The following is a 57,671-nucleotide window of genomic DNA, read 5'->3' as shown; positions in this document are numbered from 1 at the left end:
GTCTTTATCAACAGAAACAGAGGTGACTACTCAAGCAGAAACAGCTGTAACATCAACTACAACAACTGAGATAGAACAATTGTTAGGCAATTATGTTATTGATCGTCAAACAGGCACAGTAATAGTAACAACTACTCCTCAGAATATGAAAAAAGTAGAAAAATTTATTGCCAAAGTAAAAGAGGAAATTTCCAGACAAGTGCTTATAGATGTTCAAATATTTGAAGTCAGCTTAGATGAGACACAAAAAACAGGTATAGATTGGGGACGTTTTCCTGGAATGCTTGAAATTTATCAAATGCCTAAATTGCGTAATGTTATTAATGCTCAAATAGAACAACAAGCCGAAGAAAGTGGTGGTGCAGGAGGTATGGGAGCAATGGGGATGGGGGGTGTTTATTCTCCTTTAATGACATCTCCATTTCCAGCTGCTCCAGGGGCTGGTTTACAAGTAGGTATTCTTAAAACACCTACTTCCTCCTTTGCTTTACAATGGACAAATGAAGCTTTAATTTCCTTTCTTAAAACGCAAGGCGAAGTTAAAGCTATTTCAAGACCCCAATTACTTACTATGAATAATCAACCAGCAATTGTTTCAGTTGGAATAAACGATTTTTACGTAACTTATGAACAAGCTACTACTGCTGCTCAAGCTGGCATAGCTACAACAACAGTAACAAGTCGTGTAAATCCTCTTTTTATAGGTGTAACTTTAAATATAACCCCTCAAATCAGTCCAAAAGGGGAGATTATTTTAAAGATTGTTCCAGCTATAAATAAAAAAGTAGGAGAAAAGACTGTACCAACAGGCATTCCCTCAGCTCCTACACAAACTATTCCTATTATAGAGACCCGTCAAACAAGTACTATTGTGCGAGCAAAAAATGGTCAATCTATTATTATTTCTGGTCTTATTTTTGAAAATAAAAATAAAATTGTGAAAAAAGTGCCTGGTCTATCTAGTGTGCCTATTTTAGGACATATTTTTAAATATAATACTGAAGAAATGCAAAGGTCTGAATTAGTAATTGTTCTCACTCCATATTTGCAAATAAATAAAATAAAAAAATTGGGTTATAAACATATTGAAAATTAAAAATGTATGAAGCATTTTATGGATTAAAAGAAAATCCTTTTAAACTTTCTCCAGATATAGAATATTTCTTTGTTACTCCTAAAATAAAAAGTCTTCTTGATTTGTTACATTATGGTTTAAAACAAAATATGGGATTTATGATGATTACAGGCGAAGTAGGAGTAGGAAAGACATCATTTTTACGTTACTTTTTAAATCAATTAAATCACAATGTAGAAAGAGCTTATCTTTTTAATCCAACTTTTCGTTCTTCTGAAGATTTATTAAGTTTTTTTCTATTGGATTTAAAGGTAATTGATAAAATAGATCCCTTTGCAAGCAAATCTATTTTATTACAAAAAATGTATAATTATCTTTTATCTCAATATGAAAAAGGGAAAAAAGTACTTTTTATCATCGATGATGCTCAAGCAGCCCCTGATTTTATTTTAGAAGAGCTACGTTTAATCTCCAATTTTGAAACAAATAAAGATAAATTAATACAAATTCTACTTGTTGGACAACCAGAATTAAGACAAAAAATAAAAAGTCCTTCTTTACGTCAATTAGCTCAACGTATTGCTATTAAAGCAAAAATGGAGCCATTAAACCGAGAAGAAACAGCAGATTATATAAGTTATAGGCTACTTAAAGCAGGGCAAACTAATCTTTTTGATAAAAAAGCGATAAAACTTATTCATAAAGCAAGCAAAGGATTGCCAAGATTAATAAATCTCATTTCAGAAAGGGCGTTGATTGCTGGTTATGTTTATACTAAACCAAAGATTGGGAAAAAAGAAGTGAAAATGGCTTTAAAAGATTTAGAAATATGAGTTTGATTGAAGAAGCCTTAAATAAAGCAAAAAAAGAAGTTTCAGAACAAAAAGAAATAAAAATATTTTTAAAAGAAAAAAAGAGATTTCCAATTTTTTATATAGGAATAACTATATTCTTATGTATTATAATTTTCACAACATGGGGATGGAAAAAGTTTAGGACAGAAAAGATATCAAAACCTATTTTAATAAAAACAATAGAAAAATCAGAGATTAAACTACCTAATAGAAAATTACAAATTGTAAAACCAACCTCTGCTCCTCAATCAAATGTTTATCCTAAAAAAATTAAAAAAAATGTATCAAAAAGGCAAAATCGAAAAATTAAGAAAAAAATTTCTTTAAAACAAAAACAATCAATAAATTTAAATGCCCTTTTAAAACAAGCTTATTATCAAATGGAGTTGGGTCATTTAGATAAAGCTTTAAAAATATACAATAAAATTTTAAATATTAATCCTGCTCATCCTGAAGCCCTTATCAATAGGGGTATTATTTGGCAAATGTTTGGTAATTTTGAAAAAGCTCAAAAAGATTTACTTCTTGCTTATCAATATGTTCCAAAGGATAAAACCTTACTTAATGCATTGGGAGTAAATTACCTAAAACAAAAAAAATTTGAGGAAGCAAAAAAATATTTTTTAGAGGCAAATGATGTGATGGCTATGATTAATTTAGCAGTAATTGCTTGGAAGACAGGAGAATTAAATAAAGTAAATTATTATTTTCAAAAAGCACTTGCTTTAGATCCAACCAATCCTTATGTTTATTATTACTTAGGTATATTTTATCAACAACAAGGAATGGAAAGAAAAGCAGAACAAAATTTTAATATTTCTAAAAAATTAGCTCTAGAAAAAGGTGAATTTTCTCTTTTAAAATCCCTTCAAGAAAGAAATTAATGAAAAAGATCTCAATAATTGGTGGTGGATTAGCAGGAGTAGAAGCGGCTTGGCAAATTGCAAAAAGAGGCGAATATGTTGTTTTATATGAAATGCGACCAAAACGTTTTACTCCCGCACATAAAACATCTTATTTAGCAGAACTTGTATGTAGCAATTCTTTACGCTCAAAGGAAATTACAACTGCAGTTGGACTTTTAAAAGAAGAAATGCGTTGTTTAGGCTCTATTGTTATAGAAGCAGCTTTAATTTCATCCATACCAGCAGGTAAGGCTCTGGCTGTGGATAGAGAATTATTTTCCCATTATATTACAAAAAAAATAGAAGAACATCCTTTAATTGAAATTCGACGTGAGGAAGTGACAGAGATACCTAATGAAGGTATTGTTATTATAGCTACAGGCCCTTTAACTTCAGATGCTTTAAGTGAAAGTCTTTCTCGCCTTACTGGGAAATCACATCTTCATTTTTATGATGCTATTGCTCCTATTGTTTATGCTGAGACAATTAATTTAAATATTGCTTTTCGTGCTTCCCGTTATGGTATAGGTGAAGACTATATAAATTGTCCATTAAATGAAAAAGAATATAACCGTTTTTATGAGGCTCTTTTAAAAGCAGAGCGTGTTCCTTTACATCCTTTTGAAAAACCTCGTTTTTTTGAAGGTTGCTTACCTATAGAGGTTATGGCTGAAAGGGGAAAAGATACTTTAAGATTTGGCCCAATGAAACCAGTAGGGTTGAAAGATCCAAGAACAGGAAAAACTCCTTATGCCGTGGTACAACTGCGTCAAGATAATAAAGAAGGGACTTTATATAATATGGTGGGATTTCAGACAAAGCTAAAGTGGTCTGAACAAAGACGCGTTTTTCGTCTTATACCAGGTTTAGAAAAAGCAGAATTTGCCCGTTATGGTAGTGTCCATCGCAATACATTTATTGATGCTCCAAGATTATTAGATGAATTTTTGCGTCTTAAAAAAGCACCAAATATCTTTATTGCCGGTCAATTGAGTGGTGTGGAAGGCTATGTAGAATCAGCTGCTACTGGCATCTTAGCTGGGATAAATGCTTATCGTTTATTAAAAAACAAACCTCTTATTGCTCCGCCTCCAACTACTGCTTTTGGTGCTTTAATTAACCATTTAACAAATATAGTGACAAAGGACTTCCAGCCTTCAAATATAAATTGGGGTCTTTTTGCTCCTTTAAAGCAAAAAATGTCTAAAAAAGAAAGAATAAAAACTTATGTAGAACGTGCTATAAAGGATTTAGAAAAGTGGAAAGAAAAAATTTTTAATCTTTAGTTTTTTCTGTTTGTACATTTTGGCTTATTGGTGGTTTTTCTATAGGACTTATTTGTTTTTTTGCTGCTAAATAACTGAGGGAAAGAGAAGTAATAAAGAAAAGAATTGCTAAAATAGTAGTTACTTTATTGAGAAAATCCATTGAACCACCAGGCCCAAATAAAGTTTGGCTAACTCCACCAAATGTTACTCCCATCTCTGCTCCACGTCCCCGTTGAAGTAGAATAATAAAAATTAAGCTTAAACAAATTAAAATATGTAAAATTATCAAAACTGTAAACATTTTATCTTACCCCATAACACATAATTTTAATAAAACTATCTGCTATTAAACTAGCCCCACCTACTAAAACACCATCAATGTCATCTTCTGCCATAAGTGCTTTTATATTTTCAGGTTTTACACTTCCACCATAAAGAATACGTATATTATTTGCATTTTCTCCCCATTTTTCTGCTATTAATTGACGCAAATAGGCATGTACTTCTTGAGCTTGAGCAGGTAGTGCTGTTTTACCAGTACCAATAGCCCAAACAGGTTCATAAGCAATTACTAAAGTATCAATTTTTTCTATATCTGTTAAAGCTTTAAATAATTGTCTTTTAACTACAGAAAAAGTTTCTCCTTTTTCTCTTTCTTCCAACCTTTCACCTATACATAAAATAGGTTTTAAACCATAGGTAAAAGCTGCTTTTACCTTTTTTGCTACTATTTCATCTGTTTCTCCAAAATATTGTCTTCTTTCAGAATGACCAATAATAACATACTCACAACCAATATCTTTTAACATTGTTGGAGAAACCTCTCCAGTATATGCTCCTTCTTTTTCCCAAAAGACATCCTGTGCTGCTAATTTTAAATGGCTTTCTTTTAAAAATTCAGCTAATGGATAAAGAGCAGTAAAAGAAGGAGCAACAGCTACTTCAGTTTCATCTGGATTAGGCAAATATGGTAAAACAGCCTTTGCCCATGTTAAAGCTTCAGAAACTGTTTTATACATTTTCCAGTTACCAGCAATTAAAGGAGTCCTATTCACTTTTTACCTTCCTTGCACATTCTTCCAAAGCAGCTATACCTGGTAATACTTTTCCTTCTAACAATTCCAAAAAAGCCCCTCCACCAGTAGAAATATATGAAAATTTGTCCCATGCACCTGCTTTATGAATTGCTACATCTGTATCTCCACCGCCTACGATTGTCAAGGCATAAGTATTAGTAATGTGATGTATCATAGCCATTGTACCCCTACTAAAAGCATCCATTTCAAATGCTCCTAAAGGGCCATTCCAAATAATAGTTTTGGCATTTTGTAATGCTTCTCCAAAAAGGGTAGTAGTAGCAGGGCCAATATCTAAAATATACCACTTTTTAGGAACTTCTTGGATAGTTGTAATCTTTGTTTCTGCATTAGGTTCAATAGCTTCAGCTACAACACAATCTACTGGCAGATAAAGTTTTATACCATTTAATTTTGCTGTTTTTACTAATCTTTTTGCTACATCAAACAAATCTTCTTCAACAAAAGAATTGCCTACTTCATAGCCTAATGCCCTTAAAAATGTATTAGCCATAGCCCCACCAATGATTAATTTATCTACTTTTTTTAATAGATTTTCTAAAGCTTCAAGCTTACTAGAAACTTTACTTCCACCAATTACTGCCACTAAAGGTCTAGCAGGGTCTTCCATTGCCCGGTAAAAATAAGTCAATTCATCTTTCATAAGAAATCCAGCCGCACACAACTCTGTATATTTAGTTATCCCTACTACAGAAGCATGAGCTCGGTGAGCAACTGCAAATGCATCATTAATATAAATATCAGCTAAACTAGCTAATTCTTTAGCAAACTCTGGATCATTTTCTGTTTCACCAGGATGAAATCTTAAATTTTCTAAAAAAATTACATCCCCTGGTTTCATAGCTTCCACCATCTTTTTTACATCTTCTCCCACACAATCAGGTGCAAGTTTTACTTCTTTATGCAAAAGTCGGCTTAATCTTTTTGCTACCGGAGCAAGACTCATTTCTGGTATCCTTTTCCCTTTCGGACGTCCAAGATGAGAGGCAAGGATTATCATAGCATGTTCATCAAGTGCATAATTAATCGTAGGCAAAATTCTTCTAATACGAGTATCATCCGTAATATTTAAATTATTATCTAAAGGGACATTACAATCCACACGGATAAATAAACGCTTTTCTTTAATATCTATTTCATTAATATAAAGCATAATTCACCTCCCTTTACATCCTTTCTGCGATATAAAGAGCTAAATCCATCATACGATGAGCAAATCCTGCTTCATTATCATACCAAGCAAATACTTTTACAAAATTTTCATCAATCACGTTAGTTAATTTACCATCTACAATGGCAGAATGAGGATCGCCAATATAGTCTGCAGAAACAAGAGGTTCTTCTGTATAAGCTAAAATACCCTTCAATTTTCCTTCTGCTGCTTCTTTAAAAGCTTCATTAACTTCTTCTATTGTTGTATCTTTTTTTACTTTTACAACTAAATCAATGATAGAAACATCTGGTGTAGGAACACGAATAGAAACACCATCTAATTTACCTTCTAATTCTGGAATAACCTTTCCTACAGCAATGGCTGCACCAGTAGTGGTTGGTACCATAGACATAGCAGCTGCCCTTGCTCTACGAAAATCCTTTTTATGAGAACCATCTAACAATCTTTGATCCATTGTATAAGAATGAACAGTTGTCATAAATCCTTTTTTAACTTTAAATGCTTCATGTAATACTTTTACTACTGGTGCTAAGCAATTTGTTGTACAGGAGGCATTAGAAATAATATGATGATTTTTTGGATCATAAACTTCTTCATTTACTCCCATAACAATAGTAGCATCTACTCCCTTTCCAGGAGCGCTAATAATCACTTTTTTTGCTCCTGCTTCAAGATGTTTTAAACAACTTTCTTTATCACGAAATTTTCCTGTTGTTTCCATAACAATATCTACACCTAATTCTCCCCAAGGAATTTTAGATAAATCATCTGTCACTCGTGTCATTTTGATCTTTTTTCCATCAACAATTAAATTATCTCCATTAATTTCTATAATACCTGGGAATTTACCATGAACTGAATCATATTTAAGCAAATGTGCATACATTTCTATACTAGCCCTTGCATTAATAGCCACAACTTCTACATCAAGATTTCTATCATGTATTACACGAAGCAAATAACGACCAATACGTCCAAATCCATTAATACCTATTTTAAGCATAACACGCCTCCTTTAAGATTTTTAAAGGATAAAGCCATAATAATAGCATCTTCACCTGTGTCAAAATAATAATGTTTACGTTTCCCTATTTTCTTAAAACCAAATTTTTTATAAAAAGATATTGCTTTAAGGTTTGATGAACGTACTTCAAGTCTTATCCATTCTACTTCATTTTTCTCTGCAAATTCCAAAGTTCTTTTTAATAAAAGGCTGCCAATTCCCTTTCCTTGTAACTCTGGTTTAACAGCAAGATTTAAAATATGCATTTCACCCCAAATTATCCAAAAACAGATAAAACCACCTATTTCCTGTGTGTTTGTATTCTTTGCTATCCAAAGATAACTGTAGTCATGCTTTAATTCTTCATAAAAAGCTTCTTTGCTCCAAGGTGTAAAAAAACAAGCCTTTTCAATTTCATAAATAGTATCAATATCTTCTTTAGTAGCTGATACTACATCCCACATTACTGATTTAATTCTTCAGTAGCATGAATAATAGAACTAATAGCTTTTTGTTTAACAAAAGCAGCAAGAGTTTTTAGATCACTGTCTTGTTTGTTAATAGCACTTAAAAGCATAGGCAAGTTAACTCCAGTAATAACTTCCCTTTTCCCAGGTTCAAGAAAGGAAAAACTTAAATTTGAAGGAGTACCTCCAAACATATCTGTTAAGATTAATACACCATCACCTTCATCTACAGCTTCAATTGCTTTTGCAATAGTTGTTCTTAAATCTTCTATTCCTTCATCTTGAACACTAACAGCTTTTACTCTTCTTAAATTACCACTGATAAAACGAGCAGCCTCTATCAAAGCTTTACCTAAATTGCAATGAGTTACAAGTACAATACCAACCATTATTGTGCCTCAATATCTCTATGAATTAAAGAAAAGCGATAATCCTTTTTTGAAAAACTATTTTTAAGCATTTCTAATAATTTTTCAGCTACAAATACTGAACGGTGTCTTCCTCCTGTACAACCAATAGCAATATTTAAATAATGTTTACCTTCATATTGGTAAAAAGGCAAGAGAAACTTGAGCATATCCAATAACTTTTCCATAAATTTTTTCAAAAGCATATCATTTTTAAAAAAATTTTTTATAGCTTCACTTCTTCCATTAAGAGGTCTTAATTCTGGGACAAAATGAGGATTTGGTAAAAAACGTACATCAAATACAAGATCTGCTTCTGATGGAATTCCAAATTTAAAACCAAAGGAGATTATTTGTACCTGCATTTGACGTGAAATGGCTTTTGCATATCTAGCTTCTATCCATCTTTTTAAATCATGGACACTGAAAAAAGAGGTATCAACTACTTGAGTAGCCATCTGTCTAATAGAATTTAAGTATTTTCTTTCTTCTCCAATACTTTCTGCTAACGTTTTACCTTCCTGAGCAAGTGGGTGTTTTCTTCTAGTCTCTTTAAATCTTCGTAACAAAACATCATCCTGAGCATCAAAAAATAAAATCTCTGGTTTATAACCAATTTGTATTAACTTTTGTAGTACTTGATTACCTTCTTCCCTAAATTCTCTTTCTCTAACATCCATTACTAATGCAATTCTTTCTACTCGACTCTTTTGTGCTAATTCCAAAAATTTAGGTAAAAGAGGGGGAGGAAGATTATCTACACAAAAAAAACCTAAATCTTCAAAGGTCTTTAAAGCTGTGCTTTTTCCTCCTCCAGAAGTACCAGTAATAATGACCAATTTTAAAGGGAAAAAAGATTCAGACATTTGCTTCAATTAATTCATAAGTACCATCCTTCTGTCGATAAAGTACATTGACATTTCTGGTTTCAGCATTGAGAAAAACAATTAAATCTTCACCTGATAATTCTAACTGTTTTAACGCTTCTTCTATATCCATTGGCTTAGACTGAAAACGATTACTTTTTATTATTTTAGGCGTTTCTACTTCTTCTGTTGGTTTAGACACTCTAATTTCACCTTTTCTATACTTTATTTTCCTTTTTTCAATTTGCCTTTCAATTTTATCCACAACGGTGTCAATAGCTGCATAAGTATCTTCTGCCTCCTCACGCCCATAGAGTTGTTCACCATCAGCCCATACATTTAATTCAGCAATATGACGAAATTTTTCAATTGAAAGAACAAGATTGGCTTCAAGATTTTCTGTATTTAAAAAACGTTTTAGACGTCCTATTTTCTTTTCAGCATAATTTTTAATACCTTCTGAAGGTTTAATATTTCGAAAAGTTACTGAAATTTGCATTTTTTCCTCCATTTATAGAAGCCTTTTTCTCTGATGAGATGGCAAAATTCCCATAGCTTCACGATATTTAGCAACTGTGCGTCGCGCAATATTTATGCCTTGTTCTTTTAAAATAGCTGCAATACGCTCATCACTATAAGGTTTATTTGGATCTTCTAAGGCAATAATTTCTCTAATTTTGGCTTTAATGCTTTCAGTAGCCAATGCACCTGTATCAGCATTGATCCCTGAATTAAAAAAGAATTTTAGTTCAAATAAACCATGAGGAGTTTGAGCATATTTATTTGCTGTTACACGACTAACTGTAGATTCATGTACACCTACATCCTCAGCTACATCTCTTAATACTAATGGTCGCAAATATTCAATGCCTTTTTCTAAAAATTCTCGTTGAAATTTAAAAATGCTACATGCTACTTTATATAAAGTTCTTTCTCGCTGATGTAAACTTTTAAGTAACCAAGCTGCAGACCTTAATTTAGTTTGAATAAAATCTTTTACTTTTTCTGATAAATTATTCTGTTCTAAAAGTTGCTTATAGTATCCATTTATTCGTAAACGTGGAAATCCTTCATCATTTAATACCACAATATAATCATCTTCTACTTTAAATACATAAAGATCTGGTACAATATAAATAGGAGTTTCACTACTATATTGTCTACCTGGTTTAGGCTCAAGTTGTAAAATAATTTCTACGGCTTCTTTTACCTTTTCTAAAGGTAGTTTTAAGGCAGAAGAAATACCTTTTAAATCTTTCTTTTCAAGAAAATGCAAATAATTATTAATGATTAATTCTACTAATGGATTATTAATGCCATAATGTTTTACTTGGATTAATAAACACTCTTTTAAATCACGTGCTGCTACTCCTATTGGATCAAATTCCTGAACCTTTTTTAACACTGCTTCTACTTGAGCTATAGTAACTTCGGCTTGTAAAGCGATTTCTTCTAAAGGAACTGTTAAATAGCCATTTTCATTTAAGTTTCCAATAATAAAGCGAGCAATATGTCTTTCTTTTTTTGAAAGAGAGGAAAGTTGTAATTGCCAAAGAAGATGTTGGGTAAGAGAGGGACTTTTTGTGACAAAATTTTCCCAATTTATTTCTTCTTTTTCTTCTCTTTCCCACCAATTTATTTCTCTCTGTCCATCTTGATCATATTGTTCCCAAATAAATTTAAGAAGTTCTTTAATTTCTTGTTCTTTTTCTGATATTTTTTTTGTCTGTTCTACAATTTCAAATTCTTCTTCCAAAACAGGATTTGTTTCCATTTCATGCTTTATTACATTTAACAACTCAATACGAGAAAGTTGAAGCAATTTAATTGCCTGTTGTAATTGAGGAGTCATCACTAGTTGCTGTGTTATGCGCATTTCCTGTTTTAGTTCCATTGGATCCTCCTAAAGAGCAAAGTCCTCTCCTAAATAAAATTCTCGCGCTAATGGACTATTGACAATTTCTACTGGTGTACCACTTTCTAAAACTTTTCCCTCATTTAAAATATAAGCACGATCACAAACTTTTAAAGTCTCCCGTACATTATGATCAGAAATAAGCACACCTATTCCACGTTGTTTTAAACGTAAAACAATTTCTTTAATTTCACTAACAGCAATGGGATCAATACCAGCAAATGGTTCATCTAAAATCATAAAAAGTGGAGAGGTTACCAAAGCCCTTGTAATTTCTACCCGCCTTCTTTCACCTCCAGAGAGGGTAGAAGCTTGATTTTGTGCCAAATGTTCTAAACGTAGTTCTTTAAGTAAACTTTGTAATCTTTTCTGTCTTTCTTGTTGAGAAATCTCAAGTGTTTCAAGAATAGCTAAAATATTTTCTGATACAGTCATTTTTCGAAATATTGAAGCTTCTTGAGGTAAATAGTTAATTCCTTTTCTTGCACGCTTATACATAGGTTCATTGGTAATATCTTCATTATCCAAAATAACTCGACCATTATCTGGTTTAGTTAAGCCTACAATCATGTAAAAAGTAGTAGTTTTTCCTGCACCATTTGGTCCTAAAAGACCCACTACTTCTCCTGAGTGCACAAAGAGAGAAAGAGCATCTACTACTTTACGTCCCCGATAAATTTTCGTTAAATTATCTGCCTTCAAAATATGACTCATCTTTCTTTTCAGGATAAAGTACTGCTTCTACTGGCTGTTTTAATCCTTTAATAATAGTTTTATTCTCCTTAAGTAAAAAAACCATTTCATCACCCTCAATCCAATTATCCCCTTCAGTCAATTTTGCATTTCCTTCAAGCACTATTTTTCCCTCTGTACGATAAAAAATAGCCTTTTCACCAAAAGCTTTTCTTTCCCCTTGAGTAATAACTACATTACCTTCAGCTTCAATCCGTTTAATGGTTGCTTGATTTGTCTTTTTTCCTTTTTCTGTTGTATAAAATACTTTCATTATATCTGCTTGAAGTTCCATATCTTTTTGTTTTGCTTTTACATTTCCTTTAAAAATAGCTATATTTTGTTTCTGATCCACTTCAAGTGCATTAGATTCAATATAAAGTGGTTCAGTTTCTGCTAAAACAAAAGTAGAAAGTAGAATTAATCCAATAAAAAATAATATTTTTATCCTAACCATTCGTTTAACCAAGTCTTTACTCTTGGAGAAAATATCCATTTTTTCGTATTGACAAAATATTTCATTCCATCAGCCATAAGTTGCATTCCATTCCCTTCTAACGTTACAGGTGATTCAGTAAAAAAAACAGAACGTGCCTGCATATATTTAAGATAATCACTTAAAAATACAAAGCCATTATTTTGCCAAAGCTTAACATTTCCTTTTAGTTCCATATCTTTTGTGTTTAAATCAAGCCATCCTGTTTTTGCCTTTACATATAAAGGTGTTCCATCTTTTAAAAAAAATATTAATTTTATCTCTTTTAAAGCTACTTTTTTATTTTCAATCATTCTTGCTTCTTGAGCTTTAAGTTCCCAAGTTTTTATTCCATTTTCTATTTGAGTATAAGTAATGTTTGAAAGATAAGTAACAGGTATTATCTTTTGTTTAGGTAATGTATTTAAACGGCTGAAGAGATAAATACCTGCCATTAAAAGAATATTTAAACACAAACCACCAATTATAAAATACCAGAACTTACTTTTCATAATTCTAATATAGCATTAGAGCTAAAAAATGTAAAGAAAATCTAATCTTTGCGGGTGCTCAAGATTAATTCAGCAATTTCTCGCAATGCACCCGCTCCTCCAGAAGCAGCTGTTATATAATCGGCTTTTTCTTTTACTGCCTGTACAGCATTAGCTACTGTAAATTTTACTCCTGCTTTAGCAAAAAGAGGTAAATCCAATATATCATCTCCTATAACGCCAATTTCTTCCTGAGTGTATTTTTCTAAAAGTTTGTTTAAAATTTCTTCTTTATTTTGAATTCCTTGAAAAACAGATTGAATGCCCAATTCTCGACAACGTTTTTGTACAGCATCAGAATAACGAGTGGAAACAACTACTACTTCTATACCATTTTCTATAAGCATTTTTAAACCATACCCATCATGAACATGGAAATATTTTATCTCTTCTCCACCCTCAATATAACCTAATGTTCCAGGTGTCCATACTCCATCTACATCAGTTATAAGTATTTTAATTTTTTTTAATTTTAAAAGGAATTTTTCATAATCAAGCATTTTTAATTGCCTGTTCAATGCTTTTTAAAACCTTTAATAAATCTTCAACTTGATTTAAAGGCAAAGCATTTGGGCCATCACATAATGCCTTTTCTGGTGCTTCATGCACTTCCATAAAAATGGCATCTACACCTATTGCTATTGCTGCTTTAGCTAGATATGGTACAAATTCTCTTTGTCCTCCAGAACAGCTTCCTTTACCACCAGGCAACTGCACACTATGAGTAGCATCAAATACTACTGGATAGCCAAATGAGCGCATAATTATTAAAGAACGAAAATCTACTACAAGATTGTTATAACCAAAGGAAGTCCCTCTTTCAGTAAGTAATATATTTTCATTTCCCTTTGAAACTATCTTTTCGATAATATACCTTACATCCCAAGGTGCAAGAAATTGCCCTTTTTTTATATTAATTGGAAGACCTGTTTCAGCTACTGCCAAAATTAAATCCGTTTGGCGACATAAAAAGGCAGGGACTTGAATAACATCAAGCACTTGTGCTGCTAAATCTACCTCTCGTATACAATGCACATCAGAAATTACAGGGATATTTAATGTTTCCTTTATATTTTTTAGAATTCTTAATCCTTCTTTTAAACCTGGCCCACGATAACTATGAATAGAGGTGCGATTTGCCTTATCATAAGAACTTTTAAAAATAAAAGGAATGTTAAGCCGTTGTGTTAAATTCTTTAAAAAAGTAGCGGTACGAAAAGTAATTTCTTCTCCTTCAATTACACAAGGTCCTGCAATTAAAACAAAAGGTCTTTCTCCAACTTGAAAATTAGCTACTTTTATTTTTTTTACCATCAATCTAAATCTAGCAAAATCAGAAATGTATGTCAAAGGATCCTGATATAACTTGACCCTTTTTTTAGAGTATGATACCTAAAAAACATGGTTACAAAGATTAAAAAGAAAAAAACTGTTATAGTTGATGAATTTGTTGCTTGGCCTAATCGTTTAGTTGAATATGTAAAAGAAAATTTAAAACAAATTATTATTGTCAGCGTTATTTGTATTTTAATTGTTTCAACATTTTTTTTAGGAAAAGCTTGGTGGGAGAAGAAAAAAGAAAAAGGTTTTTTCCTTTATGCCCAAGCTCAGAATTTATTGAAAAAAGGTGAAAAAGAAAAAGCAATAAAAACTTTAATACAGATTGCAGATACTCATACACCAGTAGCTAAATTTGCTAATCTAAGTCTTGCCGATTTTTATAGAGAAAAGCAACCTGAAAAAGAATTAAATTTTTATATGGCTTATATCCAAAAAGCAAAAGATGAAGATCCACTTTTGCCTTTTGTCTATTATTCTTTAGCTGTATATTATCTCAATCATAAGCATTGGTTAGAAGCAGAAAAAATACTTAAAACAATAGTTGAAAAATGGCAAAATCATTTTCTTTCAGCTTGGGCTTATGCCCATTTAGGTCTTCTTGCTGAAAAGAAAAATCCTCTTAAAGCAATAAAAATGTATCAACTTGCTTTAAAATATAAAAATAGTCCTCTTCTTCCTATCTGGGTTGAATTAAAAACAAAGGGAATCATCCCCCAATATACACCATAGGATAATGAATATTAAATTTATTATAACTATGCCATTTTGGTTTATGAATAATAGCTTCTTTTATTATTGTTTTAAGGATATTATCATCTTTTCCTTGACGTAAAGGTGTTTTTAAGTCCCATTCAATATTTGAAAAAAGACATGGCCTTAATTTTCCATCTGATGTGAGACGTAAACGATTACATTTATTGCAAAAATGCTGAGTTAAAGCACCAATAAAACCTATTTCTCCTATTCCACCTTTTAATTTAAATCTTTGTGCTGGACCATCTAAATTTGAAGAAGGAATTCTTTCAAGATTTCCTAGTTTTTCAAGAATTTTTTTAACTTCATTTATGGAAATAAAAGCTTGATTAAAATCTATATAGGTATAAACAAGTGGCATTAATTCAATAAATCTTATATGTAATGGATAATTTAAAGTTAATTTAGCAAAATCTAATATTTCATCATCATTGATTCCCCTTAACAATACTATATTAATTTTTACTGGTGAAAAACCTATTTCTAATGCTTTCATTATTCCAGTCCATACATGAGAAAAAGCATTTACTTTTGTAATATAAGCATATTTTTTAGGATTTAGAGTATCAAGACTAATATTGATATGTCTTAAACCTGCTTGATAAATTTCAGTAGCCATTTCTTTTAAAAGGGTACCATTAGTGGTCATACAAATCTTTTTAATATTAGAGATTTTTTTAAGTCTTTTGATTAAATATATTATATTTTTTCTTATTAATGGTTCACCACCAGTAATACGTACTTTTTCAATACCCATTTCTGCCATGATACGAACTAAATGCACAATTTCTTCATAACGCAAGATTTCATGATGAGGGAGTTTTTTGATATTTTTTCTAGGAAGACAATAACAGCAATAAAGGTTACAACGGTCTGTTACAGAAATACGTAAATAGTTGATATGACGCCCATAGGGGTCATATAAAGGCATGTTTTTTCCTAGAGTATTTTTAAAAAAATGTCAATTGACGATAAGCATTTTTTAAGTTAACCTTTAAATATAGTTTTTTTATATTCTTGGCATTTTAATAAGATGAGTTTAAAGACTTTAATTGTTTCAGCTAGTTGTGAAGAAAGGGCTAGAATTCGGAAGTACTTAAGTGATCTAAGTACTGTACAGATAGTAGGGGAAACACCTGTGGCTAAGGAAGCAATTCAACTAATTAAAGCAATCTCCTATGATCTCCTATTAACTGATGTAACATTAGCAGATATGAATGGTCTTGAATTTGCTAAAAGCTTAACTAGAGCTGGTTATGTTTTTCTTTTAATTTTCTTAGCTGACAATGAAAATTATGCAGCCGAAGCCTTCACTTTAGATGCAGTTGATTATTTAATAAAACCAGTGGAAAAGTCAAGATTAATTGCAGCTATTGAAAGAGCACAACGTTGGGAAAGAATATTGCGGAAAAAAGAAGGGGAAGGAAGAGAAAAAATTTCAATACCACCTCAGGCTTTTGATGAAAATGAACTTTTTGCTGCTTTAAAAAGAAGCTGGCAAAGAGAAAGACGTGAAACTCCTTTAATTCAAAAATTACCAGTGGAAAAAGGTGGACGTCACATTCTCATTCCTTATTCTCAGATTATTTTTGTTGAGGCTTATGGTGATTATACTTATATTTATACTGCAGAAGAAAAATTTTTTGCCTCTTTTAGCTTAAAATCTTTAGAAGAACGCTTTTCTGGTTCTTCTTTTTTCCGTGTCCATCGAAAATATTTGGTAAATCTTGATCAAGTGGTGGAAATTGCTCCAATGCCTGGGGGTACTTTTTATCTGCGGACTACAGGAAAGCATAAAATAGAGATTCCTATTAGTCGCCGCCGACTTAAACAGCTTAAAGAGATTCTTGGTCTTTAAATGTTAAATTGACAAATAATATAATATTACCTATAAAAACAGTTAAGGAGGAAAAAATTTATGGCTGAAAAGATAGAGTTTAAAGAAACAATAGAGGCTCTTTTAGAAGAGGCACGAGTATTTCGCCCATTACCTGAAGTAGTAGTAGAAGCTAATGTTAGTCCTAAAGAATATCAGGAGGCTTTAGAAAGAGGTACTCATGATTTGGAGGGATTTTGGGAAGAAGCTGCCGAAGAATTAGAATGGTTTAAAAAATGGGATAAAGTGCTAGATGAAAGTAATGCTCCATTTTACAAATGGTTTGTTGGGGCAAAATGTAATATTGTACATAATGCAGTTGATAGACACATTAATGGTTTTCGAAAAAATAAAGTAGCTATCATCTGGCAAGGTGAGCCACCTGAACAAAAAAAGAAATTAACTTATTATGAACTTTATCGGCGGGTAAACCAATTTGGAAATGTTTTAAAATCACTGGGTGTGAAAAAGGGTGATCGAGTAGTTATTTATATGCCTAATCTACTTGAAACAGCTATTGCTATGCTTGGCTGTGCTAAAATTGGTGCTATCCACACTGTAGTTTATGCAGGTTTTAGTGCTACAGCTCTTAAAGAGAGAATAAATGATACTAAAGCAAAAATAATTGTAACAGCTGATGGTGCTTATCGAAATGGAAAAATAATTCTTTTAAAAGATTTAGTAGATGAAGCAATGCTTGAGTCTCCTAGTGTTGAGCATGTAATTGTGGTGAAAAGGACAGGAGAACCTATTGATATGTCAGATGGTCGTTATCTTTGGTGGCATGATTTAATGGAAGGTGCTTCTGAGGAATGTGAGACTGAAATTTTAGATGCTGAGCATCCTTTATACATTCTTCATACTTCTGGTACAACAGGAGAGCCTAAAGGTGTTCTTCATGTTCATGGTGGTTATATGGTAGGAGTCTACCGGACTTTAAAATGGGTATTTGATATTAAAGAAACAGATATATATTGGTGTGCAGCTGATGTAGGTTGGGTGACAGGTCATAGTTATCTTATTTATGGTCCACTACTTTGTGGAGCAACAACAGTAATGTATGAAGGTCATCCTCTTTATCCTAAACCTGACAGAATGTGGCAAATTATTGATAAATTTGGTATTACTGTTCTTTATACTGCTCCCACTACTATCAGGATGCTTATGCGATTTGGGCGAGAACTTCCTCGCCGATATAGTTTAAAGACACTTCGTCTATTAGGTACAGTAGGTGAACCTATAAATCCTGAGGCTTGGATTTGGTATTATGAAAATGTTGGTCGAGAAAGGTGTCCTATTATGGATACTTGGTGGCAGACAGAAACAGGTATGTTTATGATTACTCCTTTACCTGTAGCTCTTTTAAAACCTGGTTCAGCAACAAAACCATTTCCTGGGGTTATTGCTGATGTAGTAGATAAAGAAGGTAAACCTGTGCCAGCAGGCAAAGGTGGGTTTCTTGTTATTAAGCGACCATGGCCTGCTATGTTTAGAACATTATGGGGAGATCCACAAAAATATAAAGAACAATACTGGGAAATAATTCCTGGCGGAGTTTATACCACTGGCGATGTAGCCAGAAAAGATGAAGATGGTTACTTTTGGATTCAAGGTCGGGCAGATGATGTAATGAATATTGGAGGTTATCGAATTGGTACAGTTGAAGTAGAAAGTGCCTTTGTATCTCATCATGCTGTAGCAGAAGCAGCCTGTATTGGTGTACCTGATCCAATTAAAGGTGAGGTAGCTAAGGTATTTGTAGTACTAAAAGCAAAATATAAACCTAGTGAAGAATTAGATAAAGAATTAAGAAAACATGTAAGAAAAGTGCTTGGTTCTATTGTCATTATTAAATCAATTGAATTTGTAGATAGTCTTCCAAAAACAAGAGATGGAAAGATTATGCATCGTGTATTAAAGGCAAGAGAATTAGGACTTGATCCTGGCGATTTGACTACTTTAGCTGATTAATCTCTCTCTAAAGGCTCATAATGGATGAGAACATGATCAACACCCAAAATTTCTTCCTTAATCTTTTTTTCAATTTCTTCTGTAACAGAATGGGCCTTTTTAAATTCAGATACTTTTAAGATCAAAATAAGTTCAATAAATTTATACCTTCCTGAACTTCTTCCCCGAATTTCTTTAATTTCTTTTACAGCTGGATGTGAAAGCACAATATTTTTTACTTTTTCTAATGTTGAGGCATCAAGAGAGGCTTCTAATAATATTTTTATACTTTCAATAAAAATTTTACCTCCAGCTTTTATAACAAATAAAGCTACTAAAAAGGCAACTGTTCTATCAAGATGAACATTCAAATATTCTCCAATTAATCCTGCAAATACTACTACAGTAGAAAGCATATCAGCTTTTATATGTTGAGCATCACTAATAAGGCTTGGAGAATTAAGTCTTTCGCCTACATTATATTCGTATTTTGAAAAAAGAAAGGTAAATATAATGATTAAAAATATGCCGAATAAAGTTAAAGGTAATTGTGTTGTTTTAATCTGACATTCACGACCAAAGGCTATTTTAATAATTTCAAAGCCAACCCATATTATAAGAATAGACATAGCTAGAGAAACAAGATTTTCAACTTTATAAAGACCATAAGGGAATTGTTTAGATTGGCGTTTTGAGATTTTTATACCTACTAGAATAGCCAATGAGGCAATTACATCTGTAAGTGAGTGAATAGCATCTGCCATAATGGCAAGACTTCCAGAAAACTGAGCAAAAAAATATTTTAATATAACAAGAGAAGTATTAAAAAAAACAGAATAAACTGCTACTTTTTCACTACATTCCACAAATTCAATTTAACATAAAATAGTGCCTTATGCCAGTAAAAAAATAAAAAAATAAATTTTTTCCTTGACAGAATCATGAGCTTATGTTATATATACCACTGGTTAAAAGGGAGAAAGGAGGTGGGATGGGATAAGTTATAAAGATAAAAAAATAGACTTATTTTTAGCTTAAAACAAAAAATGGAGGTGTAAGTATGCCAAGTTTTGTAAAAGTAGAAAAATGTGATGGGTGTCAATCTGCTCCCAGAACAGCATGTCAGTATATTTGTCCAAATGATTTGATGGTGCTTAATAGGGAGATCATGAAGGCTTATAATCAAGAGCCTGATATGTGTTGGGAATGTTATTCTTGTGTGAAGATCTGTCCACAACAGGCTATTGAAGTAAGAGGTTATACTGATTTTGTACCATTGGGAGCAAGTGTTATCCCAATGCGTGGTACAGATTCTATTATGTGGACAGTAAAATTCAGAAATGGTCTAATTAAACGGTTTAAATTCCCAATTCGGACAACCCCAGAAGGTTCAATTGATGTATATGCTGGTTATCCTCCAGCAGATCGTTCCAAGATAGGTGATAATTATCTTTTTGCAGAACCTGAAGTATTGGAAGTAGGCGAATTACCTACTATTAAAAAGTAAGCAAAAAAATTAGGAGGTAAGAAATTATGGCAGAATTTGAAGTTGTCGAAATTAATACTGATTTATTAATTGTTGGTGGCGGTATGGCTGCCTGTGGGGCGGCTGTGGAAGCAAAATATTGGGCTGGTGATGATATTAAAGTGATTTTAGTAGATAAGGCAGCCTTAGAAAGAAGTGGTGCAGTCGCTCAAGGTTTATCCGCCATCAATACATATCTTGGAATGAGTGGAAGAGCTGCTCCAGAGGTAGGTGGTACAAAAGGTGACAGAACTCCTGAAGAATATGTAAAGTATGTTCGTCAAGATTTAATGGGTGTTGTACGTGAAGACCTAGTTTATGATGTAGGTAGACATGTAGATGGTTCAGTTCATCTTTTTGAAAAATGGGGTCTTCCTATTTGGAAGAATGAAGAAGGCAAATATGTTCGTGAAGGTACTTGGCAGATTATGATTAATGGTGAGTCTTATAAGTGCATTGTGGCTGAAGCAGCAAAGAATGCTCTTGGTGAAGAAAATATCCTTGAACGTGTATTTGTTGTAAAACTTTTATTAGATGAAAATCATCCTAATAGAATTGCTGGTGCAGTTGGTTTTAGTGTAAGAGAAAATAAATTCTATTTCTTTAAAGCAAAAGCAATTATAGTTGCCTGTGGTGGTGCAGTGCACATTTTCCGTCCACGTTCCACAGGTGAAGGTTATGGTCGTGCATGGTATCCTCCTTGGAATGCTGGTTCTACTTATTCTATGATGTTAGAAGTAGGTGCTGCTCATGTAAATATGGAATGCCGCTTTGTTCCTGCCCGTTATAAAGATGGTTATGGTCCAGTAGGTGCTTGGTTCTTACTGTTTAAAGCTTATGCTACTAATGCATTTGATGAAGAATATATGAAGACCAGAAAGGCAGATATTGAAAAATACGCTCCTTATGGTCTTGTTAAACCAACTCCTACTTGTTTGAGAAACCATGCTATGATGCTTGATATGTTTGGAGGAAAGTTCCCAATCTTTATGAGAACTGAAGCTGCAATGAAGGCTATTATGGAGGCAGATCCAAAGCGTGCAAAGAAGCTTGAAGCTGAGGCATGGGAAGACTTCCTTGATATGACAGTAAGCCAGTCAATCCTCTGGGCTGCTGAAAACGTTGAGCCTGAAAAGGTCAAATCTGAGATTATGCCTTCAGAACCATATCTTATGGGCTCTCACTCTGGTGCTAATGGTGCTTGGTGTTGTGGTCCAGAAGACCTTATGCCTGAAGAATATAAGTCTGACTTCCCTGGTATGTACAACCGTATGACTACAGTAGAAGGTCTATTTACTGCTGGTGATGGTGTGGGTGCTTCTGCCCATAAGTTCTCTTCTGGTTCTCATGCAGAAGGAAGGATTGCTGCAAAAGCAGCTATTAAATACATCCTTGATCATAAGGATTTTGAACCCAAACCTCGTGGTGATGTAAAAGAATTGATGGATTTGGTATACAGACCTCTTAAGACCTTTGAGGAACATAAGGGTTATACCACTGATCCTAATGTAAATCCATTCTACATCAGACCTAAACAGTTTGTATTCCGTCTTAATAAGATTATGGATGAATATGCAGGTGGTATTGGTACACAATACACTACTAATGAACCTGCACTGTTGAGAGGTTTAGAAAAGCTCCAGATGCTTAAAGAAGACTCTGAAAAACTAGCTGCTGAAAATCTTCATGAGTTGATGCGTGCATGGGAAAACTATCATCGTTTGATTACAGCTGAATGTCATATGCGTCATCTCCTTTATAGGAAGGAGACCAGATGGCCTGGTTATTACTATCGTTCTGATTATCCAGATATTGATGAGCAGAACTGGAAGAAGTTTGTGCTTTCCAAGATTAATCCTGAGACCGGTGAGTGGGAAATGTTTGAGAGACCTTATATCCCATTACCCATTGACTAATTAATATGCCGGGTGCCCTTAAGGGCACCCGGTTTTTTAATTTTTTCTTTTTATCACGAATTCGATGTTGACGGGTAAAGAATAAGTGGAGGATTAGAATGGCAGAGGGAAAAAGTACGCAAACTATTTTAGTCGTTGGTGGGGGCATGAGTGGTTTAACAGCAGCAGTAGAGATTGGTGAGGTTGGTTATGATGTTATTCTTGTTGAAAAGCGGCCGTATCTTGGCGGAAGAGTTGCTCAGTTACATCATTATTTCCCGAAACTTTGCCCTCCCTATTGTGGTTTAGAAATAAATTTTAGGCGTATTAAAGACAATCCACGTATAAAATTCTTTACTTTAGCTGAAGTAGAAAAGATTTCAGGTCAAGCAGGCAATTTTGATGTTACTATAAAATTGAAACCTCGTTATGTTAATAACAATTGTACTATTTGTGGAAAATGTGTTGAGGTTTGCCCAATAGAAAGAGATGATGAATTTAATTATGGTCTTTCAAAGACAAAAGCTATTTATCTGCCACATGAAATGGCTTTTCCTGCTAAATATGTAATAGATGATACTGTATGTGACAAATGTGGTAAATGTGTTCAGGCATGCGCTTATAAAGCAATAAATTTAGAGGAGAAAGAAAAAACAGTAAATTTAAAAGTAGGTGCCATTATTTGGGCTACAGGTTGGAAACCCTATGATGCAACTAAAATGGATAACCTTGGTTTTGGTAAATATAAAAATGTTATCACTAATGTTATGATGGAAAGACTGGCAGCTGTAAATGGCCCAACAAAAGGGAAAATATTAAGACCTTCAGATAATAAAGAAATAAAGAGTATAGCATTTGTCCAATGTGCAGGTTCACGTGATGAAAATCACCTACCTTATTGTTCAGCAATTTGTTGTTTAGCCTCCATGAAACAGGCTGGATATGTTAAAGAACAATATCCTGATGCTAAAGTTTATATCTTTTATATTGATTTAAGAGCATATGGCCGTTTTGAAGATTTTTATAATCGGATAAAAGAATATAAGGATGTTTATTTTATTAAAGGAAAAGTGGCAAAAATCACTGAAAAACCTGATAAAAGTTTATTAGTTGAGGCTGAAGATATTTTATCTGGCAAAAGAACATCACAAGAAGTAGATATGGTAGTCCTTGCTACTGGCATGATGCCAGTAACGGCTGAGGAAAAAGTCCCAGCCGATGTTTCTTATGATGATTTTAATTTTATTGTTTCTAATTCTGATAGTGGTATTTATCCTGCTGGATGTGCTAAAAGACCAATGGATGTGGCTTCTTCAGTTCAAGACGCTACAGCAGCAGCACTTAAAGCCATTCAATCCATTGTGAGGAGGTAATTCTAAAATGGAAAAAAAACTTAGTGTTTATATTTGTACAGGGTGTGGTATTGGGGATGCAATTGATATAGAAAAACTCTCCCAAGTAGTAACAGAAGAATTAAAATTGCCGTGTAAAACACACGAAAGCCTTTGTTTAGCAGATGGATTAAAATTAATTAAAGAAGATATAGAAAAGGAAGGGATTAATACGGTTATTATTGCTGCTTGTTCTCATCGTGTAAATTGGGATGTTTTTAATTTTGGGCCAGAGATAGTTGTAGAGAGAGCAAATATAAGAGAGGGAGTAGCTTGGTGTCAATCTCCTAAAAATGATTTTACTCAAGAAATGGCAGAAGATTATTTAAGGATGGCTGTTGCTAAAGCACAAAAGGTGGAGATTCCAACTGGTTATTCAGAGGAAGAGCCATATAATAAAACCATTCTTGTTGTTGGAGGTGGTATTACAGGTTTAACAGCTGCTCTTGAGGCAGCTAATGCTAATTATGATGTAATATTAATAGAAAAAGAGGCTCAATTAGGTGGATGGGTAGCAAAATGGTGGAAAACATATCCTAGCTCTCCACCTTATAAAGAATTAATGGATACGGGAATTGAAGAAAAAATTAGAGCAGTCCAAACTCATCCAAAAATTAAAGTTTATACTTCTACTACAATTGAAAAAACAGAAGGGCAACCAGGTCATTTTAAAGTTACATTAAAGGGAAGCAGTACAGAACAAATAACTGTTGGCACAATTATTTTAGCAACAGGTTTTAAACCTTATGATGCTAATAAGTTGGAGCATCTTGGTTATGGAAAATTTAAAAATGTAATTACAAATATTGAAATGGAAGAAATGGCCAAAAAAGGCCAAATAACATCTCCTGCTACTGGTCAACCTGCTAAAAATGTAGTTTTTATCTTATGCGCTGGTCAAAGAGATAAAGATCATTTACCTTATTGTTCCTCTTACTGCTGTTTAGTATCTTTGAAACAAGCTATGTATGTGCGTACTTTAAATAGTGAAGCAAAAGCATATATTTTTTATCGAGATATGCGTACACCAGGTCAATATGAAGAATTCTATAAAAATGCACAAAATGATCCAGGTATCTTCCTTACAAAAGGTGATATAGTTGGTATTACTGAAAATGAAGATAAAACTTTAAATGTTGAAGTAGATAACACCCTTCTTGGTGAAAAAATTACAGTAAAAGCAGACCTTGTAGTATTAGCTATAGGAATGGTATCTACTATGGAAGGATTACCTACTACTCGTGAAGAGGTATTTCAACGATATGGTTTAACTGGTCAAGAGGAGCCAGAAGTAATTGAAAAAACTATTGCAGAAACACCCCAACCTTGGGAAGGTATTTTGAACTTAGCTTATCGTCAAGGACCAGAAGTACCTGTTTTAAAATACAGTTTAGCTGATTCAAACTTTATCTGTTTCCCATATGAATCAAGACGCACAGGTATTTATCCAGCTGGTTGTGTCCGTCAACCTTTAGATATTGATGGATGTATTAGAGATGCTACTGGTGCTGCTTTAAAAGCTATCCAGTGTATGGAATTAGAATCTCGTGGTGGAGCTGTTCATCCAAGAGCAGGTGATTTAAGCTTTCCTGTATTTTTCTTCCAAAGATGTACACAATGTAAACGTTGTACACAAGAATGTCCATTTGGTGCCCTTGATGAGGATGAAAAAGGTACACCTAAACCTAATGTTTTTAGATGTCGCCGTTGCGGTGTATGTATGGGTGCTTGTCCTGAAAGGATTGTTGGTTTCCAAAATTATAATATAGATATTATTTCTTCTATGATTAAAGCTATATCTGTACCTGAAGATGATGAAGAGAAATTGAGAATTCTTTGTTTTGCTTGTGAAAATGATGCTTATCCTGCTTTAGATATGGCAGGAATTAATCATTTGCATTATTCACCATTGTTAAGAGTGATACCTGTCCGTTGTCTTGGTTCTGTGAATCTTGTTTTTATTTCAGACGCTTTATCTCGTGGTATAGATGGTGTTTTACTCTTGGGCTGCAAATATGGAGATGATTATCAGTGTCATTTTGTAAGAGGTAGTGAACTTGCTAATTATCGCATGGGTAAGCTTCAGGAGACATTAGATAATTTAGGTCTTGAAGCAGAAAGGGCGCAATTAGTTCAGGTAGCAATTACTGATTATAATAAGCTACCTGAAATTGTTGATAATTTTATTGCTAGAATTAAAGAGTTAGGTCCCAATCCATTTAAAGGATGGTAAGGAGGGTTTAAGATGGCAAATGGTCGTGTGGTGGAGCCAGATGTAAATTTTATTAAGGGCATAATAGAATTAGGTGGGGATTCGGTAAAAAAATGTTTTCAGTGTGCTACTTGTGCAGTAGTCTGCCCACTTGCACCAGAAGAAAATCCATTTCCACGTAGACAGATGATTCTTGCTCAATGGGGTCAGAAAGATAAGTTAGTGAAGGATCCTGCAGTATGGTTATGTCATAATTGTAATGATTGTTCTCTTTATTGCCCACGTGGTGCACGACCAGGTGATGTTCTAGCTGCTATTAGAGCATATGTAATTAATGAATATGCACGTCCAAAATGGTTAGTGAATTTTGTAAAGACTCCTAAATCTCTTCCATTATTAATAGCATTTCCTATTGTTATTCTATTGCTTCTACTTGCAATTACTGGACACAGACCAACTGGAGAAGAAATTCGTCCTTCTAATTTCTTGCCTACTTATTATATAGATGCTGTCTTTCTTCCCCTTACTTTTTTTCTTATTGTTTCTTTAGTAAAAAGCATAAAACAATTTTGGGATGACATGAGTGAAGGACTTGAACCACCAAGTAGATTTCAGTTGATTTTAAAAGGAGGATGGATAGGCATAATTATATCAACTTTAAAAGAAATTTTAGCTCATAGCCGTTTTTATAAATGTGAGGCAAATAAAGGTAGAGCATTACCTCATATGTTGCTATTATGGAGTTTTATTGCCTTAGCTATTGTAACTTCTATAGATGTGTTAGCTGAATATATTCTTCATATAGAAATACCATTCCCATTAAGCCATCCTGTAAAGATTTTGGCTAATTTAGGTGGAATACTTCTTCTTATTGGAATTTTAACTATTCTTATTAATAGAATACAAGATAAACAAACTGTTTCTACTTATTGGGATTGGAGTTTAATTATTGTTATTTTAGCAGTAGGTATCACTGGATTTTGTGCAGAGTTTTTTAGATTAATTCATATTGCAAAATTAGCTTATGGTTCATATTTAATACATGTAGGCTTTGTATTTACACTTTTTGTTTACTTACCTTATTCCAAATTTGCTCATCTTGTTTATAGAACAGTGGCGATGGTTCATGAAAGATATTATGGAAAAGTATAAATTTTTTCTTGACAAAAATGAAAGAGCAGATTATATTTGAAAATACAACAGAAGAAGGAAGGAGGTGGAAGTTAAAGGAGGTTTGGTTAAAAAATATGGTAAATTTGAAAAATCCAAAAACAAAAGAAGGAGGTAAAAGATATGGCAGCTGAAGGGCAAGAAAAAATGTGGGATAAAGAAGTAGAAGGTCATAGAACTTATGAAGATATAAGGATTTTTACTGACGAACAATTACACAATTATACTGAAGAAGAATTAAAAGAATTTAAAATCAAACATGATATTCCTATGCTTGAAGAGCTAGAGAAAGGACCTTGGCCTAGCTTTGTTAGTGATTTAAAAAGAGAGGCTTTACATAGGCGTAAACTTGGGCAAGAGAATTTGCAAGGACCAGTAGAATGTTGTGAAGATTTATTAGGTCAGCTTGAGCTTTCTTATATAGATAAAGAAACTCATTGGAAACATGGTGGAATTATTGGTGTATTTGGTTATGGAGGTGGTGTAATTGGTAGATATTCTGATCAGCAAGAGAAATTTCCTGCAATTTGGGCATTTCATACTCTTAGGATTAATCAGCCTGCTAGTAAGTTTTATAACACAGATTATTTAAGAGGTTTAATGGACATTTGTGAATATCGTGGTAGTGGTGTTACAAACATGCATGGTTCCACTGGTGATACTGTCTTTTTAGGAGCTGTTACTGAACAATTAGAACCTATATTCTTTGATTTAACCCATGATTTGGGTGTTGACTTAGGTGGTTCTGGTTCAAATTTAAGAACTCCTTCTTGTTGTATTGGGAAGGCAAGGTGTGAATGGGCTATGATAGATACACAGGATATGTGTTATGAAATGACTATGTATTATCAAGATGAATTACATAGACCAGCATTTCCATATAAATTTAAATTTAAGTTTGATGGTTGTCCAAACTGCTGTGTAGCTAGTATTGCTAGAGCAGATATGTCTTATATTGGTACTTGGAAAGATGAAATTCGCATTGATCAAGAAGCAGTAAGAGCGTATGTAGCAGGAGAAATTCCACCTAATGGAGGTGCTTTTAGAGACAGAGATTGGGGTCCATTTGATATTCAAAAAGAAGTAATTGATCTCTGTCCTGCCCAATGTATGGAATGGGATGGGAAGGAATTAAAGATTGATAATAAAGAATGTGTACGTTGTATGCATTGTATTGCTGTTATGCCAAGGGCATTAAGACCAGGTGTAGATACAGGCTTAAGCATCCTTTTTGGTGCTAAAGCACCTATTCTTGAAGGTGCGCAGATGTCTTTAGTAGGTATCCCATTTATGTATACAGAAAAGCCTTATGATAATATAAAGGCAATTGTTGAAAAAGTTTGGGATTGGTGGATGGAAGAAGGTAAGAATCGTGAGCGTTTAGGTGAATTAATTCAGCGTTGGGGTCTGTGGCGGTTTGTTACAGAAATTCTTGAGATACCACCAGCACCACAGATGGTAAAAGAACCTCGCTCTAACCCATATATTTATTGGAAAGAAGAAGAAGTGCCTGGTGGGTGGAAGAGAGATATTAAAGAATTTAGAAAGAGACATCCAAGATAAAAAAGGAGGTGTGCTATGTCTAAAGGGAAATATGGTTATTATGATCCAGAAAAACCATTAGAAAATAGGATTACAGATATTGGGCCACCACATTATTGGCAGTTTTTCCCTCCTATTATTAGGAGGAATTATGGAAAATGGTTATATCATGAAATATTAGAACCAGGGATTTTAATGCATGTTTCTGAAACAGGTGAAAAGGTATATACGGTAAGGGTTGGTGGTGCTAGATTAATGACTGCTGAGCATATACGTGAGATTTGTGATATTGCAGATAAATATTGTGATGGTTATGTTAGATGGACAACACGCAATTGTGTTGAGTTTATTACCGATAGCGAAGAAAAAGCTAGAGAATTAAAGAAAGATTTAGAAAGCAGAAAATTCCCTGCAGGTAGTTATAAGTTTCCAGTAGGTGGCACAGGTTGTTCTATTACAAATATTGTTCATACCCAAGGTTGGATTCATTGCCATACACCAGCTACAGATGCATCTGGTGTGGTAAAATCTGTTATGGATGAATTATTTGACTATTTTAAGAGCATGACACTGCCAGCGAAATTAAGAGTATCTCTTGCCTGTTGTTTAAACATGTGTGGAGCAGTTCACTGTTCTGATATTGCTATTCTTGGTTATCATCGTAAACCACCTATGATTGATGATGAGGTAATATCAAAAGTTTGTGAAATTCCATTAGTAGTAGCTGCTTGTCCTTTAGGTGCCATTCGTCCAGTAACTTTGGAAGATGGGACAAAGACAGTTAGAGTAAATGAACAAAGATGTATGTTCTGTGGAAATTGTTATACAATGTGTATGGCTACACCATTAGCAGATAAAGAAGGTGATGGTATAGTTATCCTTGCAGGAGGAAAAATTTCAAATAGAAAGAGTGGTCCTAAATTCTCTAAAGTAGTTGTAGACTATTTACCTAATAATCCACCACGTTGGCCAGAAGTAACAAAGACTATTAGAAAGATTGTTGAGGTTTATGCTAAACATGCTAGAAAATATGAAAGACTTGGAGAATGGGCAGAAAGGATTGGTTGGGAAAGATTCTTTGAATTATGTGAAATACCATTTACTTGGCATTTACTTGATGATTACCGCCTGGCCTATGATACATATAGAACAACAACACAATTTAAGTACACAGATCATGTATGGAAGATAGCTGAGGCCGTAGGCGGGCTTAAAAAATAATTTATGAAAAGAGGTGATAAATATGGGACTTGAAGATATTAAAAAAGTGATTGTTGAGTATGCGGGGAAGGGGAAGAAGACTAAGTTTTATTTTAAAGATATGGAAAAGGCAGTGAAGAAGGTTATTCCGGATGCTAAATCAAGAGATATTAAAAAAGCAGCCACAGAATTGGTAAATGAAGGTGTTTTAGAATATTTTTCTACTGGCAGTACAACTATGTATGGTCTGAAAGGAAGGGGTATTTCTGCAGAAAAGGCAGGTACAGGTGAATAAAAAATAAAAGGGTGGCTGGTAACAGCCACCCTTTTTTTATGATTTTTAATTATCTCAAACGTCTAATCTGTTTCTATAGGGAGTAATTATGAAAAGACCTCAAACAATTGAAGAGTTTATTCTTAAACAAAAAAGATTGCTTTTAGAAAACCCAGAATGTGCTAGTGCTTATTACAATCTTGGTGTAGCTCTTATGCATCAAGGTAAATTAGATGAGGCAATAGAAGCATTTGAGGAATCTATTGATGAAGGTCTTCGGATGTTTGAAGCCTATGTTAATCTTGGCTATATCTATTTTAAAAAAGGTGAGATGGAAAATGTTGTTAAAGCAAATTTACGGGCTATAGAAATAGAACCTAGATATGCGAGAGGATATGCTAATTTAGGTTTTGCCTATCTACAACTTGGTGAAACAGATAAAGCTATTGAAGCTTTAGAAAAGGCACTTGAGTTGAATCCTAAAATTGTACAAGCTATGTGTAATTTGGCTAATGCTTATCTTCAAAAAGGAGATGTAGAAAAAAGTATTGAGATAAATAAAAAAATGCTTAAAATGGCACCTAATTTTGCTCTTGGTCATAATAATCTCGCTTATGCTTATTACTTAAAAGGAGATTATAAAAAAGCAATTGAGCATCTTGATAAAGCTATTGAGCTTGGTTTTGATCCTCATCCAGATTTTATTAAATTGCTTGAATCTTATAGGGAAAATGCTCGGTGATTTATTTGAAAGATACGAATTTTTAGCCAAAAAAGCAGATATTCTTTTTCGCAGTATTCAAGAAAAATATCCTGGTGCTGTAAGATGTCGTATTCATTGCTGTGACTGTTGTTATGCTCCTTTTGGTTTATTCCCAATAGAGGCAGCTTATTTAAATTATCATTTTAACCGTTTAGATACAAGGATAAAAAAAGATATTTTTCGCCAAGTAGAAAAGGCTGAAGCTGATATATGGCGAGCAAAGGATAGGCTTAGTGTATTTGATGATGATCCAAAGATGAAGGCTTATGGTTTGGGGAAACAGCGAGTAAGATGTCCTTTTTTAACAAGAAGTGATGAATGTATACTTTATGAAAAACGTCCCATTATTTGTCGCATATATGGTGTACCTTTTACTGTTGAAGATGGGAAAGTTTGTGTCTGTGGTCTTTCTGGTTTTCAAAAAGGAGTAACTTATCCAACTATTCGATTAGATAAAATATATCATGAGCTTAATAAGCTTTCAGAAGAACTTTTAATAAAATTTGGCTCAGCTCATCCTGAAAGATCTCTTCTTATGATGCCTTTATCTTGGGCTTTAAAATTACCTTTAGAATTAATCCTTAAAGGAGAGTTTGTAGAATAGTATGAAGTTTTTTAATGTGTTCTTCTAAATTTTTAGTTATTAAAAAATATTCTTCTTTTCCTTCATATAATTTTATTAACCCTTCAAAAGCAAGCTTTAGCTCTGAAAGATTAAAAGATTTTAATAAGCATAAAAATTTATTTAAATCAGTTTTTGATTTTAATGCATCAAAAAAACCCTCAACTGTTGCATAAAGGCAATAATCATCTGCCCAAAGGATTTCTCCTACACCATCTAATCGGTCAATTCTCATTCTTAAAGTCAAATCTAAGAAAAAATAAAAAAGAGCAATAAGAATGTTAGCACAATTTTTTTCATAAAATACAATAACTGGTTCATATTTTCTAACAGTAGTAAGCCTTACATCTATCCTTTCATCTTCTACTTTTGCTACAAAATCACCTGCCGCATGATGCCAAGGATAAATCTGATTAAAATTTTCAATATCATAATAATAAGTAAGGATTTTTGCAGCCTGTTTGTATATCTCAAATGCCTGTTTTTTTGAAAGTACTCTATAACCTTGGTTAAAATCCCAAAGAGTTAATATTTGTTTTTCTTCTTCATTTTTTGAAAGATGAAATTCATGATAATCTTCAAACCAGTCAATAAATACCATCTGCATATAATTTATTTCATCTGAAAAATAAACTTTTGGTAAATAAGATGGATTAAACTTTTGATTTAATTCTTTTAAAATTTTAAATTCTTCCTTTAACCATTTTTTCCCTATTTCAGAAATAGCTACATTTACTCCAAATTTTATTTTTTCCCTATCTATTATAAATTCTACACTAGCTGGATGATAAAAAAAACCATGTTTTTCAGCTCTAATTAAGACTTCTTTAATATCTTTTGAAAAAATAATTCTATTAAATTTTTCACTTAAAATTTTTAATATAGATTTAAGCTTATTTTGAATAAAAATATATATAGAGGAAAAATAATTTTCATAAGGTGTTTTTAGTGGATCTCCATCTAAAGGAAGCAATAACTTTTCTTTACTTACCGTAATATCCCCATAAGGAGAAGAAACAAGATACTTTATAAGCATCCTTCAAGTTTAGCAGTAGCTTCCTTAACTAATTGGCTTATTGTTTCTTCTTTTACTTCTCCATCTTTATATATACGTATAAAATGATTATCATTTTCCAATGCTTTTATCTCTTTTATAGCTTCTTTGTTTTTCATTTCACCTAAAGCCCAAACCGCATAACCTCTTAAAACAGGATCTTCTGCTTTTAAAAAAGAGCAAAGGGTAGAAAAGGCATATCTAACAAGTTCTGGCTTTTTACCAGCAATTCTACCAATAGCCCATGTGAGTTCTCTATGTAATTCTTTATCTAAGAAAAATGAAAAAAGAGAACGAACATAATCAGCGAATATATCTGGTCTATAGCTGATGATAGTAGCTGCAGCTTCAATAGCTCCCCAAGCCGAAGCTGCTGAATCAGAAGTGCTATAAAGAAGACGATAAAGCAGTTTGCTAATAACATCTGGTCTTTTATCTGCTAATCTTTCACTTACTTTTCCTAAGATTTCGATAGTACGCCAACGCAATGATTCATCTACAACATAAAGCATCCGTTGCAATTCAGTTACTACTCTTGTATCTTTTTCAGCCAAAGATATAATTTCTTCTACTTTATTTTCCATTACCATTTTACGTATTTCTTTTTTAGAAAATGCTTTAGGACATATTTTATGTGTGATTTTTGGAAGAGCTTCTTTCATTTTTTCTTTTATAATAGGCTGAGTAACCTCTTGAATTTCCTTATGAGTTTTAACAAAGATAAGGACACCAGGGATTGACCTTCCTTCAAATGATTCTGTTGGCACTACTGTATGGGTAATGCCATCATAATGTTCTATCCAAGCATCTTCATAATCCTTTCCTGGTGATAATTGAAGACATAAATCCCAATCATAATTACATGCAAATAAAAGGGCTTCAAGAAAGGCTGCTCCTCTATTTTTCCCTGAGACATCATAAGCATACACTGCACCACAATGTTCACATATACCTACTGGAAATTCATTTGGCTTTCTTTGACGTAATTCTTTTGGAGGTTCAATTATTTGGTTACAAAATGGACATCTAGGGGTTTCTGGAAAAGGTAATTTCATTTTTCCTCCCAATCTTTAGATAATTTTTGAATATCAGAAATATTCTCTACTGTAAAAACTTTATAACTATCTTTAGGCAAAATGTATTTTAAAAGACCAGCAAGTACCTGTTTTGGTCCAACTTCTACAAATGTGTCAATTCCATCTTTATATATATTTTTAATTTCTTCACACCAAAGTACAGGTGAACATAATTGTTTCCACATAATCTCTTTAATTTTTTCTGGATCGGTTTCTGTTTTAGCTGTTACATTAAAATATATCTTAATTTTTGGAGCTTTAAAAGATATATTTTCAAGAAATTCTTTAAATCTTTCTTGTGCTTCTTTTATAAAAGAACTATGCCAAGCTCCACTTACTTTTAAAGGAATCCCACGTCCACCTAAATCTTTTATTCTTTGCGAAATTTTTGTTAAAATTTTAGGATTTCCACTAATAACAATTTGTTGAGGAGAATTATAATTAGCCAGCTCTGCCTCTTTATATTCTATCAATATATTTTTTACTGTCTCCAAGTCTAATTTAACAATGGCAAGCATACTTCCAGGATGTTTTTTAGCAGCTTCTTCCATAAAATATGCCCTTTCTTTCACTGCCTTAAATGTATCTTCAAGAGAAAGTACACCAGCAGCATAAAGTGCTGGATATTCTCCTAAACTATGACCTGCTACAGCTTCAGGTAATATATTTTTTTCTAATAAACATGAAAAAATACTAATTTCTACGGCAGTTAAAGCAGGTTGAAGGTTAATTGTTTTTGTTAATTCTTCAATAGGGCCTTCAAAACACAATTTAACTAAGTCTATGTTACATATATCGCTAGCTAGAGTAAATATTTCTTTTACTTTTTGCGATTTTTCCCATATATCCTTTCCCATACCAATATATTGTGAACCCTGTCCTGGAAATAAAAAGGCAATCATTTTATGAAAATCTAAGCCCTAATTTTCCCCATGTTTTTGGATCACGTCGCCAATAGGGCTGTACACGTACAAATAAATCTAAAAAAAGTTTTTTGCCAAAGATGACTTCCAATTCTTCTCTGGCTGCCTGACCAATACTTTTTAATTTTTGCCCTTTTTTACCTATAATAATACCTTTTTGAGAATCTCTTTCTACATGGATAATCGCACTAATATAAAGCATGTCCTTTTCTGGGATTTCCCTAAACTCCTCAACAGTTACTGCTACACTATAAGGTATTTCATCACGTGTTGTATTAATAATTTTTTCTCTAATAATTTCTGCAACTATCTGACGCTCTGTTTGATCTGTAATTATATCTTCAGGGTAATATTTAGGACCTTCAGGAAGATATTGAAGGATTTCTTTTAATGTATCTTCTAAACCTGCTTGCTTTAAGGCAGAAATAGGAATAAGCGCTTTAAAAGGATGAAGTTTTCTAAACTCATCAATAATAGGAAGAAGTTGAGGTTTAGCAATTTTATCAATTTTATTTATAAGTAAAATAGATGGTTTTTCAGGTACCTCTTTTAAATAAGTGTAAATAATATGACGTCCGTCCTCTAATCCTTTTGGAAAAGGCTCTATCATAAGCAAAATCAAATCTACTTCTTGCAAGGTTTCAACAGCCAATTGCACCATATACTTGTTATAAGGAATACTTGCTTCATGAATTCCAGGAGTATCTACAAATATAATTTGAGCTTCAGGTAAATGTAATACTCCTTTAATTTTGTATCTAGTAGTTTGTGGCTTTGAAGAAGTAATAGCAATTTTTTGCTGTAATAGAGCATTTAAAAAAGTAGATTTTCCTACATTTGGTGCTCCAATAATAGAAACAAATCCAGATTTAAATGTCATAGAATTTTGGTAACATTTTTTCAAAAAAAGTCAATAAGCACAATTTAAAATGCCAATAAAGGATTTAAGGAGGTCAAAACTATAAGGTTGACTTTTTTTTCATATTATGATAGTCAAGAAAAAAATTTGAATGCTTAAAGAATTAAAGGAATTTTTTGCTGAGTTTAGTAAGTTAATAACATATGCAACGCAAATTGGATTTGCGATTGTATTATCAATTATTATTGGTCTTGCGATTGGTTATTACTTGGACAAATGGTTAAAGATAACTTGGCCATTTCCACATTGTTTAATTGTACTTTTTCTGATTTTTGGAGTAATTGCAGGGTTCAGGAATGTTTTTATTATAATGAAGCGGATACAACGCGAAGGGAAAAAAAAGGGAATTTAATGATTGAAACTAATTTTGACAAATTACCTTCTATCTTAAAAAAAAGAAATTGGATAGTATTAAGTATATTATTGATTATTTCTATTCCTTTTATGTCTTGGCGATTAAGTTTAGGAATTTTAATAGGGGGATTATTAGTTAATATTAATTTTCATCTTTTACATCATACCTTAGTAAATACACTTTTAGTAAATAAAACTAAAGAAGGTGTGGTTCCTAAATCTTTATTACGTTTATTTGTTATTGGCATAATTATTTCAATAATACTTATTAAAGGATGGGTAAGTATTTTTGGTCTTGTTTTAGGTCTTTCAGTAGTAGTAATTAACCTTTTTCTTTTAGCATTAATGGAAACAAAAGAAATAATTTTTAATAGGAGGTAACAGATGGAACACCCAATTCTTTTTATGACAGTTTTGTTTGAAAAAATAGGACTTGGAGAATTTGCCCATCATTATCCTCAACTAGTAAATAGTTGGTTAGCTATGATAATTCTGATTCTTATGGCAATTTGGGCAAAAAGCAGTATTAGACCACTTGTTCCCACAAAAGTTCAAAATGTGTGGGAACTAATTATTGGAGGTTTAGAGGAATTTACAATAGGTATTACAGGAGAAGAGGGAAGACCTTATTACCCACTTGTAGCTACTTTGTTTATATATATCTTTTTATGTAATGTAATGGGGCTTGCACCAGGACTTATGGCACCAACAGCAAATTTAAATACCAATTTATCCATGGCTGTTGTGGGTGTAATCTTTGCAGAATTTGTAGGTCTTAAAAAACATGGTGCAAAATACATTAGACATTATACAGGCCCAATTCTTCCTTTAGCTATTTTATTTATTCCTATTGAAATAATAGGACGTCTTGCTCGTATCCTTTCTCTGACTTTCCGACTTTTTGGAAATATTGTGGCTAAAGAATTAATTATTGGTCTTTTGATTTTCTTAGCTGGTGCTTATTTAGCACCAGTTCCTTTATATTTCTTATTTATCTTATTATGTTTTATCCAAGCTTTTATCTTTTATATGTTATGTACAATGTATATTGCAGGAGCAATTGAAGAGGCTCATTAAGCGGGAGAAGGCCGCTTATTTTAAAATTCTTTTAAAAGGAGGTGTAAGGGATGAGGACGAAGGTAGCACTTTTAGCTGGAGCATTGGTTTTGGCTTTAACTAACTTGGCGTTGGCTCAGGAAGCAGCTGCTGTAGGACCTACTGGTTTGAAGTTCTTTATTACAACTGTTTTTGTAGCTGGTTTTGGTATTGCTATAGCTGCTTTTGGCGGTTCTTTGGGACAAGGTTGGGGTCTTAAGAGCGCAGTGGAAGGTATTGCAAGAAATCCTGAGGCTTCTGGTAAGATCACAGTTACTCTCTTGATTGGTCTTGCTATGATTGAATCTCTAGTTATTTATACCTTGGTTGTTGAGTTAATTCTCCTCTATGCCTACCCAATGGCAAAGCCACTCGCCAAGTTTGTTGGTTTAGAAGTAGGTTAATTCATATAATGGCCGGGAGTTTATCTCCCGGCCATTATTTTTTTATCAGGAATTAAAATGGATGAGCTTAATTTATGTGTACTTATAGTGGAAGATAATGCGTCTATTGCCAAATTGCTTTTATTAGTTTTTGAAAATAATAAATTTAAAACAAAATGGGTTTTTTTAGGAGAAAAAGTATTAAATGCCTGTTTAGAAGAAGTCCCTGATCTCATAGTGTTTGATCCTACTTTACCTGACAAAGATGGTTTTGAAATAATAAAAGAGATAAAGAACCATATTATTTTAAAAGAGGTTCCTATTATTTTTTTACTTGAAGAAGAAGAAAGACAAAACCTGAGGGCTTTACCATTTTCACCTTTAGATATTATGGTAAAGCCTATTAATCTTAATGAACTTGAATTGAGAATAAAAAATTGGATAGCATTTCTTGAAAATCAAAAAGCTCTAAAAAAAGCAGCAATGACTGATCCTCTTACTGGCTTAATGAATAATCTGGCATTAGAGACTGAATTGACTCTTAAATGTTATCATGGAGAAAAGTTTGAAAAAGTTTTTTCAACCCTTATGATGGATGTGGATCATTTTACTCGTTATAATGATATTTATGGTCATCAATTTGGAGACAGTTTACTTCAAGTTCTTGCTGTTTTTTGGTGTAGTTTGTTAAGGTCTGGTGATACTCTTTTTCGTTATAAAGGAGGACGCTTTGTTGCTATCATAGCTGATGCAAATTTAGAACGAGGAATGATGACAGCAGAGCGTTTAAGAAAAGCTACTTATGAAAGAAACTTGCCACATCAGCGAGGGATTGATAATCGAGTAACAATAAGTATTGGAGTAACTGCCTTTAAAAAAGGAGATACAGCTGGTACACTTTTACATAGAGTAGCTACTTATTTAGCTGAAGCCAAAAAATCAGGTAGAAATGTAGTAAAAGGTGGTGCATAACTTTTTATCAGATATCCTCCATCATTTCCAGCACCTGGCCCCAATTCAATGACATAATCTGCTGCTTTTATTATCTCTGGGTGATGTTCAACAATAACTATTGTATTATTTTTTTCAAGCAGTTTTTCTAAGAGCTCTAAAAGTTTTCTTATATCTTCTAAATGTAATCCCATACTGGGTTCATCTAAAATATAAAGAACATTATTGTTACCTTTTATTAATTCTCTAGCAAGTTTAAGTCGCTGTGCTTCTCCTCCAGAAAGACTAGGTGCAGGTTGTCCTAATTGAAGGTAGCCCAAACCAACTTTCATCATAATTTCAAGATATTTTTTTATATAGGGTATATGGCGAAAAAATCCATATGCTTCTGCAACAGTCATTTCTAATACCTCAGCTATATTTTTGCCTTTAAATTTTATTTCTAATACTTCTTCATTAAAACGCTTTCCTTCACAAGTTTCACAAGTAAGATAAACTTCTGGTAAAAGTGGCATTTCAATTTTAATAACTCCTTCTCCTTGGCAGACTTCACATCTTCCTCCTTTTGTATTGAGACTAAATTTTTCAGGTGTATATCCCCTTGCCTTTGATTCTGGTAAATTGGCAAATAAATGTCTAATATGACTAAAAAGACCAATATAAGTAGCTGGATTTGATTTATGTGTGCGGCCAATAGGCTGGGCATCAATAAGAACAACTTGTTTGATATTTTCTACTCCTTTTATTTCTTTTACTGGCACAGTAATCTCTTTTTTTGCTAACCATTGTTTTACATAATTATAAAGTACATCAATTGCCAAAGCACTTTTCCCACTTCCACTTACACCTGTAATACAAGTAAAACAATTTAAAGGAATAGATACAGTAATAGATTTTAAATTGCGAGCTGCTGCTTTTTCTATAATTAAATATTTATCAGAATATCGTTTTTGGCGAAAATATATTTTCTTACCTAAAAGATATTGAGCAGTGATGGTATTGCTTTTTTTAAATTTTTGAAAAGTACCAGAGAAAATAAGTTTCCCACCTTTTTCCCCTGCCCCTGGCCCAAGTTCAATTATATAATCAGCATTAGAAATTATTTGAAGATCATGTTCTACAATTAATATTGTGTTCCCCATATCTCTTAATATTTTTAAAATAGAAATCAATTTTTCTACTTCTTTTGGATGAAGACCAGTAGTAGGTTCATCTAAGATAAAAATTACGTCACTTAAAGGATGTGTTAAATAAAGAGCAATTATTAATCGTTGGTATTCACCGGTGGATACTTTTGTAACAGGTCGATTAAGAGGCAAATAATCAATACCTAAAATAGAAAGATTTTTTATCCTTTTTTCTATTTCTTTTAAAATTGGTATAGCGATAATTTTTTGTTGGGATGAAAAATCAATAGATTTTAAGAAAAAAAGTAATTCTTTTACTGGTAATTCACTAATTGAGGCAATATCTTTACCATTAAGTTTTATTGCAAGTGCTTCTGATTTAAGACGTTTTCCCTTACAAGCTGGGCAAACCTTTCCTTCCTTTTCTCCTATTCCCTGACATACAGGGCAGGCACCAAAAGGATTATTAAAGGAAAAAATTAAAGGTGTAATTGGAGGAAAGCGAAAACCACATTGATTGCATATAGATTCTAAACTAAAAAATAAAGTTTTATTCTTTTCAAGGATTTCTATTTTAACTTTCCCATTAGCTAATTTAAATGCCAATTCCAATGAATCTCTTAAACGTGTTTTAATATGATCTTTAATAATAAGACGATCAACAACTATATCTGCTTTTTGTGTTAATGGAGGAATTTCTTCGGTTAAATCATAAATATGGTCATCAATTTTTGCCTTAATAAAACCTTCTCTAATATATCTTTTCCAATCTTTTTCCCCTTTAATGACAATAGGTGCAAGAATGATGCATTTTTCTCCTTTAGGTAAAGAAAGTATTTTTTTAATAATTTCAGGCATAGTATATTTAGGAATAGGTATGTTACAATAAGGGCAATAAGGCAGTGCAACTTTAGCATAAAGAATACGTAAAAAATCATATATTTCTGTTAAAGTACCAACAGTGGATCTAGGATTAAATGCTGCCACTTGTTGTTTTATTCCTAATGTAGGAGAAAGCCCAATGATATTTTTTACTTTTGTTTTTTCAAATCTTGGTAAAAAACGTTTTATAGCTGGGTGAATAGCCATTAAATATCTTCTTTGACCCTCTTTGTAAATTACATCAAAAGCAAGGGTTGATTTTCCAGATCCACTAACGCCAGTTATGACTATTAGTTTATGTTTAGGAATACATAAGTTAAATCCTTTTAAATTATGTTCAGTTACTTCTTCAAGAATTAATTTATCCATTTTTAGTAAACTTCAACACAATATCCTAAAGGCACTGTTCTTTCACCAAATATTAATTCACTTACTACTTTTGCTACTTTTTCAGGTCCATATAAAGGCTTTCTTTCTGGAAACAATGAGCGATACATTCTTGTATCTGTTCCACCAGGACAAATAGCATAAACTTTTATACCTAAATTTTTTAATTCTTTTGCTAAAGCTTCTGTAAATCCAACAACTCCAAATTTTGAAGCGCAATATATAGAAAGTTCTGGAAATCCTGTTTTCCCTGCACCAGATGCAATATTTATAATAATACCATCTTTCCTGGCTATCATATAAGGTAAAACTAAATAAGTACAAATAAATATACCTTTTAAATTAGTATCAATAATTTCATCCCAATCTGAAGGAGTAATCTCTATAAAAAGTTTTCTTTGAGCTATACCAGCATTATTGATAAGAATATCTATCTTGCCAAAGGTTTTTATAGTTTCATTAAAAACTCTTTTCATAACTTCTATATTCCTTACATCTGCTTTAAAAGCTAATATTTTAGCCCCCATTTTCGAAAGCATTTCTTTTGTTTCAAAAAGTATTTCTTCAGTTTTTGCTGTAATGACTATTTGTTTTATCCCTCTTTTAAAACATTCAAAAGCAATAGCTTTGCCTATACCTCTTGCTCCTCCAGTAATAAAAATTGTTTTCATTGCCATTTTATTTTTGATGTATTATATAAGAGTTATGCTAGTAAAGCAAATTCTTGCAAAAATAGGAGAAGAAGATGAAGAAAAAGCCAGTAAAAAAAGCAGTAATACCAGTAGCTGGACTAGGTACTCGTATTTTACCAGCCACAAAAGCAGTTCCAAAGGAGATGTTGCCAGTAGTAGATAAACCGTTAATTCAATATATTGTAGAAGAGGCATTAGCTAGTGATATTACAGAGATTATTTTAGTGACTCGTCAGGGGAAATCTGCTATTGAAAATCACTTTGATAGTGATTTTGAATTAGAGACAATACTTGATCAAAGAGGAAAAAGAAAAACTTTAACAATCATTAAACATCTTGTACGTATGATAAACATTATTTCAGTTCGTCAAAAATATCCTTTAGGACTTGGACATGCTATTTTATGTGCAAAACCTTTAATATTTGATGAACCTTTTGCTGTATTACTCCCTGATGATTTAGTAGATAGTGAGAAGCCATGCATTGCTCAATTAAGTGAAATATTTCAAGAAACAGGAGCGCCAGTAGTAGCAGTAGAAAAAGTGCCTTTAGAAGAGATTTCTCGTTATGGGGTAATAGAACCAGAATATATAAAAGAACGTCTTTATAAAGCAAAAGGGCTTATAGAAAAACCTTTACCTGAAGAAGCCCCTTCAGATTTAGGGGTAATTGGTCGTTATATTCTTACTCCGGAAATTTTTCCTATATTAGAACGAATTCCATTTGGACGCGGGGGTGAGTTACAATTGACTGACGCATTGCATCGTTATAGTCAAATGAATGTTGTTTATGCCTATGAATTTGAAGGTAGACGTTATGATGCTGGAGAAAAGCTTGGCTATTTACAGGCTAATGTTGTTTTTGGTTTAAAACATCCTGAGTTTGGGGAAAAATTTAAAGAATTTTTAAAAGAAATTTTAAAGTAACATTATATTACGTTTATTCCATTATTTTAAATTGACATATTTTTTTAATTGTGTTAACTTTCAAAAAATTTAAATGTTTAAATTTAAATTTTTAAGAAAGAAATGAATAAAGAAGATGAAGAATCTGTAGAATATAAGTTACTTTTTGAAAAAAGTCCTGATCCAATTGTACTTGTAGGTAGTGATGCAAAAATAAAAATGGCAAATGCTGCTTTTTTGTCTCTTGTTGGAGAAAAAGCAGAAGCAGTGATTGGTAAATCATTTTTAGATTATGTAGCTCCTGAAGATAGAAAACAACTGAGTGAATATCATGAAAAAAGAAGATTAAATCCAGAGCTTGCACCATCTCGATATGAATTCACTCTTTTGACGAAAAAAGGTGAAAAAAAGATAATTGATCGTACAGTTATTCTTTTGCCTGATGGGAAAACTACACTTTCTGTACTAAGAGACATTACTGCCTATAAACAGCTTGAGGCTCAATTGATTCAGGCTCAAAAGATGGAAGCTATTGGTCGGCTAGTAGGGACTATAGCCCATGATTTTAATAATATTCTTCAAGGAATAATAGGTTATTGTCAACTTTTATTAGGAAAAATGAATGAACGTGACCCAAGATGGAAGTACATTTACCAAATAAATCAACTTTCAGGTCGAGCTGCTAATCTTATTCAACGACTTTTGCTTTTTAGCCGTAAGCATGTAGTAGAAACAACACCTATTAATCTTAACCAAATTGTGAATGATATGAAAGAAATGATTGTTCGCATTATTGGCGAAGATATTCAATGTGAATTCCTCTTAGAAAAAGAATTGTGGGAAGTAGAAGCAGATGTGAGTCAAATTGAACAGGTTCTTATGAATCTCATTACTAATGCTAGAGAAGCTATGCCTGAAGGTGGAAAATTGATAATTGAAACAAAAAATACAAGATTAGATAAAAAATTTGCTTCTATACGTGGAATTAGACCAGGCGATTATGTTGTGCTCAGTGTAACTGATACAGGAATAGGTATGGATGAGCAAATTAAACAACACTGTTTTGAGCCATTTTTTACAACAAAAAAAGATGGAACTGGTTTAGGATTGTCTATTGTATATGGTATTGTAAATCAAATGAAAGGTTGTATAAGAATTTATTCTGAGTCAAATAAAGGGACTACAATTAAGATATATTTGCCAAAAACAAAGTCTAATGTTTTTTTTCAAGAAGAAGCAGAAACATCAAATATAACATTAGGTGGTGGAAAAACTATTTTAGTAGCCGAGGATGATGAGGCTATAAGGGAAGTCTTAAAAGATATGCTTCAAGAATTAGGTTATAAAGCTCTTTTTGCCAAAAATGGTGAAGAAGCAATTAAATTAGCTGAGGCATATTCAGGGCCATTACATCTACTTTTAACAGATGTAGTGATGCCAGATATAAATGGTTATGAATTAGCAAAGCGTTTATCTACGTTGCATCCTAATATAAAAGTAGTTTATATGTCAGGTTATCCAAAAATAGATTATCCTGAAACAGATGCAAAAATCTTTATTCAAAAACCATTTAGCATAAATCAACTTGCTGTAAAATTAGAAGAAGCATTAAAAGAAGCTTAATCTTTTTCATTAATCCAAACTTCTCGATATCGCTTAAGTTGAGCAAGAGAAAGAGGGGTAAATGTGCCAAGACAACGTGCTGCCCAATATATACGAGCAATATGCTCTAATTCATCCATTAAATCAAAAGCTTCAAATAAATCTTTACCCATTGTAACTGCTCCATGCCTTTCTAAAATAATAACTTTGTGTTTGGCAAGGAGATTAAGGAGTGTGTCAGGTACTTCTCTAGTGCCTGGGGTGCTGTAAGTAGCCATTCCAATTTTTAAAGGAATAGCTTCAGGTAAATAAGGATAATCTAATCGAAAACCAACTAAAGTAAGAGCTACAGTAAAAGGGGGATGAGCATGGACAATAGCATTTACTTTAGGGCAATGCTGATAAATAGAAATATGCATAGGGAGCTCAGAGGTAGGTTCTCCTTTTCCCTCAACTACCTTTCCATCAATATTTACAATAAGTAAATCTTCATCTTTTAAAAATCCTTTATTTTTTCGTGTTGGCGTGACCAAAAATTTTCCTCCACTTAATCGCACACTTAAATTTCCTGTATTTCCACTAATAAGTCCTCGCTGATAAAGGGTGCGTCCTATAAGAATTAGTTGTTTTTTCAAATTGTTTAAATCATTCATTATTTGGTTTTAATGTCTCGGTTTTTCTCCAGACATAGTAAATACGTTGAAAAACAGTAAGATTGCTTAAAATTGCAAGAATGGGAATAATATATGTGAATGAATTAAATAATGCTCCTATACCAAGCAAAATGATCCTTTCAGGTCTTTCTATTAGTCCAATATTACATTTATGATTTAAAAATATTTCTGCTCTTGCCCTAGTATAAGAAGTCAAAAGGCTACCAGCAATGGTAAAAAGAGTGCAAAATAAAAGAAAAGCATCACGTATATGATAATAATGAAAACAAAGCCCAAAAAAGAAAAATAGGTCTCCATAGCGGTCTATAACTGAATCTAAAAAACCGCCAAATTCAGAGGTTCTTCCTGTTGTACGAGCAATTGCCCCATCAGCCATATCAAAAAATCCTGCAAAAAAAATAAAAAATCCCCCTATTGTAAAATAGCCAAATGCAAGAGAAAGACTAGCAATTACAGTTACAACTAGACCAAGTAAAGTATAAGTATTAGGAGAAATATTTTTAGGTAAACATCTAACAATATATTTGTCCAATTTGCCACCTAATTTGGCACTTAGCATAAAGACCTCATATTAGGGTTTTAATAGCACAAATTTTTTTGAAAATAAACCCCTAAGCGCCCATGCCCAAATAAGACTTACAAATCCACTTACAAAAAATGTCCAGGCATAACCTAAATGTTGGTTAATTAGTCCAGTAATACTGGCTCCTAAAAAGACAGAGATGCTTCTTAAAGTAAATAAAAATCCTGAGTGTCCTCCAAGCCTTTCTCCTGGAAAAAGACAGACAATAATAAAATTAATTTCTAATAAAAATAAAGAATCTCCTGCTGTATGTAAAAGGCGGGTAAATAAAAAGCTAGGAAAATTCCAAGTAAGTCCTGTAAAAAATTGAAAAAGTCCTGACCATCCCAAACTCAAAGCAAGCCAGAAAAAATCTTGGGTTTTTATTCGAGCCATAATTGGAGAAATTAAAGCCATCCAAAGTCCAATAACACTAAAAAAAATGCCAATATAAAAAGCTGAAACTTTAATATTCTCTTTAAGAAAAAGAACCAAAGCAGTTCTTTCTGCTCCAAAATGGAGTCCCATAACTAACATAGTAATTATAATAGGCCAAATAGCAGGATTTTTAAGATCAGTAAGATAAGATTTGAGTTCAAATTGAACAGGTTTTACATCAGGAAGGGTGAAAAGAACAATAGCAAGAAAAAGTGCACTAATTATTGCAAAATAAAAAAAATAATTAACTGAAATAAAGCGTAATATAATACCACCAAAAAACGGCCCTAATCCAAAACCTAAATAACTAGCTGCTTGAAAAATAGCAATCTCTTTTTTTGATTCTCCTACAATTTTAAAAAAAGCAGAAGGCAAAAGGATAATGAATCCACCTGCTCCAATTCCTCCTATAAATACTGCTAAAAGGAGAGGTAAAAATGATTTAAAATAAAAGAGACCACCAATATAAATAAAAAAAAGACCAAGTGAAAAGAAAAAAAGTATTTTTGAAGAAAATAGATCAAGAAGTATTCCCATAGGAAGCATAGGTAAAAAAGCACCTATAGAATAAGCACCAACTAAGATGCCAATTTGATCATCTCTTAGACCATAATTTTTAAGAAGTAATGGAATATAGGCAAGAACTGCCCAATAAGTAAGGGTGAAAAGAAAGCGAGCAAGACAAAAATTAAATGATTTTTCTTTCATATTTTTCAAATAACCATTTAGCTAATTTTTTTCTTGTATCTTTAAATGAAGGATGTGTAAATCCTTCTTTCCAATCAGGTTTAAAAATGTCTGATACTATTAATAAAGAGGCAACTTCTATTTCTTTTTTAACAGAAAATTCATAAAGAGTAGCTGTCTCCATGTCAATAGCCATAATCCCAAGCTTTTGATAAATTAAAATAGTTTCTTTTTTAAGTTCATATGGATTTTCAATAGAAAATATTGACCCTGAATGATAGGGAAATGGCAGATTAGCAATAAGGTAGTTTAAGAAATTTCTTTTAGGTAGAAAAATTTTTGTGTTTTTTCTTGCTTCTAAAGGCAAAATAATATCACCAATTTTTAAATTAGGACCTACACCTCCACACCAACCCCAAAAAAGAATTTTTTTTATACCAATTTTTATTAATTTTTCTAAAATTAAAATAAGTTGAGGAGCACCAAGACAAGGTCCAACAATTGTTAATGATGGAAATAAAAATAATTTTGCTAAATAGAGAGGTTGTTTTTTATCAGGTTTTGATAATAATGAAAGAAAAAAATTTAAATCTAAAGGATGGGCAATGATCAAAGCATCAGATTTTATATCCATGGCAAACTTAAACAGACAAGCAAAAACATAACAATGGAAAAAATACCATTAAAAGTGAAAAAAGCAACATTAACTTTTGAGAGATCAGAAGGCTTAACCAGCAAATGTTCTCCCATAAGGATTAAACCTGTTGCTATTAACCCGTAAAAATAAATAGGTTTTAATTGAGCACATTTCCCTGCAAAATAAAAGCATAAAATTGTAATAAAATGGGAAAAAGCAGAAATATATAAAGCATTTTTTATACCAAAACGTACTGGAATAGAATGGATTTTATATTTTTTATCAAATTCATAATCTAAACAGGCATAAATAATATCAAATCCTGCCACCCAAAATGCTACACCTGCCATCAGCAAAAGAGGAGTAATTTCAAAAGATGGTTTTATAGCAAGCCAGCCTCCAAGTGGAGCTAACCCTATTGCAATGCCTAAAAATAAATGGGTAAGCCAAGTAAAACGCTTTGTATATGAATAAACAGTGGCAATAATAACAGCATAAGGAGAAAGATGAAATACAAATTGGTTAAGATGATAAGTAGAAATAAAAAATACAATAATACATGAAGCAATAAAACCATGTACCCAGCGAGTAGTTAAAAGTCCTTTTGGTAATGCTCTATCTTTTGTTCTCGGATTTTTGGCATCAATATCCATATCCACAACACGATTAAAAGCCATAGCTGCACTTCTAATACTCACCATAGCAATCAATATCCAAAAGCACTTTTCTAAAGGAGGTATGCCTTTTTGAGCTAAAAATGCACCAATAAAGGCAAAAGGTAAGGCAAAGATACTGTGTTCAAACTTGATCATATTTAATGTAATTTTTAACTTTTTAAACATATTTCCACTCTTTTACTAAATCATGTTCTAATCCTAAATGATCTAAAACTCTTCCTACAATGAAATTTATCAAATCCTGAATATTTTTTGGTTTATGATAAAAACCAGGCATAGCTGGTAAGATAATAGCTCCTGCTTTAGCCAATTGAAGCATATTTTTAAGATGAATAATATTTAAAGGTGTTTCTCTAGGTACAAGGATTAATCTCTTTTTTTCTTTAAGCATAACATCTGCTGTACGCTGAATTAAGTTATGAGCTAATCCTTGAGCAATAGCTGCTAATGTACCCATAGAGCAAGGCATAATAACCATGCCTTTTACTTTCACACTTCCACTAGCTATAGGTGCCCACCAGTCATTTTCAAAATGAAGGGTGATATTAGCTGGCAATGTCTTTTCTATTGATATACCTATTTCCCATTCCCAAACTTTTTTACCTACTTCTGAAACTAAACAGATTAAAGGCAAATTTTTTTTATAAAAAAATTCAATCAATGTCTTTGCATAAATAGCTCCACTTGCTCCAGTAATGGCTAAAATATAAGGATTTATTTTATACCCAGTCTTTCCCACAACTTATCTATCTTTTCCTTTACTTCTTTTTTCATCTCAATATCAGGAGGCCATTTCCTTGTAAATCCTTCTTCTTTCCATTTTCTAGTAGCATCTATTCCCATTTTACTACCTAATAAAGGCAAAGGAGAGGCATGGTCTAATGCATCTACAGGCCCTTCTACAAAAACTATGTCTCTTTTTGGATCAATATTATTTCCCAATCGCCAAAGGACTTCAGAAATATTTTGAACATTTACATCTTTATCAAAAATAACAATAATTTTTGTAAAAGAAAGCTGTCCCATACCCCAAATTGCATGCATAACTTTTTTGGCATGACCAGGATAACGCTTATCAATGGAAATAAAAGCAATATTATGAAACACACCTTCAATAGGTAGATTAATATCTACAATTTCAGGTAATTGTTTTTTAATTAAAGGCAAAAATAATCTTTCTGTTGCCTTTGCAATATAACAGTCTTCTTGAGGCGGACGTCCAACAATAGTAGCAGGATAAATTAAGTCCTTACGGTGAGTAATACATGTAATATGAAATACAGGATAATTTTCAGGTAAAGAATAATAACCCGTATGATCTCCAAATGGGCCTTCAATACGCCTTTCTTTTGGTTCTACATAGCCTTCAAGAACAATTTGACTGGTAGCTGGTACTTCATGGTCAATAGTAATACATTTGACCATCTCTATAGGTTCTCCTTTTAAAAAACCAGCAAATACAACTTCATCTATATCTTCTGGTAAAGGGGCAGTAGCAGCATAAGTCATAATAGGATCAGGCCCAATGGCAACAGCCACCTCTAAACGTTCTCCAAGTTCTTCAGCTACACGATAATGTTGTGCCCCACCTTTATGAGGATGCCAATGCATACCAGTAGTACACTTATCGTAAACCTGCATCCGATACATACCAACATTGCGGATTTTGGTAATAGGATGCTTAGTAAACACTAAGGGTAAAGTGATGAATGGGCCTCCATCTAATGGCCAACAATGCAAAATAGGAAACTTCATTAAATCTATATCTTCTCCCTTTAAAATCACTTCTTGACAGGGTGCTTTTTTTATCAACTTTGGAAACATATTGCTTAATCTCTTTAACTTTGGCAAAAGTTTTATCTTTTTTATCAAACTATCTGGCTTTTCTATCTCAAAAAAAGTTAATATCTCATTGCCCAATTCATCTAAACTGTTTACTCCTAATGCCATACACATCCTTTTAAAAGAACCAAATGCATTTGTTAAAACTGGAATACTATGTCCAATAACATTTTCAAATAAAAGCGCAGGCCCATGTCTTTTGCATACCCTATCAGTAATTTCAGTAATCTCTAAATAAGGACTTACTGGTTCCTTAATTCGACATAACTCACCTTCTTTTTCAAGTGCCTTAATAAAGGCTTGTAAATCTTTATAAGGCATATGCTTAATCTGCCACATTCATAAAAAAAAAGCAATTGCTAGCTAAAAATAAAAACTTTGTTATATACAAGTTAATGATAAAAATGATTATATAAAGCCTTAAAAGTCTTAGCAGACTATTTAAAAAATGATTTTTCATATTATTACTACTGCTAAAAGTTTAAAACTAGAATTATTGGCATATTTATTGCACAATCATTTACATAAAGTGGGGGTAGAAAGTTGCTTTTGTTTAAGGTTTTTAAGGTAATTTTTAAAAACATCAAAATTTTTTTCTTGATAAATTTTTTTCATCTATGGAAATCTTTTTCACATAACTATTTGATTAAGTCTTATTTTATAGAAAAAATCTATATATTTAAAAGGAAAATATTTTCCATTTTATGGGAAATCTCTTTCTCATGAAGCAGGACGAGATTTGTAGTTAATAAATATGAAAAATTTTGATTCTTGTGTTGAAAGGTATAAAAAACAGAAGAAGGAGGGTAATATGAAGAAAGCGGTGAAAAAAATAAAGTTTTTAACAATAGTTATAGCAGTACTTACAATTATAGTCATCTCAAGATTGGTTTTAGCCATTCCCATTGTGCATGTGAATACAACAGTCACATATGATCCTGTTACTGCTGTATATACATATAACTATGAAATAGCAAATGACCAAAATAGTCCAGATTATGTAGGAATTTTTGACCTATTTCCTGCTGTTTCTGTTTTTGACATTGTTTCACCTACAGGCTGGGATTATATGGTTGCTGGTAATTGGGTTGAATGGTATTCTACTTGGCCTACTTATGATATTGCCCCGGGTGGTTCTCTTTCAGGATTTTCATTTAAAAGCTATGGCTCCCCTGGAACGATTACCTATGATGCTGGTGCATGGGGTGCTGCTTATCCTGATGACTATGCATTTGGCAATACCGTAGGTCCTGTTCCAGAACCTGCCACTTTATTACTTATAGGAAGTGGTTTAGCTAGTCTTGCTCTAGTTAGAAAGAAAATTAGAAGACAAAATTTTTCTTGACAAAAAGAAAACGACAAGTTATTTTTAAAAAGTTGGAAACTATAAATAAAAGAAAGTTAGGATAATTAAATTTTTTAATGAAGTGAGGTGTATTTTTATTTCTCTTTAAGAGTTTCCAACTATTATAGGTATTATTTTCATCATTGGGTTAAATACCCTTCTCGCAAAATCTATAAATTCTTAAGTAATTTTTGGAGGAAGTTTTTATGAAAAGTAAATTTGGAGGAAACATTATGAAAAGTAATTTAAAAAGTAAGATTCAAATATTGCTCTTTTTCCTATTCATTATATTTTTTCTCCTTTCCCATAAAACTTTTGCAAATATCCCAGGCAGTGCTACTGGTGGTGGCTGGTTTATGAAAGGTAGGTATAGATGTACTTTTCAAGTGGATGTAAACTATACAGCAGGAGAAGCTGCTCCAAGTGGTTTGCTAAAATATACTGATCAGGAAATAAGATTAATAGTTGCCAGTGCTTCTATTACATCATTTATTGTTTCCGATAACAAGGCTACTATTAAAGGTGAATGTATAGTAAACAGAGTTAGTGGATATACATTTATTTTTGAGGTAACAGATGGTTCACCAGATTATGTAAGTATAGAAATAAAAGATTCAGAGGGTGCTACTTATTATAATGCTGCTGGAAGTCTAGCCTATGGAGATGTTGAAATTTCTATTACTGGGCCTCCTACAGATACAGTACCTCCTAGTATTTCTATTTCGCCTCAAGATGGTTCAGTTATAACTGAAACAAAACCTCAAATTGTAATCACTTATTCTGATGCTGAGTCTGGCATAGATTCAACAACTTTTTATGTAGAAATAAATGGGGTAGATAGTACTAGTCTATTTGCAATTACTGATACTCAAGCTACCTATCAAGTTGTAACTGATTTGCCTATAGGAGAAAATGTAATTACTGCTCAAATCAGTGACTATGCAGGAAATACTTCTACTATTACATCTAAATTTACTGTAAAACCACTTCAAGCTATTCCCCATGCCTCTCCAACAAGTGGGGTTGTCCCTTTAACTGTAACTTTTACCCCTGAAGCAATAGATACAGTAGGCACTGTAATTCGTTATCAATGGGATTACAATGGAGATGGTATATATGATAGGACTGATTATATTCCTACTACAAGTAAATATACCTATAGAACTCCTGGTGTTTATCAAGCTACTTTAAAGGTAATAGATAATGTTGGGCTAACAGATGAGGCCAGTATTACTATTGCGGTCTCTAGTGCTCCTCCTGTGGTTTCAGCCAGTGCTACCCCTACAAATGGACCTATTCCTTTAACTGTAAACTTTACAGGCACAGCTAGTAGTCCTAATGGGGCTATTGTTAAATATGAGTGGGACTTTGATGGTGATGGGGTATATGATTGGGAATCAGATACTTCTCCTGACACTTCTTATACTTATTATTCAGTAGGCACATTTTATGCTACTCTTAAGGTAACAGATGTAGCTAATGCTACAGCTACTTCTTCTGTTATTATCAGACCACAACCCGCAGGTTCTCCTACTGTTAATGTAAGTGCTTCTCCAACAAATGGAAGTGCACCATTAACAGTTCATTTTTCTGGCAGTGCTACTAGTCCCAATGGAAATATAATTAGATACGAATGGGATTTTGATAATGATGGTATATTTGACTGGAGCTCAGAGACTTCAGCAGATGTGACTTATACTTATTATGAAGGTGGTATTTTTGATGCTACTTTAAAAGCCATAGATGAAGCGGGAATGGAGGGGTATGCAAGTATAAGGATTAATGTGAACATTATACTCTCCTTGAGCAGGGATAAAGATACTATAAATCCCTCTCAAGGAGATACAGTTACGATAACTACGCAATATTCTGGCAGCGCTATTATAAATATTTTGGTTAAAGATAGTAATGGTCAAATAGTGAGATATTTAGTAAATGGCGAGGAGAGGACTGCTGGTACCTACGAAGATGTTTGGGATGGAACAGATAACCATGGTAATATCGTTCCCGATGGTGTGTATTATTTCGTGGCTGAGGCTATTATGCCAGGTGGGCTTAGCCAAACTTATGATTTAACAGGAACAGGTATAACAGGTACGAGGCGTTCTATTGGTGGTTATAGCGCGAGCTTTCCATCTACATTTGCCCCTTATGAGGATCAATTCTGTACCATTACCTATAATGTACCGGTAGCGAGCAAAGTAGTCGCAGATATTTGCCCTTATAGCTATTATGGAGAAAGGGTAAGGACACTTTTACAATTTGAACCTCAAGGAAGAGGTTCTCATACCATTTATTGGGATGGGATGAAGGACGATGGCACGATGGTTCCTCCAAACACACGATGGTTAGTGACCATTTGGTCTTATGATATATCTCCTAACGGAGTCGTTGTAGAAGGAAGCAAACCAGAGATTACTGATCTTTCAGCAGATCCAAATTATTATTGCCCTGACGAACCTATACCTACAGGTTTTAGACAATTAAATATTTCCTTTACTTTATCTAAAACAGCTAATGTAATTGTGAAAATTTATGATTCTAATAATACATTGGTAAGAACCATCTCCCAAAGCAATCTACCTGCTGGTGAAAATACTATTACTTGGGATGGAAAAAATGAGGTTGGAGAATATGTTATTGATACTGCCTATCATATAGGCATTAAAGCTATAGACAACCAAGGAAATCATTCTTTAACCAGATACGCACATGTAATTTTATTCTATTAAGTAGGAGGTGCAAATTATGTTGCGTAAATTTAAAGGGAAAAAAAATATAAGTCAAATTTTAATATTTGTATTTATCTTTTGGTCTATAGGTACCTATTTACCATCATCTTCTTATGCCTGGCATTATCCTTATGACCAGGGACATAAAACAACTATGCCTAAACCTCCAAAACCAGAACAAAAACCACCTAAAAAATGTGAATCTTCTACAAAAGCCTCTCCCGTGTATGCAAGCACAGGTAATTATGAATATGTACATAAAGACTTATTTATACCTGGCCGTATTCCGTTAGAAATTACAAGGATATACCACAGCCGAGATTGGTACAATGGCCCCATTGGTTATGGATGGAACTTTACTTATAATATCAGGCTTATTAGAACGACAGATAGTAAAGGAAACTATTACGTAATTATAAGAGATGGAGACGGCAAGCGAAGAAGATTTGATGAAAATCCAGATGGAACTTATACACCAAAAGGTGGGTGGTCTGACCCATTAGTTAGAAATTCTGATGGTACCTTTACATATACCAAAATAAGCACAGGAATTAAATATAATTTCAATCAAGAAGGCTTTCTTACTAGCATTGAGGATTTAAATGGTAATAAAGTTACCCTCTCCTATTCGGGCGCAAAGTTAATAAGCATTACTGATCCTGCCGGGAGGAAATTAGAATTCTCCTACGGACCAAATGGCAAGATTGCCACCATTACCGACCCTGCCGGAAGGGTATTTTCTTATGCCTATGATGAAGCGGGCAACTTAATTCAATATACCGACCCTGCAGGTAATAGCATTTATTATGAATATGATGATAATCATAACCTTATAAGGGTTAAGAATAACGATGGCAATGTAATAAAAGCTATTACTTATGATAGCCAAGATAGAGTAAAAACTTACACAGAACAAGGGAGAACCTATAACCTGTATTATTATCCTAATTATACATTGGTAAGGGATCCAAGAGGCCATTATACTTACTATTATTATGACGAAACAGGTCACCTTACAAGAAAAGTTGATGCGTATGGAAACTCAAGCTATCTTACATGGGATGAAAATTTCAACAGAACCAGTGTTAAGGATAAGCGTGGCTATACAACTACATATACTTATGATTCTAATGGTAACCTGCTTACTGCCACCAATCCCTTAGGTAACACAATTACATATACATATGATTCTACATTTAATAAAATAAAAAGCATTACTGATCCTTTGGGACACACTACTACCTTTGAATATGATGAACGTGGAAACTTAATCAAGCGAATTGATGCTCTGGGCAATGTGACTCAATATGCCTATGATGAGAGGGGCAACCTTATAAGCGTAACCGACGCTAGGGGAAATACTACTCATTATAGCTACGATGAATATGGAAATCTTACAAGTATAACAGATGCCCTAGGCAATACTACAACCTTTACTTATGATATATTGGGCAATCGTACCAGCATAACAGATGCTTTAGGAAACACTACTACTTATGAATATGATGTCCTAGGTCGACTTGTCAAAGTAATAAATCCCGCCGGCAAAACGACCACTTATACATATGATGCCAATGGAAATTTAACCAGTGTTACAGATCCTAACGGAAATACGACGAGGTATGAATATGATATCTATGGGCGTTTGATAAAGGTAATAGATGCAGAGGGCGGCATAACCCAATATACTTATGATGCCGTTGGCAATTTAACCAGCATTAAAGATGCCAACGGACATAAGACTACTTATACTTATGACAAGTTAAATCGTTTAATAAGTATTACTGACCCTTTAGGGCATACTACTCGTTATAGCTATGATGCTGTAGGTAATAAAATAAGTCGTACTGATGCTAATGGTCGAACAACGTATTATGACTATGATGCTTTAAATAGGCTTATCCGGATTAGATATCCTGATGGAAGCACTGTGCAATATGCTTATGATGCTGTGGGGAACCTGATTTCTGTTACTTCACCAAACTATCAGGCAACATTTACTTATGATGCACTTAATCGGTTAATCAGTAAGACAGAAAAAATATTTGATCTTCCAGAAAAGACCATTACTTATAACTATGATGAAGTAGGCAATCGTATTTCTATGACTGATCCAGATGGTGGAGTAACAACTTATACCTATGATGCCCTAAATAGGTTAATTTCCTTAACAGACCCTACAGGTGGGGTGACTACTTTTACCTATGATGCTTTAGGTAGGCGCATCAGCATCACTTATCCAAATGGCACTAAAGCTATTTATACTTACAGTAGCTGTTGTGGGGAGTTGCTTTCCTTAGTCAACAAAAAATCAAACGGAGAGATCATCTCAAGCTATGAATATACCTATGATAATGTTGGCAACAGGCTTTCTATGAAGGAGGCAAATGGCGACGTTACCACCTATGAATATGATAAGCTTTATCGGTTAACAAAAGTAGTCTATCCAGATGGACGCACAGTTACTTATACCTATGATCCGGTTGGTAATCGTTTGAGTATGAATGACAATGGAAACGTAATTAATTACACCTATGATGCAGCAAACAGGCTCCTGCAAGCGGGGAACGTGACTTTTGCCTATGATAATAATGGGAATACTATTAGTAAAACGGACGCAAGCGGGATAACAAATTATCAATATGATTATGAAAACAGGCTGATTGGAATTACCTATCCAAATGGTTTAACAAATTCATTTGCATATAGTCCTGATGGAAGGCGGATTAAAAAGGTTGATAGCAGTGGGACAACTTATTACTTACTTGATAGAGAAAATGTCCTGCAAGAGTTAAATAATGAAGGAGCAACAAAAGCGCATTATGTCACGACTTTAACCATAGATGATTTAATTAGTAGGATAGCTGAAGGGAGTATTGTGTATTATCATAAAGATGGTCTAGGCAGTGTGACTGGATTAACAGACACTGCTCAAAACTTGATAACTGCATATGAATACGATGCGTTTGGAAGTATTACTGCTCAAACTGGGACAATAAATAATCCTTATAAATTTACTTCACGGGAGTTAGATATTGATTCGGAATTGTACTTTTATAGATTAAGATATTATAATCCAATAATAGGCAGATTTAACTGTAAAGATCCTTTAATATATTGTATTAAAGGTTGTAGTTTCCAAAGTTACAGTTATGCTTTTAATAATCCTGTTAATTATATAGATCCACTTGGTGCATGGGGATTAGGTGCAGGCGGAGGTGGTAGCATATGTATTCCTACACCTTGGTATGTTGGTATTGGTGGTTCTGTTTCTTACACATTCGGCTGTTGTAAAGATGAATGTGGTATAACTTGTGCGAACATGGTGACAGTATGTGTAGGAATTTGTACACCAGGAAAAGGGGATAAAATTAGCAAGAGTGGAGGGGTAGGAGGTGGAATTAGTACTTGTAAAAAAGCAGGTGGAGGATGGTCTATATGTGTTTCTTGTAGTGCTTGGGTAATTAGTTGTCAACTTTGTATAGGGATACCGGATTTAACTTTTACATTTGGTTGTTCACGAGTCTGGGGTGGAGGTGCAGGTTGTGACGTTGGTGGGTGTTACACTTTTGTTATATAAATTTTTTCAATAAAAAATTTTTAAAAAAATATTTTATGAATATTTTAGTGCTAAAATATGGCAAAAGTTTCTTATTTATTCTAATTTGTCTTTTTTTAACAAGTTTTATTTTCAGTTTTGTTTCTATAAAGCGTTTTTACAATTTAAGAAAAAAACATATTCTTTTAAAAAAAAGAGGAATTGTTACAATAGCTCATATTCTTAAAAAAGAACTTACGGGATTTCGTGGTGGTTATGCTTTAATATATTATGAATTTCTTGATCAAAAACAAAAATTAATAAGACAAAAAGAAGAAGTAGGGAGAAAATTATTTAATAATATAAATCCAGGCGATAAAATAAAAATAAAATATTTGCCTGAAAATCCTTCTATAAGCCTTATTGTTAATAACAAATCTCCTTTAATTGCTAGGGGGATTTATATGAGTATTTTTATTTTTTTATTTTTAATAAATTTAGCTGTTATTTTTTATATTATTAATGATGTGAAAAAAATTAATTTTTTATATAAAAATGGCATAAAGACAAAAGGGATTATTTTAAAGAAAACAGGAACTACAGTTTATTATGAATTTACTGACGAGAAAGGCATAACTTATAAATCTAAAGAATGGTTTCCTTTTTCAAAATTTTTATCAAAGTTTGATAAAATTGTTATTGTTGTTTATGATCGGAACAATCCTAAGAAAAATGCAATTTATGTTAAAGATTTTAACCAATGAGAAAAACTTTGAATTTCCGTCAAAACCCATAGAGTTTGGTAACTAAGGAGGTGATAAAGTATGGCACTTAAAAGTATAGGTTTATTAGTTTTATCCTTTTTATGATAACAACAATTTCTTTA

Annotated in this window: 57 protein-coding genes (1 of these 57 running past the window's edge); 28 read left to right on the top strand and 29 right to left on the bottom strand. The window is 32.8% G+C overall.

From position 1 onward, the window contains the following. The 4 genes in view from LWW95_07705 to trmFO are tightly spaced (at most 2 nt apart) and all read left to right on the top strand, a layout consistent with a single transcriptional unit that may run on beyond the window. Window positions 1-1,096, top strand: the 3' portion of a protein-coding gene (locus tag LWW95_07705; protein MDL1956915.1) for a hypothetical protein. 812 nt of this gene lie to the left of the window's left edge; the window shows 1,096 of its 1,908 coding nt (coding positions 813-1,908); the start codon falls outside the window, past its left edge; the stop codon is at window positions 1,094-1,096. 2 nt (window positions 1,097-1,098) lie between these two features. Further along, complete coding sequence (locus LWW95_07700; protein ID MDL1956914.1) at window positions 1,099-1,908, top strand: AAA family ATPase; 810 nt, start codon at window positions 1,099-1,101, stop codon at window positions 1,906-1,908. Further along, entirely contained in the window at window positions 1,905-2,813 is a 909-nt protein-coding gene (locus LWW95_07695) for a tetratricopeptide repeat protein (GenBank protein MDL1956913.1), read from the top strand. The genes LWW95_07700 and LWW95_07695 overlap by 4 nt, the downstream gene beginning before the upstream one ends. After that, the gene (gene trmFO, locus LWW95_07690) at window positions 2,813-4,120 is read left to right on the top strand and encodes a methylenetetrahydrofolate--tRNA-(uracil(54)-C(5))-methyltransferase (FADH(2)-oxidizing) TrmFO (protein ID MDL1956912.1); all 1,308 of its coding nucleotides are present in this window, start codon (window positions 2,813-2,815) and stop codon (window positions 4,118-4,120) included. The genes LWW95_07695 and trmFO overlap by 1 nt, the downstream gene beginning before the upstream one ends. Here trmFO and secG read toward each other — a convergent pair. The 14 genes from secG to kdsA are packed head-to-tail and all read right to left on the bottom strand — an operon-like array spanning window position 4,110 to window position 14,103. Continuing rightward, complete coding sequence (gene secG / locus LWW95_07685) at window positions 4,110-4,403, bottom strand: preprotein translocase subunit SecG (GenBank protein ID MDL1956911.1); 294 nt, start codon at window positions 4,401-4,403, stop codon at window positions 4,110-4,112. The genes trmFO and secG overlap by 11 nt on opposite strands. Window position 4,404: 1 nt before the next feature. Further along, the gene (gene tpiA, locus LWW95_07680; protein ID MDL1956910.1) at window positions 4,405-5,121 is read right to left on the bottom strand and encodes a triose-phosphate isomerase; all 717 of its coding nucleotides are present in this window, start codon (window positions 5,119-5,121) and stop codon (window positions 4,405-4,407) included. Between the two features lie 28 nt (window positions 5,122-5,149). Next, window positions 5,150-6,352 carry a phosphoglycerate kinase gene (locus tag LWW95_07675; protein MDL1956909.1) on the bottom strand — a complete coding sequence of 401 codons (1,203 nt, stop codon included), beginning with the start codon at window positions 6,350-6,352 and terminating at the stop codon, window positions 5,150-5,152. A gap of 13 nt (window positions 6,353-6,365) precedes the next feature. Next, window positions 6,366-7,376 carry a type I glyceraldehyde-3-phosphate dehydrogenase gene (gene gap / locus LWW95_07670; GenBank protein MDL1956908.1) on the bottom strand — a complete coding sequence of 337 codons (1,011 nt, stop codon included), beginning with the start codon at window positions 7,374-7,376 and terminating at the stop codon, window positions 6,366-6,368. Further along, on the bottom strand, window positions 7,364-7,840 hold the full coding sequence (gene rimI, locus LWW95_07665; GenBank protein ID MDL1956907.1) for a ribosomal protein S18-alanine N-acetyltransferase: 477 nt from the start codon (window positions 7,838-7,840) through the stop codon (window positions 7,364-7,366). The genes gap and rimI overlap by 13 nt, the downstream gene beginning before the upstream one ends. Further along, entirely contained in the window at window positions 7,840-8,232 is a 393-nt protein-coding gene (locus LWW95_07660) for a PTS sugar transporter (GenBank protein MDL1956906.1), read from the bottom strand. The genes rimI and LWW95_07660 overlap by 1 nt, the downstream gene beginning before the upstream one ends. After that, on the bottom strand, window positions 8,232-9,116 hold the full coding sequence (rapZ, locus tag LWW95_07655) for an RNase adapter RapZ (GenBank protein ID MDL1956905.1): 885 nt from the start codon (window positions 9,114-9,116) through the stop codon (window positions 8,232-8,234). Before rapZ ends, LWW95_07660 begins: the two co-directional genes overlap by 1 nt. Further along, window positions 9,109-9,615 (bottom strand): ribosome-associated translation inhibitor RaiA, encoded by a 507-nt coding sequence (gene raiA, locus LWW95_07650; protein ID MDL1956904.1) that lies wholly within the window; start codon window positions 9,613-9,615, stop codon window positions 9,109-9,111. Before raiA ends, rapZ begins: the two co-directional genes overlap by 8 nt. A 12-nt stretch (window positions 9,616-9,627) precedes the next feature. Next, on the bottom strand, window positions 9,628-11,010 hold the full coding sequence (rpoN, locus tag LWW95_07645; protein ID MDL1956903.1) for an RNA polymerase factor sigma-54: 1,383 nt from the start codon (window positions 11,008-11,010) through the stop codon (window positions 9,628-9,630). 9 nt (window positions 11,011-11,019) lie between these two features. Next, on the bottom strand, window positions 11,020-11,745 hold the full coding sequence (gene lptB / locus LWW95_07640) for an LPS export ABC transporter ATP-binding protein (protein MDL1956902.1): 726 nt from the start codon (window positions 11,743-11,745) through the stop codon (window positions 11,020-11,022). Then, on the bottom strand, window positions 11,720-12,220 hold the full coding sequence (gene lptA, locus LWW95_07635; GenBank protein ID MDL1956901.1) for a lipopolysaccharide transport periplasmic protein LptA: 501 nt from the start codon (window positions 12,218-12,220) through the stop codon (window positions 11,720-11,722). The genes lptB and lptA overlap by 26 nt, the downstream gene beginning before the upstream one ends. Continuing rightward, on the bottom strand, window positions 12,208-12,750 hold the full coding sequence (gene lptC, locus LWW95_07630; protein MDL1956900.1) for an LPS export ABC transporter periplasmic protein LptC: 543 nt from the start codon (window positions 12,748-12,750) through the stop codon (window positions 12,208-12,210). The genes lptA and lptC overlap by 13 nt, the downstream gene beginning before the upstream one ends. 41 nt (window positions 12,751-12,791) lie before the next feature. Further along, complete coding sequence (locus LWW95_07625) at window positions 12,792-13,289, bottom strand: HAD hydrolase family protein (GenBank protein ID MDL1956899.1); 498 nt, start codon at window positions 13,287-13,289, stop codon at window positions 12,792-12,794. After that, entirely contained in the window at window positions 13,282-14,103 is an 822-nt protein-coding gene (gene kdsA / locus LWW95_07620; protein ID MDL1956898.1) for a 3-deoxy-8-phosphooctulonate synthase, read from the bottom strand. The genes LWW95_07625 and kdsA overlap by 8 nt, the downstream gene beginning before the upstream one ends. A gap of 87 nt (window positions 14,104-14,190) precedes the next feature. Here kdsA and LWW95_07615 point away from each other — a divergent pair, with 87 nt between their 5' ends. Further along, complete coding sequence (locus LWW95_07615; protein MDL1956897.1) at window positions 14,191-14,859, top strand: tetratricopeptide repeat protein; 669 nt, start codon at window positions 14,191-14,193, stop codon at window positions 14,857-14,859. On the opposite strand, the gene moaA is transcribed toward LWW95_07615, so the two are convergent. Continuing rightward, window positions 14,837-15,814 carry a GTP 3',8-cyclase MoaA gene (gene moaA, locus LWW95_07610; protein MDL1956896.1) on the bottom strand — a complete coding sequence of 326 codons (978 nt, stop codon included), beginning with the start codon at window positions 15,812-15,814 and terminating at the stop codon, window positions 14,837-14,839. The two genes, LWW95_07615 and moaA, sit on opposite strands and share 23 nt — an antisense overlap. Window positions 15,815-15,916: 102 nt before the next feature. Between moaA and LWW95_07605 the strand changes: the two genes are divergently transcribed. Beyond that, complete coding sequence (locus LWW95_07605) at window positions 15,917-16,741, top strand: LytTR family DNA-binding domain-containing protein (GenBank protein ID MDL1956895.1); 825 nt, start codon at window positions 15,917-15,919, stop codon at window positions 16,739-16,741. Window positions 16,742-16,801: 60 nt separating this feature from the next. Next, window positions 16,802-18,730 (top strand): acetate--CoA ligase, encoded by a 1,929-nt coding sequence (gene acs, locus LWW95_07600; protein ID MDL1956894.1) that lies wholly within the window; start codon window positions 16,802-16,804, stop codon window positions 18,728-18,730. On the opposite strand, the gene LWW95_07595 is transcribed toward acs, so the two are convergent. Continuing rightward, window positions 18,727-19,575, bottom strand: a complete 849-nt coding sequence (locus tag LWW95_07595) for a cation diffusion facilitator family transporter (GenBank protein ID MDL1956893.1) — start codon at window positions 19,573-19,575, stop codon at window positions 18,727-18,729. The two genes, acs and LWW95_07595, sit on opposite strands and share 4 nt — an antisense overlap. Before the next feature lie 194 nt (window positions 19,576-19,769). On the opposite strand from LWW95_07595, the gene aprB reads away from it, so the two are divergent. The 10 genes from aprB (at window position 19,770) to LWW95_07545 (ending at window position 31,285) form a co-directional block, all read left to right on the top strand. Further along, window positions 19,770-20,216: an adenylyl-sulfate reductase subunit beta gene (gene aprB / locus LWW95_07590; protein ID MDL1956892.1), complete on the top strand. Its 447-nt coding sequence runs from the start codon at window positions 19,770-19,772 to the stop codon at window positions 20,214-20,216. A gap of 26 nt (window positions 20,217-20,242) precedes the next feature. Beyond that, the gene (aprA, locus tag LWW95_07585) at window positions 20,243-22,150 is read left to right on the top strand and encodes an adenylyl-sulfate reductase subunit alpha (GenBank protein MDL1956891.1); all 1,908 of its coding nucleotides are present in this window, start codon (window positions 20,243-20,245) and stop codon (window positions 22,148-22,150) included. 98 nt (window positions 22,151-22,248) lie between these two features. Continuing rightward, window positions 22,249-23,502 (top strand): CoB--CoM heterodisulfide reductase iron-sulfur subunit A family protein, encoded by a 1,254-nt coding sequence (locus tag LWW95_07580; GenBank protein MDL1956890.1) that lies wholly within the window; start codon window positions 22,249-22,251, stop codon window positions 23,500-23,502. A 7-nt stretch (window positions 23,503-23,509) separates the two neighbouring features. After that, on the top strand, window positions 23,510-25,753 hold the full coding sequence (locus LWW95_07575) for an FAD-dependent oxidoreductase (GenBank protein MDL1956889.1): 2,244 nt from the start codon (window positions 23,510-23,512) through the stop codon (window positions 25,751-25,753). 12 nt (window positions 25,754-25,765) lie between these two features. Continuing rightward, window positions 25,766-26,884: a quinone-interacting membrane-bound oxidoreductase complex subunit QmoC gene (qmoC, locus tag LWW95_07570; GenBank protein MDL1956888.1), complete on the top strand. Its 1,119-nt coding sequence runs from the start codon at window positions 25,766-25,768 to the stop codon at window positions 26,882-26,884. 141 nt (window positions 26,885-27,025) lie between these two features. After that, entirely contained in the window at window positions 27,026-28,465 is a 1,440-nt protein-coding gene (dsrA, locus tag LWW95_07565) for a dissimilatory-type sulfite reductase subunit alpha (GenBank protein ID MDL1956887.1), read from the top strand. 15 nt (window positions 28,466-28,480) lie between these two features. Next, a complete protein-coding gene (gene dsrB, locus LWW95_07560; GenBank protein MDL1956886.1) occupies window positions 28,481-29,665 on the top strand; it encodes a dissimilatory-type sulfite reductase subunit beta in 1,185 nt (394 codons plus the stop codon). 22 nt (window positions 29,666-29,687) lie between these two features. After that, on the top strand, window positions 29,688-29,939 hold the full coding sequence (locus LWW95_07555) for a dissimilatory sulfite reductase D family protein (GenBank protein MDL1956885.1): 252 nt from the start codon (window positions 29,688-29,690) through the stop codon (window positions 29,937-29,939). A gap of 88 nt (window positions 29,940-30,027) precedes the next feature. Beyond that, window positions 30,028-30,660, top strand: a complete 633-nt coding sequence (locus tag LWW95_07550; protein MDL1956884.1) for a tetratricopeptide repeat protein — start codon at window positions 30,028-30,030, stop codon at window positions 30,658-30,660. After that, the gene (locus tag LWW95_07545; protein ID MDL1956883.1) at window positions 30,650-31,285 is read left to right on the top strand and encodes a YkgJ family cysteine cluster protein; all 636 of its coding nucleotides are present in this window, start codon (window positions 30,650-30,652) and stop codon (window positions 31,283-31,285) included. Before LWW95_07550 ends, LWW95_07545 begins: the two co-directional genes overlap by 11 nt. Here the strand turns inward: LWW95_07545 and LWW95_07540 are convergent. The 4 genes from LWW95_07540 to era are packed head-to-tail and all read right to left on the bottom strand — an operon-like array spanning window position 31,263 to window position 35,236. Further along, window positions 31,263-32,339 (bottom strand): hypothetical protein, encoded by a 1,077-nt coding sequence (locus LWW95_07540; protein ID MDL1956882.1) that lies wholly within the window; start codon window positions 32,337-32,339, stop codon window positions 31,263-31,265. The two genes, LWW95_07545 and LWW95_07540, sit on opposite strands and share 23 nt — an antisense overlap. Continuing rightward, window positions 32,330-33,412 carry a PBS lyase gene (locus tag LWW95_07535; GenBank protein ID MDL1956881.1) on the bottom strand — a complete coding sequence of 361 codons (1,083 nt, stop codon included), beginning with the start codon at window positions 33,410-33,412 and terminating at the stop codon, window positions 32,330-32,332. Before LWW95_07535 ends, LWW95_07540 begins: the two co-directional genes overlap by 10 nt. Beyond that, window positions 33,409-34,335, bottom strand: coding sequence for an ACP S-malonyltransferase (fabD, locus tag LWW95_07530; protein ID MDL1956880.1), 927 nt, complete (start codon window positions 34,333-34,335; stop codon window positions 33,409-33,411). Before fabD ends, LWW95_07535 begins: the two co-directional genes overlap by 4 nt. A 1-nt stretch (window position 34,336) precedes the next feature. After that, window positions 34,337-35,236, bottom strand: coding sequence for a GTPase Era (era, locus tag LWW95_07525; protein ID MDL1956879.1), 900 nt, complete (start codon window positions 35,234-35,236; stop codon window positions 34,337-34,339). A 130-nt stretch (window positions 35,237-35,366) separates the two neighbouring features. On the opposite strand from era, the gene LWW95_07520 reads away from it, so the two are divergent. The 5 genes from LWW95_07520 to LWW95_07500 are packed head-to-tail and all read left to right on the top strand — an operon-like array spanning window position 35,367 to window position 38,079. Continuing rightward, window positions 35,367-35,627, top strand: coding sequence for an AtpZ/AtpI family protein (locus tag LWW95_07520; protein MDL1956878.1), 261 nt, complete (start codon window positions 35,367-35,369; stop codon window positions 35,625-35,627). Further along, the gene (locus LWW95_07515) at window positions 35,627-36,010 is read left to right on the top strand and encodes an ATP synthase subunit I (GenBank protein ID MDL1956877.1); all 384 of its coding nucleotides are present in this window, start codon (window positions 35,627-35,629) and stop codon (window positions 36,008-36,010) included. The genes LWW95_07520 and LWW95_07515 overlap by 1 nt, the downstream gene beginning before the upstream one ends. Before the next feature lie 3 nt (window positions 36,011-36,013). Next, window positions 36,014-36,706, top strand: a complete 693-nt coding sequence (atpB, locus tag LWW95_07510) for a F0F1 ATP synthase subunit A (GenBank protein ID MDL1956876.1) — start codon at window positions 36,014-36,016, stop codon at window positions 36,704-36,706. A gap of 50 nt (window positions 36,707-36,756) precedes the next feature. After that, entirely contained in the window at window positions 36,757-37,128 is a 372-nt protein-coding gene (gene atpE / locus LWW95_07505) for an ATP synthase F0 subunit C (protein MDL1956875.1), read from the top strand. Between the two features lie 57 nt (window positions 37,129-37,185). After that, entirely contained in the window at window positions 37,186-38,079 is an 894-nt protein-coding gene (locus LWW95_07500; protein ID MDL1956874.1) for a diguanylate cyclase, read from the top strand. On the opposite strand, the gene LWW95_07495 is transcribed toward LWW95_07500, so the two are convergent. Both LWW95_07495 and LWW95_07490 read right to left on the bottom strand, forming a co-directional pair. Next, entirely contained in the window at window positions 38,025-40,436 is a 2,412-nt protein-coding gene (locus LWW95_07495; protein ID MDL1956873.1) for an ATP-binding cassette domain-containing protein, read from the bottom strand. The genes LWW95_07500 and LWW95_07495 overlap by 55 nt on opposite strands. Before the next feature lie 2 nt (window positions 40,437-40,438). Then, window positions 40,439-41,131: an SDR family oxidoreductase gene (locus tag LWW95_07490; protein MDL1956872.1), complete on the bottom strand. Its 693-nt coding sequence runs from the start codon at window positions 41,129-41,131 to the stop codon at window positions 40,439-40,441. 68 nt (window positions 41,132-41,199) lie between these two features. Between LWW95_07490 and galU the strand changes: the two genes are divergently transcribed. Both galU and LWW95_07480 read left to right on the top strand, forming a co-directional pair. Further along, entirely contained in the window at window positions 41,200-42,072 is an 873-nt protein-coding gene (gene galU / locus LWW95_07485) for a UTP--glucose-1-phosphate uridylyltransferase GalU (protein MDL1956871.1), read from the top strand. Between the two features lie 102 nt (window positions 42,073-42,174). Further along, window positions 42,175-43,674: an ATP-binding protein gene (locus LWW95_07480; GenBank protein ID MDL1956870.1), complete on the top strand. Its 1,500-nt coding sequence runs from the start codon at window positions 42,175-42,177 to the stop codon at window positions 43,672-43,674. Here the strand turns inward: LWW95_07480 and LWW95_07475 are convergent. The 7 genes from LWW95_07475 to LWW95_07445 are packed head-to-tail and all read right to left on the bottom strand — an operon-like array spanning window position 43,671 to window position 49,491. After that, window positions 43,671-44,306 carry a class II aldolase/adducin family protein gene (locus LWW95_07475; protein MDL1956869.1) on the bottom strand — a complete coding sequence of 212 codons (636 nt, stop codon included), beginning with the start codon at window positions 44,304-44,306 and terminating at the stop codon, window positions 43,671-43,673. The two genes, LWW95_07480 and LWW95_07475, sit on opposite strands and share 4 nt — an antisense overlap. Continuing rightward, window positions 44,299-44,886 (bottom strand): CDP-alcohol phosphatidyltransferase family protein, encoded by a 588-nt coding sequence (locus tag LWW95_07470; GenBank protein ID MDL1956868.1) that lies wholly within the window; start codon window positions 44,884-44,886, stop codon window positions 44,299-44,301. Before LWW95_07470 ends, LWW95_07475 begins: the two co-directional genes overlap by 8 nt. 12 nt (window positions 44,887-44,898) lie before the next feature. Next, complete coding sequence (locus LWW95_07465) at window positions 44,899-46,035, bottom strand: MFS transporter (protein MDL1956867.1); 1,137 nt, start codon at window positions 46,033-46,035, stop codon at window positions 44,899-44,901. Then, window positions 46,016-46,648 carry a hypothetical protein gene (locus tag LWW95_07460; GenBank protein ID MDL1956866.1) on the bottom strand — a complete coding sequence of 211 codons (633 nt, stop codon included), beginning with the start codon at window positions 46,646-46,648 and terminating at the stop codon, window positions 46,016-46,018. Before LWW95_07460 ends, LWW95_07465 begins: the two co-directional genes overlap by 20 nt. Beyond that, complete coding sequence (gene ubiA / locus LWW95_07455) at window positions 46,639-47,493, bottom strand: putative 4-hydroxybenzoate polyprenyltransferase (GenBank protein MDL1956865.1); 855 nt, start codon at window positions 47,491-47,493, stop codon at window positions 46,639-46,641. The genes LWW95_07460 and ubiA overlap by 10 nt, the downstream gene beginning before the upstream one ends. Beyond that, window positions 47,486-48,067, bottom strand: coding sequence for a UbiX family flavin prenyltransferase (locus tag LWW95_07450; GenBank protein MDL1956864.1), 582 nt, complete (start codon window positions 48,065-48,067; stop codon window positions 47,486-47,488). Before LWW95_07450 ends, ubiA begins: the two co-directional genes overlap by 8 nt. Next, window positions 48,043-49,491, bottom strand: a complete 1,449-nt coding sequence (locus LWW95_07445; protein MDL1956863.1) for a menaquinone biosynthesis decarboxylase — start codon at window positions 49,489-49,491, stop codon at window positions 48,043-48,045. Before LWW95_07445 ends, LWW95_07450 begins: the two co-directional genes overlap by 25 nt. A 490-nt stretch (window positions 49,492-49,981) precedes the next feature. On the opposite strand from LWW95_07445, the gene LWW95_07440 reads away from it, so the two are divergent. The 4 genes from LWW95_07440 (at window position 49,982) to LWW95_07425 (ending at window position 57,549) form a co-directional block, all read left to right on the top strand. Continuing rightward, entirely contained in the window at window positions 49,982-50,515 is a 534-nt protein-coding gene (locus LWW95_07440; GenBank protein MDL1956862.1) for a PEP-CTERM sorting domain-containing protein, read from the top strand. A gap of 206 nt (window positions 50,516-50,721) precedes the next feature. Continuing rightward, the gene (locus LWW95_07435) at window positions 50,722-53,247 is read left to right on the top strand and encodes a PKD domain-containing protein (protein ID MDL1956861.1); all 2,526 of its coding nucleotides are present in this window, start codon (window positions 50,722-50,724) and stop codon (window positions 53,245-53,247) included. Between the two features lie 16 nt (window positions 53,248-53,263). Then, window positions 53,264-56,827 (top strand): DUF6531 domain-containing protein, encoded by a 3,564-nt coding sequence (locus tag LWW95_07430; GenBank protein ID MDL1956860.1) that lies wholly within the window; start codon window positions 53,264-53,266, stop codon window positions 56,825-56,827. A 35-nt stretch (window positions 56,828-56,862) separates the two neighbouring features. Next, the gene (locus LWW95_07425; GenBank protein MDL1956859.1) at window positions 56,863-57,549 is read left to right on the top strand and encodes a hypothetical protein; all 687 of its coding nucleotides are present in this window, start codon (window positions 56,863-56,865) and stop codon (window positions 57,547-57,549) included. Window positions 57,550-57,671: the final 122 nt, after the last annotated feature.

It is taken from the genome of Candidatus Desulfofervidus auxilii, from assembly GCA_030262725.1.
In the GTDB taxonomy this organism is placed as follows: domain Bacteria; phylum Desulfobacterota; class Desulfofervidia; order Desulfofervidales; family Desulfofervidaceae; genus JAJSZS01.
The sequence above is the reverse complement of the archived record's forward strand: the minus strand, read 5'-3'. Positions and strand labels throughout refer to the sequence as shown.

Coding starts and splice junctions, on each gene's coding strand:
- LWW95_07440 (MDL1956862.1), top strand. CDS start 49,982: ATGAAGAAAGCGGTGAAAAAAATAAAGTTTTTAACAATAGTTATAGCA.
- LWW95_07470 (MDL1956868.1), bottom strand. CDS start 44,886: ATGCTAAGTGCCAAATTAGGTGGCAAATTGGACAAATATATTGTTAGA.
- LWW95_07515 (MDL1956877.1), top strand. CDS start 35,627: ATGATTGAAACTAATTTTGACAAATTACCTTCTATCTTAAAAAAAAGA.
- LWW95_07615 (MDL1956897.1), top strand. CDS start 14,191: ATGGTTACAAAGATTAAAAAGAAAAAAACTGTTATAGTTGATGAATTT.
- LWW95_07475 (MDL1956869.1), bottom strand. CDS start 44,306: ATGAATGATTTAAACAATTTGAAAAAACAACTAATTCTTATAGGACGC.
- LWW95_07540 (MDL1956882.1), bottom strand. CDS start 32,339: ATGCTTATAAAGTATCTTGTTTCTTCTCCTTATGGGGATATTACGGTA.
- LWW95_07550 (MDL1956884.1), top strand. CDS start 30,028: ATGAAAAGACCTCAAACAATTGAAGAGTTTATTCTTAAACAAAAAAGA.
- atpE (MDL1956875.1), top strand. CDS start 36,757: ATGAGGACGAAGGTAGCACTTTTAGCTGGAGCATTGGTTTTGGCTTTA.
- LWW95_07660 (MDL1956906.1), bottom strand. CDS start 8,232: ATGGTTGGTATTGTACTTGTAACTCATTGCAATTTAGGTAAAGCTTTG.
- LWW95_07545 (MDL1956883.1), top strand. CDS start 30,650: ATGCTCGGTGATTTATTTGAAAGATACGAATTTTTAGCCAAAAAAGCA.
- era (MDL1956879.1), bottom strand. CDS start 35,236: ATGACATTTAAATCTGGATTTGTTTCTATTATTGGAGCACCAAATGTA.
- LWW95_07495 (MDL1956873.1), bottom strand. CDS start 40,436: ATGGATAAATTAATTCTTGAAGAAGTAACTGAACATAATTTAAAAGGA.
- dsrB (MDL1956886.1), top strand. CDS start 28,481: ATGTCTAAAGGGAAATATGGTTATTATGATCCAGAAAAACCATTAGAA.
- galU (MDL1956871.1), top strand. CDS start 41,200: ATGAAGAAAAAGCCAGTAAAAAAAGCAGTAATACCAGTAGCTGGACTA.
- LWW95_07465 (MDL1956867.1), bottom strand. CDS start 46,035: ATGAAAGAAAAATCATTTAATTTTTGTCTTGCTCGCTTTCTTTTCACC.
- kdsA (MDL1956898.1), bottom strand. CDS start 14,103: ATGGTAAAAAAAATAAAAGTAGCTAATTTTCAAGTTGGAGAAAGACCT.
- secG (MDL1956911.1), bottom strand. CDS start 4,403: ATGTTTACAGTTTTGATAATTTTACATATTTTAATTTGTTTAAGCTTA.
- LWW95_07695 (MDL1956913.1), top strand. CDS start 1,905: ATGAGTTTGATTGAAGAAGCCTTAAATAAAGCAAAAAAAGAAGTTTCA.
- acs (MDL1956894.1), top strand. CDS start 16,802: ATGGCTGAAAAGATAGAGTTTAAAGAAACAATAGAGGCTCTTTTAGAA.
- LWW95_07575 (MDL1956889.1), top strand. CDS start 23,510: ATGGAAAAAAAACTTAGTGTTTATATTTGTACAGGGTGTGGTATTGGG.
- LWW95_07605 (MDL1956895.1), top strand. CDS start 15,917: ATGAGTTTAAAGACTTTAATTGTTTCAGCTAGTTGTGAAGAAAGGGCT.
- LWW95_07435 (MDL1956861.1), top strand. CDS start 50,722: ATGAAAAGTAAATTTGGAGGAAACATTATGAAAAGTAATTTAAAAAGT.
- LWW95_07625 (MDL1956899.1), bottom strand. CDS start 13,289: ATGCTTGATTATGAAAAATTCCTTTTAAAATTAAAAAAAATTAAAATA.
- aprA (MDL1956891.1), top strand. CDS start 20,243: ATGGCAGAATTTGAAGTTGTCGAAATTAATACTGATTTATTAATTGTT.
- LWW95_07460 (MDL1956866.1), bottom strand. CDS start 46,648: ATGGATATAAAATCTGATGCTTTGATCATTGCCCATCCTTTAGATTTA.
- LWW95_07490 (MDL1956872.1), bottom strand. CDS start 41,131: ATGGCAATGAAAACAATTTTTATTACTGGAGGAGCAAGAGGTATAGGC.
- LWW95_07425 (MDL1956859.1), top strand. CDS start 56,863: ATGAATATTTTAGTGCTAAAATATGGCAAAAGTTTCTTATTTATTCTA.
- qmoC (MDL1956888.1), top strand. CDS start 25,766: ATGGCAAATGGTCGTGTGGTGGAGCCAGATGTAAATTTTATTAAGGGC.
- rapZ (MDL1956905.1), bottom strand. CDS start 9,116: ATGTCTGAATCTTTTTTCCCTTTAAAATTGGTCATTATTACTGGTACT.
- rpoN (MDL1956903.1), bottom strand. CDS start 11,010: ATGGAACTAAAACAGGAAATGCGCATAACACAGCAACTAGTGATGACT.
- rimI (MDL1956907.1), bottom strand. CDS start 7,840: ATGTGGGATGTAGTATCAGCTACTAAAGAAGATATTGATACTATTTAT.
- atpB (MDL1956876.1), top strand. CDS start 36,014: ATGGAACACCCAATTCTTTTTATGACAGTTTTGTTTGAAAAAATAGGA.
- moaA (MDL1956896.1), bottom strand. CDS start 15,814: ATGCCTTTATATGACCCCTATGGGCGTCATATCAACTATTTACGTATT.
- LWW95_07480 (MDL1956870.1), top strand. CDS start 42,175: ATGAATAAAGAAGATGAAGAATCTGTAGAATATAAGTTACTTTTTGAA.
- LWW95_07430 (MDL1956860.1), top strand. CDS start 53,264: ATGTTGCGTAAATTTAAAGGGAAAAAAAATATAAGTCAAATTTTAATA.
- LWW95_07675 (MDL1956909.1), bottom strand. CDS start 6,352: ATGCTTTATATTAATGAAATAGATATTAAAGAAAAGCGTTTATTTATC.
- aprB (MDL1956892.1), top strand. CDS start 19,770: ATGCCAAGTTTTGTAAAAGTAGAAAAATGTGATGGGTGTCAATCTGCT.
- LWW95_07500 (MDL1956874.1), top strand. CDS start 37,186: ATGGATGAGCTTAATTTATGTGTACTTATAGTGGAAGATAATGCGTCT.
- tpiA (MDL1956910.1), bottom strand. CDS start 5,121: ATGTATAAAACAGTTTCTGAAGCTTTAACATGGGCAAAGGCTGTTTTA.
- ubiA (MDL1956865.1), bottom strand. CDS start 47,493: ATGTTTAAAAAGTTAAAAATTACATTAAATATGATCAAGTTTGAACAC.
- trmFO (MDL1956912.1), top strand. CDS start 2,813: ATGAAAAAGATCTCAATAATTGGTGGTGGATTAGCAGGAGTAGAAGCG.
- raiA (MDL1956904.1), bottom strand. CDS start 9,615: ATGCAAATTTCAGTAACTTTTCGAAATATTAAACCTTCAGAAGGTATT.
- gap (MDL1956908.1), bottom strand. CDS start 7,376: ATGCTTAAAATAGGTATTAATGGATTTGGACGTATTGGTCGTTATTTG.
- dsrA (MDL1956887.1), top strand. CDS start 27,026: ATGGCAGCTGAAGGGCAAGAAAAAATGTGGGATAAAGAAGTAGAAGGT.
- lptB (MDL1956902.1), bottom strand. CDS start 11,745: ATGAGTCATATTTTGAAGGCAGATAATTTAACGAAAATTTATCGGGGA.
- lptC (MDL1956900.1), bottom strand. CDS start 12,750: ATGAAAAGTAAGTTCTGGTATTTTATAATTGGTGGTTTGTGTTTAAAT.
- LWW95_07580 (MDL1956890.1), top strand. CDS start 22,249: ATGGCAGAGGGAAAAAGTACGCAAACTATTTTAGTCGTTGGTGGGGGC.
- LWW95_07445 (MDL1956863.1), bottom strand. CDS start 49,491: ATGCCTTATAAAGATTTACAAGCCTTTATTAAGGCACTTGAAAAAGAA.
- lptA (MDL1956901.1), bottom strand. CDS start 12,220: ATGGTTAGGATAAAAATATTATTTTTTATTGGATTAATTCTACTTTCT.
- fabD (MDL1956880.1), bottom strand. CDS start 34,335: ATGATTGCCTTTTTATTTCCAGGACAGGGTTCACAATATATTGGTATG.
- LWW95_07700 (MDL1956914.1), top strand. CDS start 1,099: ATGTATGAAGCATTTTATGGATTAAAAGAAAATCCTTTTAAACTTTCT.
- LWW95_07535 (MDL1956881.1), bottom strand. CDS start 33,412: ATGAAATTACCTTTTCCAGAAACCCCTAGATGTCCATTTTGTAACCAA.
- LWW95_07520 (MDL1956878.1), top strand. CDS start 35,367: ATGCTTAAAGAATTAAAGGAATTTTTTGCTGAGTTTAGTAAGTTAATA.
- LWW95_07555 (MDL1956885.1), top strand. CDS start 29,688: ATGGGACTTGAAGATATTAAAAAAGTGATTGTTGAGTATGCGGGGAAG.